Annotated in this window: 55 protein-coding genes and 1 tRNA gene (1 of these 56 running past the window's edge); 19 read left to right on the top strand and 37 right to left on the bottom strand. The window is 70.0% G+C overall.

The genetic code is table 11. The annotated features are described in order from the left end of the window. The 4 genes from AC3A3H_RS09050 to AC3A3H_RS09035 all read right to left on the bottom strand — a co-directional run. Positions 1-265, bottom strand: the 5' end (the start) of a protein-coding gene (locus tag AC3A3H_RS09050; protein ID WP_487614229.1) for an HAD-IC family P-type ATPase. The gene continues 2,012 nt to the left of window position 1, outside the view; 265 of the gene's 2,277 nt are visible here — the first part of the coding sequence; the start codon lies at positions 263-265; its stop codon lies beyond the left edge, outside the window. Positions 266-563: 298 nt separating this feature from the next. Continuing rightward, positions 564-737, bottom strand: coding sequence for a hypothetical protein (locus AC3A3H_RS09045; protein ID WP_487614228.1), 174 nt, complete (start codon positions 735-737; stop codon positions 564-566). After that, positions 734-880 (bottom strand): hypothetical protein, encoded by a 147-nt coding sequence (locus tag AC3A3H_RS09040; RefSeq protein WP_487614227.1) that lies wholly within the window; start codon positions 878-880, stop codon positions 734-736. The genes AC3A3H_RS09045 and AC3A3H_RS09040 overlap by 4 nt, the downstream gene beginning before the upstream one ends. A gap of 195 nt (positions 881-1,075) precedes the next feature. Further along, a complete protein-coding gene (locus AC3A3H_RS09035; protein WP_487614226.1) occupies positions 1,076-1,648 on the bottom strand; it encodes a hypothetical protein in 573 nt (190 codons plus the stop codon). A 160-nt stretch (positions 1,649-1,808) separates the two neighbouring features. Here AC3A3H_RS09035 and AC3A3H_RS09030 point away from each other — a divergent pair, with 160 nt between their 5' ends. Next, positions 1,809-2,504, top strand: coding sequence for a DUF805 domain-containing protein (locus AC3A3H_RS09030; RefSeq protein ID WP_487614225.1), 696 nt, complete (start codon positions 1,809-1,811; stop codon positions 2,502-2,504). A 146-nt stretch (positions 2,505-2,650) separates the two neighbouring features. Further along, on the top strand, positions 2,651-2,860 hold the full coding sequence (locus AC3A3H_RS09025) for a DUF1918 domain-containing protein (protein WP_487614224.1): 210 nt from the start codon (positions 2,651-2,653) through the stop codon (positions 2,858-2,860). 128 nt (positions 2,861-2,988) lie between these two features. Here the strand turns inward: AC3A3H_RS09025 and AC3A3H_RS09020 are convergent, their stop codons facing one another. Beyond that, positions 2,989-3,672: a BON domain-containing protein gene (locus AC3A3H_RS09020; RefSeq protein ID WP_434318624.1), complete on the bottom strand. Its 684-nt coding sequence runs from the start codon at positions 3,670-3,672 to the stop codon at positions 2,989-2,991. A 235-nt stretch (positions 3,673-3,907) separates the two neighbouring features. Next, complete coding sequence (locus tag AC3A3H_RS09015; protein ID WP_487614223.1) at positions 3,908-4,978, bottom strand: alcohol dehydrogenase catalytic domain-containing protein; 1,071 nt, start codon at positions 4,976-4,978, stop codon at positions 3,908-3,910. A gap of 199 nt (positions 4,979-5,177) precedes the next feature. Between AC3A3H_RS09015 and AC3A3H_RS09010 the strand changes: the two genes are divergently transcribed. Further along, entirely contained in the window at positions 5,178-7,148 is a 1,971-nt protein-coding gene (locus tag AC3A3H_RS09010) for an erythromycin esterase family protein (protein WP_487614222.1), read from the top strand. A 14-nt stretch (positions 7,149-7,162) separates the two neighbouring features. Here AC3A3H_RS09010 and ppsA read toward each other — a convergent pair whose 3' ends face one another. Next, positions 7,163-9,553: a phosphoenolpyruvate synthase gene (ppsA, locus tag AC3A3H_RS09005; RefSeq protein WP_487614221.1), complete on the bottom strand. Its 2,391-nt coding sequence runs from the start codon at positions 9,551-9,553 to the stop codon at positions 7,163-7,165. A gap of 73 nt (positions 9,554-9,626) precedes the next feature. Further along, positions 9,627-10,601, bottom strand: coding sequence for a 1-phosphofructokinase family hexose kinase (locus tag AC3A3H_RS09000; protein WP_487614220.1), 975 nt, complete (start codon positions 10,599-10,601; stop codon positions 9,627-9,629). 84 nt (positions 10,602-10,685) lie between these two features. On the opposite strand from AC3A3H_RS09000, the gene acsA reads away from it, so the two are divergent. Genes acsA through ftsH (AC3A3H_RS08970) form a run of 6 tightly spaced genes read left to right on the top strand, consistent with a single transcriptional unit; the run spans position 10,686 to position 17,978 of the window. Further along, positions 10,686-12,491: an acetate--CoA ligase gene (gene acsA / locus AC3A3H_RS08995; RefSeq protein WP_487614219.1), complete on the top strand. Its 1,806-nt coding sequence runs from the start codon at positions 10,686-10,688 to the stop codon at positions 12,489-12,491. Beyond that, positions 12,488-13,513 (top strand): pyruvate dehydrogenase (acetyl-transferring) E1 component subunit alpha, encoded by a 1,026-nt coding sequence (gene pdhA / locus AC3A3H_RS08990; RefSeq protein WP_487614218.1) that lies wholly within the window; start codon positions 12,488-12,490, stop codon positions 13,511-13,513. The genes acsA and pdhA overlap by 4 nt, the downstream gene beginning before the upstream one ends. Beyond that, entirely contained in the window at positions 13,510-14,487 is a 978-nt protein-coding gene (locus AC3A3H_RS08985) for an alpha-ketoacid dehydrogenase subunit beta (protein WP_487614217.1), read from the top strand. The genes pdhA and AC3A3H_RS08985 overlap by 4 nt, the downstream gene beginning before the upstream one ends. Then, entirely contained in the window at positions 14,480-15,802 is a 1,323-nt protein-coding gene (locus AC3A3H_RS08980; protein WP_487614216.1) for a dihydrolipoamide acetyltransferase family protein, read from the top strand. The genes AC3A3H_RS08985 and AC3A3H_RS08980 overlap by 8 nt, the downstream gene beginning before the upstream one ends. Continuing rightward, entirely contained in the window at positions 15,799-16,044 is a 246-nt protein-coding gene (locus AC3A3H_RS08975; protein ID WP_487614215.1) for an acyl carrier protein, read from the top strand. Before AC3A3H_RS08980 ends, AC3A3H_RS08975 begins: the two co-directional genes overlap by 4 nt. After that, positions 16,041-17,978 carry an ATP-dependent zinc metalloprotease FtsH gene (gene ftsH / locus AC3A3H_RS08970; protein ID WP_487614214.1) on the top strand — a complete coding sequence of 646 codons (1,938 nt, stop codon included), beginning with the start codon at positions 16,041-16,043 and terminating at the stop codon, positions 17,976-17,978. Before AC3A3H_RS08975 ends, ftsH (AC3A3H_RS08970) begins: the two co-directional genes overlap by 4 nt. Here ftsH (AC3A3H_RS08970) and AC3A3H_RS08965 read toward each other — a convergent pair. Next, positions 17,902-20,622 (bottom strand): cation-translocating P-type ATPase, encoded by a 2,721-nt coding sequence (locus tag AC3A3H_RS08965; protein WP_487614213.1) that lies wholly within the window; start codon positions 20,620-20,622, stop codon positions 17,902-17,904. The two genes, ftsH (AC3A3H_RS08970) and AC3A3H_RS08965, sit on opposite strands and share 77 nt — an antisense overlap. A 264-nt stretch (positions 20,623-20,886) precedes the next feature. After that, the gene (locus AC3A3H_RS08960; protein WP_487614212.1) at positions 20,887-21,060 is read right to left on the bottom strand and encodes a hypothetical protein; all 174 of its coding nucleotides are present in this window, start codon (positions 21,058-21,060) and stop codon (positions 20,887-20,889) included. Between the two features lie 369 nt (positions 21,061-21,429). Here AC3A3H_RS08960 and AC3A3H_RS08955 point away from each other — a divergent pair, with 369 nt between their 5' ends. Then, a complete protein-coding gene (locus tag AC3A3H_RS08955; RefSeq protein ID WP_487614211.1) occupies positions 21,430-24,621 on the top strand; it encodes an HAD-IA family hydrolase in 3,192 nt (1,063 codons plus the stop codon). Between the two features lie 47 nt (positions 24,622-24,668). Here AC3A3H_RS08955 and AC3A3H_RS08950 read toward each other — a convergent pair whose 3' ends face one another. After that, the gene (locus tag AC3A3H_RS08950; RefSeq protein ID WP_487614210.1) at positions 24,669-25,430 is read right to left on the bottom strand and encodes an SDR family NAD(P)-dependent oxidoreductase; all 762 of its coding nucleotides are present in this window, start codon (positions 25,428-25,430) and stop codon (positions 24,669-24,671) included. A gap of 15 nt (positions 25,431-25,445) precedes the next feature. Further along, positions 25,446-25,877: an Hsp20/alpha crystallin family protein gene (locus AC3A3H_RS08945; RefSeq protein WP_487614209.1), complete on the bottom strand. Its 432-nt coding sequence runs from the start codon at positions 25,875-25,877 to the stop codon at positions 25,446-25,448. Between the two features lie 144 nt (positions 25,878-26,021). Between AC3A3H_RS08945 and AC3A3H_RS08940 the strand changes: the two genes are divergently transcribed. Together AC3A3H_RS08940 and AC3A3H_RS08935 are read left to right on the top strand one after the other, a co-directional pair. Then, positions 26,022-26,732 carry a BON domain-containing protein gene (locus AC3A3H_RS08940; RefSeq protein WP_487614208.1) on the top strand — a complete coding sequence of 237 codons (711 nt, stop codon included), beginning with the start codon at positions 26,022-26,024 and terminating at the stop codon, positions 26,730-26,732. A gap of 173 nt (positions 26,733-26,905) precedes the next feature. Next, complete coding sequence (locus AC3A3H_RS08935; RefSeq protein WP_487614207.1) at positions 26,906-28,546, top strand: ABC1 kinase family protein; 1,641 nt, start codon at positions 26,906-26,908, stop codon at positions 28,544-28,546. Here the strand turns inward: AC3A3H_RS08935 and AC3A3H_RS08930 are convergent. Continuing rightward, the gene (locus AC3A3H_RS08930) at positions 28,513-28,827 is read right to left on the bottom strand and encodes a transposase (protein WP_487614206.1); all 315 of its coding nucleotides are present in this window, start codon (positions 28,825-28,827) and stop codon (positions 28,513-28,515) included. The genes AC3A3H_RS08935 and AC3A3H_RS08930 overlap by 34 nt on opposite strands. A 663-nt stretch (positions 28,828-29,490) precedes the next feature. Beyond that, positions 29,491-29,580 (bottom strand) — tRNA-Ser (locus AC3A3H_RS08925). A 104-nt stretch (positions 29,581-29,684) separates the two neighbouring features. Between AC3A3H_RS08925 and AC3A3H_RS08920 the strand changes: the two genes are divergently transcribed. Next, on the top strand, positions 29,685-30,521 hold the full coding sequence (locus tag AC3A3H_RS08920) for an SGNH/GDSL hydrolase family protein (RefSeq protein ID WP_487614205.1): 837 nt from the start codon (positions 29,685-29,687) through the stop codon (positions 30,519-30,521). On the opposite strand, the gene AC3A3H_RS08915 is transcribed toward AC3A3H_RS08920, so the two are convergent. From AC3A3H_RS08915 to AC3A3H_RS08890, 6 genes are all read right to left on the bottom strand, one after another. Next, entirely contained in the window at positions 30,454-31,386 is a 933-nt protein-coding gene (locus AC3A3H_RS08915) for an alpha/beta fold hydrolase (RefSeq protein ID WP_487614204.1), read from the bottom strand. The genes AC3A3H_RS08920 and AC3A3H_RS08915 overlap by 68 nt on opposite strands. Positions 31,387-31,552: 166 nt before the next feature. Next, positions 31,553-32,914 (bottom strand): DNA repair protein RadA, encoded by a 1,362-nt coding sequence (radA, locus tag AC3A3H_RS08910; RefSeq protein ID WP_487614203.1) that lies wholly within the window; start codon positions 32,912-32,914, stop codon positions 31,553-31,555. Between the two features lie 119 nt (positions 32,915-33,033). Then, positions 33,034-33,666 (bottom strand): hypothetical protein, encoded by a 633-nt coding sequence (locus AC3A3H_RS08905; protein WP_487614202.1) that lies wholly within the window; start codon positions 33,664-33,666, stop codon positions 33,034-33,036. 45 nt (positions 33,667-33,711) lie between these two features. Continuing rightward, positions 33,712-34,224: an amino-acid N-acetyltransferase gene (locus AC3A3H_RS08900; RefSeq protein WP_487614201.1), complete on the bottom strand. Its 513-nt coding sequence runs from the start codon at positions 34,222-34,224 to the stop codon at positions 33,712-33,714. 134 nt (positions 34,225-34,358) lie between these two features. Beyond that, positions 34,359-36,881 (bottom strand): ATP-dependent Clp protease ATP-binding subunit, encoded by a 2,523-nt coding sequence (locus AC3A3H_RS08895; protein WP_487614200.1) that lies wholly within the window; start codon positions 36,879-36,881, stop codon positions 34,359-34,361. Between the two features lie 104 nt (positions 36,882-36,985). Next, positions 36,986-37,417, bottom strand: coding sequence for a hypothetical protein (locus AC3A3H_RS08890; RefSeq protein ID WP_487614199.1), 432 nt, complete (start codon positions 37,415-37,417; stop codon positions 36,986-36,988). 111 nt (positions 37,418-37,528) lie between these two features. Here AC3A3H_RS08890 and AC3A3H_RS08885 point away from each other — a divergent pair, with 111 nt between their 5' ends. From AC3A3H_RS08885 to AC3A3H_RS08875, 3 genes are all read left to right on the top strand, one after another. Further along, complete coding sequence (locus tag AC3A3H_RS08885) at positions 37,529-38,512, top strand: pirin family protein (RefSeq protein WP_487614198.1); 984 nt, start codon at positions 37,529-37,531, stop codon at positions 38,510-38,512. A gap of 147 nt (positions 38,513-38,659) precedes the next feature. Next, a complete protein-coding gene (locus AC3A3H_RS08880; RefSeq protein WP_487614197.1) occupies positions 38,660-38,950 on the top strand; it encodes a FitA-like ribbon-helix-helix domain-containing protein in 291 nt (96 codons plus the stop codon). After that, positions 38,947-39,420: a type II toxin-antitoxin system VapC family toxin gene (locus tag AC3A3H_RS08875; RefSeq protein ID WP_487614196.1), complete on the top strand. Its 474-nt coding sequence runs from the start codon at positions 38,947-38,949 to the stop codon at positions 39,418-39,420. The genes AC3A3H_RS08880 and AC3A3H_RS08875 overlap by 4 nt, the downstream gene beginning before the upstream one ends. On the opposite strand, the gene cls is transcribed toward AC3A3H_RS08875, so the two are convergent. Next, positions 39,401-40,879, bottom strand: a complete 1,479-nt coding sequence (gene cls, locus AC3A3H_RS08870) for a cardiolipin synthase (protein ID WP_487614195.1) — start codon at positions 40,877-40,879, stop codon at positions 39,401-39,403. The genes AC3A3H_RS08875 and cls overlap by 20 nt on opposite strands. A 142-nt stretch (positions 40,880-41,021) precedes the next feature. Beyond that, on the bottom strand, positions 41,022-41,195 hold the full coding sequence (locus tag AC3A3H_RS08865) for a hypothetical protein (protein WP_185276234.1): 174 nt from the start codon (positions 41,193-41,195) through the stop codon (positions 41,022-41,024). Between the two features lie 27 nt (positions 41,196-41,222). Here AC3A3H_RS08865 and AC3A3H_RS08860 point away from each other — a divergent pair, with 27 nt between their 5' ends. Continuing rightward, positions 41,223-42,131 carry a cytochrome c oxidase assembly protein gene (locus tag AC3A3H_RS08860; protein WP_487614194.1) on the top strand — a complete coding sequence of 303 codons (909 nt, stop codon included), beginning with the start codon at positions 41,223-41,225 and terminating at the stop codon, positions 42,129-42,131. Positions 42,132-42,156: 25 nt separating this feature from the next. On the opposite strand, the gene lysS is transcribed toward AC3A3H_RS08860, so the two are convergent. The 12 genes from lysS to AC3A3H_RS08800 all read right to left on the bottom strand — a co-directional run bounded on the left by lysS (position 42,157) and on the right by AC3A3H_RS08800 (position 52,969). Further along, positions 42,157-43,683, bottom strand: a complete 1,527-nt coding sequence (gene lysS / locus AC3A3H_RS08855; RefSeq protein WP_487614193.1) for a lysine--tRNA ligase — start codon at positions 43,681-43,683, stop codon at positions 42,157-42,159. Between the two features lie 76 nt (positions 43,684-43,759). Then, a complete protein-coding gene (gene panC, locus AC3A3H_RS08850; protein ID WP_487614192.1) occupies positions 43,760-44,635 on the bottom strand; it encodes a pantoate--beta-alanine ligase in 876 nt (291 codons plus the stop codon). Between the two features lie 74 nt (positions 44,636-44,709). Continuing rightward, the gene (locus tag AC3A3H_RS08845) at positions 44,710-45,546 is read right to left on the bottom strand and encodes a Rossmann-like and DUF2520 domain-containing protein (protein WP_487614191.1); all 837 of its coding nucleotides are present in this window, start codon (positions 45,544-45,546) and stop codon (positions 44,710-44,712) included. Next, complete coding sequence (locus AC3A3H_RS08840; RefSeq protein WP_487614190.1) at positions 45,543-47,225, bottom strand: PH domain-containing protein; 1,683 nt, start codon at positions 47,223-47,225, stop codon at positions 45,543-45,545. The genes AC3A3H_RS08845 and AC3A3H_RS08840 overlap by 4 nt, the downstream gene beginning before the upstream one ends. Before the next feature lie 2 nt (positions 47,226-47,227). Then, positions 47,228-47,713 (bottom strand): PH domain-containing protein, encoded by a 486-nt coding sequence (locus AC3A3H_RS08835; protein WP_487614189.1) that lies wholly within the window; start codon positions 47,711-47,713, stop codon positions 47,228-47,230. Continuing rightward, on the bottom strand, positions 47,697-48,176 hold the full coding sequence (locus tag AC3A3H_RS08830) for a DUF3180 domain-containing protein (protein ID WP_487614188.1): 480 nt from the start codon (positions 48,174-48,176) through the stop codon (positions 47,697-47,699). Before AC3A3H_RS08830 ends, AC3A3H_RS08835 begins: the two co-directional genes overlap by 17 nt. Beyond that, positions 48,173-48,712: a 2-amino-4-hydroxy-6-hydroxymethyldihydropteridine diphosphokinase gene (folK, locus tag AC3A3H_RS08825; protein WP_487614187.1), complete on the bottom strand. Its 540-nt coding sequence runs from the start codon at positions 48,710-48,712 to the stop codon at positions 48,173-48,175. The genes AC3A3H_RS08830 and folK overlap by 4 nt, the downstream gene beginning before the upstream one ends. After that, a complete protein-coding gene (gene folB / locus AC3A3H_RS08820; RefSeq protein ID WP_487614186.1) occupies positions 48,709-49,107 on the bottom strand; it encodes a dihydroneopterin aldolase in 399 nt (132 codons plus the stop codon). Before folB ends, folK begins: the two co-directional genes overlap by 4 nt. Then, positions 49,100-49,903 (bottom strand): dihydropteroate synthase, encoded by an 804-nt coding sequence (gene folP, locus AC3A3H_RS08815; protein WP_487614185.1) that lies wholly within the window; start codon positions 49,901-49,903, stop codon positions 49,100-49,102. The genes folB and folP overlap by 8 nt, the downstream gene beginning before the upstream one ends. Continuing rightward, entirely contained in the window at positions 49,900-50,493 is a 594-nt protein-coding gene (gene folE / locus AC3A3H_RS08810; protein ID WP_487614184.1) for a GTP cyclohydrolase I FolE, read from the bottom strand. Before folE ends, folP begins: the two co-directional genes overlap by 4 nt. A gap of 12 nt (positions 50,494-50,505) precedes the next feature. Then, positions 50,506-52,509, bottom strand: coding sequence for an ATP-dependent zinc metalloprotease FtsH (gene ftsH / locus AC3A3H_RS08805; RefSeq protein ID WP_487614183.1), 2,004 nt, complete (start codon positions 52,507-52,509; stop codon positions 50,506-50,508). A 109-nt stretch (positions 52,510-52,618) separates the two neighbouring features. Then, positions 52,619-52,969 (bottom strand): nuclear transport factor 2 family protein, encoded by a 351-nt coding sequence (locus tag AC3A3H_RS08800; RefSeq protein ID WP_487614182.1) that lies wholly within the window; start codon positions 52,967-52,969, stop codon positions 52,619-52,621. 115 nt (positions 52,970-53,084) lie between these two features. On the opposite strand from AC3A3H_RS08800, the gene AC3A3H_RS08795 reads away from it, so the two are divergent. Then, positions 53,085-53,354: a type II toxin-antitoxin system Phd/YefM family antitoxin gene (locus AC3A3H_RS08795; protein ID WP_487614181.1), complete on the top strand. Its 270-nt coding sequence runs from the start codon at positions 53,085-53,087 to the stop codon at positions 53,352-53,354. After that, the gene (locus AC3A3H_RS08790) at positions 53,351-53,611 is read left to right on the top strand and encodes a type II toxin-antitoxin system RelE family toxin (RefSeq protein WP_487614180.1); all 261 of its coding nucleotides are present in this window, start codon (positions 53,351-53,353) and stop codon (positions 53,609-53,611) included. The genes AC3A3H_RS08795 and AC3A3H_RS08790 overlap by 4 nt, the downstream gene beginning before the upstream one ends. Here AC3A3H_RS08790 and AC3A3H_RS08785 read toward each other — a convergent pair. The 3 genes from AC3A3H_RS08785 to tilS form a co-directional block, all read right to left on the bottom strand. Continuing rightward, entirely contained in the window at positions 53,599-54,024 is a 426-nt protein-coding gene (locus AC3A3H_RS08785; protein ID WP_487614179.1) for a DUF1801 domain-containing protein, read from the bottom strand. The two genes, AC3A3H_RS08790 and AC3A3H_RS08785, sit on opposite strands and share 13 nt — an antisense overlap. Positions 54,025-54,035: 11 nt before the next feature. Beyond that, positions 54,036-54,587, bottom strand: coding sequence for a hypoxanthine phosphoribosyltransferase (gene hpt, locus AC3A3H_RS08780; RefSeq protein ID WP_487614178.1), 552 nt, complete (start codon positions 54,585-54,587; stop codon positions 54,036-54,038). A gap of 16 nt (positions 54,588-54,603) precedes the next feature. Further along, on the bottom strand, positions 54,604-55,499 hold an 896-nt coding region (gene tilS, locus AC3A3H_RS08775; protein WP_487614177.1), incomplete at its 5' end, for a tRNA lysidine(34) synthetase TilS.

Here is a 55,499-nt window from a genome sequence, read left to right as displayed (position 1 = left end):
GGTCTCCGACGCGTACGACGAGGAGCTCGTCGACGACGACGTCTTCTGAGTTCACCACGACCTCGTGTCCGTCCCGGACGGCGCTCGCCGATGTTGCGGAGGGCAGCGCAAGTCGGTCGAGTGTCGTTTTCGCCCGAAGCTCCTGCCAGGTGCCGATGACCAGGTTCGCAATCGCTGAGAAGCCGAACAGGGCATCCTGCCAGTCGCCGATCACGAGCAGGACAGTGAGGCAGCCTCCGATAATCGCATTGAACAAGGTCAGCACGTTCGCCCGGAGGATGCCCGCCAGGCTGCGGCTCGTCCGCGGCCGGTAGTGGTTGCTACCGCCGGCCGCCCTGCGGTCCGCGACCTCCGCGCTGGAGAGCCCGGTCAGGACGGCGCACCTTCAGGCCGGGACGCCGCTGGGTCCCGGACCGTCATCTCGACCATGTTGTCGTCCGTGTCGCGGAACAGAGCGAACGTCTCGACGCCAGGCACGGTCGACGGCTGAGCCGCTGGTTTGCATCTGGCGCCGGCGTCGCTACCACACGCGACGATTCGTGCTGCATACATCCCCGGACCGCTTAAGCGGGCGCGATGCCAAAGATCCCGAGGATCGTCCCGATCTGGGAAGCGAACATCGTCGACACGAGCAACAGCGATCCCACCGCAATCGCGAAGAAGAGAACAGCCAAGAGGACCGTCACGCCCGCCATTTCCAGGAACGCACCGGAGCGAAGCGGCCGGTGCGTGCTCATCGGCCGTCCTCGCTGTGTGCGCCAAGCTGCTTGTCGGCTTCCGTCAAGGTCGGCAACGACCGGGCGGCAGGGATCGACTTATGCTTCTCGATCCCACCCACGACGCCGGCAAGGGTGGTCTCCGTGGCCGCATTCGTGTTCATGGTGCAAGGATGCCGTCTCGGTCTCGTCGACAAGAGGGGCGAAAGTCCCGCCGTCGGCAGTGCGCTCCAGGCCTAAGGTGCTGCGGCTCCTGGACCTGCTGGGCCGGCCCCTTCCCGACGCAGCCGTGCTGGTGTCCGCGGACCGCAGAGGACGGCATTGACCCCTTTGTCCCACGAACCACGGCCGGACCGACTTCAGGCCGCTGCCGTCGCGCTCTTGTCGCTCATTTGCTCGAAGGCGGATTCGAGCGCATCGTTCTCGGCATCCTTCTCGTCCGTGACACCCGTAGTAACGACCTTCTTCTCGGCGTTCGTGAGAAGGGCTCCGATGTCCAGCCCCTTCGGGTCCACGGCGATGATCAGGAGACCCGCCTGCCCCGACGACAGCGTCGCCCCCATCTGCTCGATGGTTTCCTTGGGGATGTTCCGGTAAAAGTGCCCGATGATCCCCCCAGCACCGGCGAGCGCGCCGGCAGTGGCGACCGCGCTCCCGCCCGCGATGCCCGCAGCCAGGGTGGTGATTCCGAGCGGCGGGACGAGAACGACCAGCGACGCGCCCACAATGGCGCCTCCCCACGCAAGATGCTTGGCGGTCGAGTCGTGGCGGTCCACGACGAGTTTGCCGTCCTCGTCTTTGGCGATCACGGCGATCGCGAGATGATCGAGCTCGCCCTGGTGCTTGGCACCCCGAATGACCTCATAGTCCTCAACCGCTCTGTCCCGCGCGGCGTAGGTTGCGACCGCGACCGTCGTCGATTTCGTTGACATGAGTTACTCCTCTCATAGGCCTAACGCCGAAACGCTAACGCTCAAGGCGTATCGCCATGGGGGTCGAAGGTCCCGCCGTCGGCGTCGGTGCTGCACTGATGGGTCGGGACGCAGTACTCTGACGACGACCGGCGCACTCAGCGTCGGCTCAGGGGACATCATGATCACGCCCGAATCCCAAGCCCAGCCGCATGTGCCACTATGGGCGCCGTATTATCGTGCGCCGTTCGGTGAGGCCTTCGTGCGCTACTGGAAGAAGTACGCGCGCTTCGATGGGCGAGCCAGCCGAAGCGAGTACTGGTGGTGGGCGCTCATCGACGCACTGATCATCCTCGCGCTCTATGCGATCGTCCTGACGGGTGCGTTCGTGGGGTCCTCGCAAGACTCCGAGGGAAGTCTCATCCCGGGACCGGGCATCGCGGTCGGCATCATCCTCCTCGCAGCGTGGTGGCTTGGAACGGTCATCCCAGGTCTCGCACTCGCCGCGCGCCGCCTGCACGATGTCGATCTGAGCGGGCTGCTCCTGCTTCTGCTGCTCATCCCGAGCCTGGGCGGCTTCGCGATCTTCGTGATGACACTCCTGCCACCCAACCCACGCGGAGCCCGATTCGATCGCCCAGACGGCGAAGTCCCCGGCTACAGGGTGCCGATCCCGGGAGCCGGGCTCGCGCCACACGACTACGGCTGGCCTCAACCACCGCTCCCGTATGCCGGCCCTGCAGGTGGCCAGCCTCTCTATGCGGTGCCGCGACCGCCGGAGAAGCCGAGCAGCGAACCGCTCGCGCCGCCGTCGCAGCCGCCCGTGGAACCGGCGGACCCTCCCTCGCCTCCACCGAGTCCGCCTCCGGCTTCCTGATCCGCGTCGTCCGGTTCCCAGCACAGGCGTTCGTGGCGTAACCGAACCGGAGGACCTTCGACCCGACCTGCATTGGGCGGGGCGGGTAGCGTCTCTTGAGCACAGCCAGAGCTCGCGCTCGCGGGCCGCAGAAGGAGCTGAGTCGGATGCAGGCGAAAACAGGTGACTTCCTGGTCATAGCTTCGAACCACCTCGAGGAGTCGCCACGAGTGGGGATCATCGAGGAAGTGCACGGCGACGATGGTGCGCCACCGTACGTCGTCAAATGGGAGGAGGACGGGCGGACGACCATCGTCTTCCCCGGGTCTGACGCGCACATCGAGCAGCGCGGACGTGGCACGGTCGATGCGCGCTAGGGGATGATGCCGTGTTCGCGGACCGTTCCGAATCTGGTCGGCCCTCGCCGAGCGGGTGAGCGCACTCGCGACGAGGAGCACGATAGGAAGCTCGTGTTCGATTTCGGCCTGGGGCTAAGGGGCGACTATCAGTCTCCGAGATGGACGACGAGTTCGTTGTGCACCTGCGTCACGTTCGGAGACGACCATGCTGTCGTCTCGGCCTCGTGCTTCTCGATCCACGAACGCACGGTGCCGCTCAGGGTGAGTTCCGTGCCGTCGACCTTGACGACGATGTTGCGCGCATCGAGCGCCGCGTTGCGGATGATCGCCTCCCGCACCCGGTGCTCGACATCCTGGGCGTCGGGACGCCCGGAGAGCTGGATGCGGTTGTCGATGGCATGGACGCCGTCGATCCTCCGGACTGCCTTGGCAGCAGCCGTGCGCTGGTAATTCCAGTCGACCAAGCCGCTGAGGATCACCGAGTGCCCCTGCACCTCGAGATGTATGCGGTCCTCCGGGATCCCGGAGGACCAGCGCAGCACGTCGTTGACCGCCTTGGCCAACTCCAGCCCGGACGGCTCGGAGAGAATCGGCCGCAGATGAAGCTCGTCGTTGACCGCGAGCACCCCGACCACGCGCTGCGCCGCCATCACGGCGGCGGCCCGCTGACTCAACGAGCCGACCTCGCCGCTCAGGGTGACGACGCCTCCATCGACTGCGACGCCGATGTGCGCGGGATCATCGAGGCCGGGCTGCCAGCCCAACTCGGATTGGACGTCGTGACGGACCTTGAGGTCCTCTGCAGAGTGCGTGACCGTCTTCGTGTTCATACGTCAAGATTGGGGACGAGTGCAGACTGTCACGAGGGGCGAAAGTCCCGCTTTGGGCTTCGAGGGTCTGCGCGGCGGTCCCCCCGACAGGAATCGGGTGCGAGCCGCGTCGACGATTCCGGTCGGGTCGCCTGGGCGCTCGGCAACGGCGCATCGATCGGGCGACCGTCCGGTGTCGAACATGGTGGGCCTCCTCGCCCCGCGCGTAGGGCCCTAAGCCACCCGGCAACCGAGGTCACCCGATCTCCGGCGCCCCGGCGGCGTCGTGCTCGTCGACCTCGACGGGGAGACCCGAGTCGTAAACGAAGACCAGGCGTGCGGGCACCTCGCCGGACAGCACGCTCGCCACCGCCTCGTTGACGTGGCGGATGTCCCGGCGCGCCGCGACAACGCGCGTCCGGCCGACCGCGTGCAGTGCGAACACCTCGGCGAGGTCCTGGCGGGTGCCGACGATGGATCCGATAATCGAGATCCCTTTGAGGACGGTGTCGAACACGGGAACGGTCAGGGTGCCGTCCGCGGGCAGCGAGACGAGCACGAGCCGGCCCCCGCGATTCAGTGAGCGGAACGCCTGGTCGAAGACCGTGTCGGCGACCGCGAGCACGATCGCGACATCGGCGCCGCCGAGGTGGTGGATGACAGTCGCCGGATCGACGTCGCGCGCGTCGATCGCGTGATCGGCCCCGAGTTCGACCGCGAGGTCGAGTTTGTCCTGGTCGATGTCGACGGCGACCACCTGCGCGCCCACGAGCCGGGCGTACTGCACGGCCAAGTGGCCGAGACCGCCGATGCCGAAGATCGCGACACGCTCCCCCGGCACGACCTTCGCGGCCTTCACCGCAGCGTAGGTCGTCACACCGGCGCAGGTCAGCGGCGCGGCGTCGATCGGGGACACATCATCCGGCACGGGAACGGCGAACCGGGCGTCGGCGAGCGCGTATTCGGCGTATCCGCCGTCGACCCCGTAGCCGGTGTTGTACTGCTCTTCGCACAAGTTCTCGCGTCCGTCGACACAATAGCGGCACTCACCGCAGGCGTGTCCGAGCCAGGGCATCGCCACCCTCTGCCCGAGGGTGCGGGAGGTCACGCCCGCGCCGAGCCGCTCCACGATCCCTACTCCCTCGTGTCCCGGCACGAACGGGAGGGCCGGCTTGACCGGCCAGTCCCCGTTGATGGCGTGGATATCGGTGTGGCACAGGCCGCACGCCTCCAACCGGACGAGCACTTGTCCCGGTCCCGGCGACGGGATCGGGCGTTCCTCGACGGAGAGGGGCTGACCGAACTGGGTGACGACGGCTGCGCGCATGGCGGTTCCTTTCGGGCCTTGGAGCGTGCGGTTCACGGTGTCCGTGATCGACGGCGATACCGTATGTCGGGAGAGGGGTCGGAACGGAGGGTCGAAGGTCCCTCCGGTCGCAACGTCTCCCCGTGACATCGCGGGGGACCTTCAGCCCTACGCCGCCTCGGGGTCTGGCGATTGACTGGTGGGGTCATGAGGAGGAGCCATGTTCACCGATCGACGCCAAGCCGGACACACAATCGCGGATCGCCTCCACGACCTGAAGGGCAGCGATGCGGTCGTGCTGGGCCTCCCGCGCGGGGGTGTCCCCGTGGCCGCCGTCGTCGCCGAGGAGCTCGACCTCCCCCTCGACGTCATCGTCGTGCGCAAGCTCGGCATCCCCGGGCAGCCGGAAGTGGCGATGGGCGCCATCGGCGAAGGCGGCGCCGAGGTGCTCAACCCGTCGATCGTGGCCCGAGGCTGGATCTCCGAGGAGGAGGTCGCGGAGGTCGAGGCGAGGGAGCGTGACGTACTAGCCCGGCGACTGGCGCTTCTGCGCGAGGGCCGCGACCCCATCGACCTGCGCGGCCGGACGGCGATCATCGTCGATGACGGGATCGCGACCGGAGCGACGGCGAAGGTCGCATGCGTCGTCGCCCGCCGGCTCGGCGCGAGCGAGGTCGTCGTCGCAGCGCCGGTGATCGCACCCGCCGCGCTCGACGAACTGGAAGACGCCGACCGCGTCGCCTGTATTCTGCTGCCACCGAGATTCCAGGCGGTCGGTCAGTACTACCGGGACTTCGGCCAGACCGACGACGCCGAGGTCGTGAGGCTGCTGCACGAGGCCTCCCTGCGTCCGCGCCGTCCGCGTACACCCGAGCCCGACCCGTCGGATCAGACGGCCGTGTCCGAACTTCAGACGATGGCGACGCCGCTGGAGTCGGACGCCGACCTGGAACCCCTGGCCGGGCGCGCCCACCGGGCACGTTTCATCTGCATCGGCGAGGCGTCGCACGGCACGCACGAGTTCTACTCCTGGCGCGCCGCCCTCACCCGACTACTGATCGCACGCGGTGACATCCGCTGGATCGGAGTCGAGGGCGACTGGCCCGACTGCTTCCGCATCGACCAGTGGGTGCGCGGTCGCACCCAGCAATGGGCGAACGCCCGCCAACTCCTCTCGGGCTTCGAGCGCTGGCCGCGCTGGATGTGGGCGAACACAGACGTCGCCGACTTCCTGGAGTGGCTGCACAGCTGGAACCTCACTCAGGAGAAAAGCCGTCGCGTCGGGTTCTACGGATTGGACGTGTACTCGCTGTGGGAGTCGCTGGAAGTCGTGATCGACTGGCTCGCGGCGAACGCCCCTGATGACGTCCCGACTGCACTGCGGGCCTGGCGCTGCTTCGAACCGTACGGGGAGGACCCGCAGGATTACGCGTGGGCGACCCGGCTGGTGCCGGCGAGTTGCGAGCCCGATGTCATCGCGCTCCTGACGAGCGTGCGCGAGCGTGCCGGGCACGCCGAATCCGGCTTCGACGATGACGAGTCCCGGCTCGACGTCCTCCAGAACGCGCTGACCGCGGCGGACGCCGAGCACTACTACCGCGTCATGCTCCAGGGCGACCGTGAGTCGTGGAACATCCGGGACATCCATATGGCCGACACCGCGGACCGGCTCGCCGAGCGGGCAGGACCCGACGGCCGAGGCATCATCTGGGCGCACAACACCCACGTCGGCGACGCGCGGGGCACCACGATGGGCAATGAGGGAATGGTCAACATCGGAGAGCTCCTGCGTGAGCGCCACGGCCTGGATCAGACGTGTCTGATCGGCTTCGCGTCACGCGGAGGAACGGTGCTCGCCGGACGGTCCTGGGGGGCCACGGAAACGGTCCACCCTCTGCCGACGGCCAAGGCGGGCAGCCACGAAGACCTGCTCGGACGCACGCTCCCGGACGCGGCCGTGCTCCAGTTCTCGACAGCCGAGGGGACGGAATGGCTGACCCGTCAGCGCGGGCACCGGGCCGTCGGCGTGGTCTACGACCCGCGACGCGAGGCCGGAAACTATGTGCCGACCGTGATGGGGCGCCGCTACGACGCCCTTCTGTGGATTCCGCAGACGACCGCGCTCACCCCGCTGGCGCACGAGCCGCGCCCGGAGTCGCCCGAACTGGAGACCGAACCCTCCGGGTTCTGACCCAGGTGGCGTACTCAGTGCGCCGTGGTCATCGAGTCCTCCGCTGCCGCGACATGCGCGACCGTCCGCAAGAAGCTGTCCGGGTTCAGCGAGATCGAGTCGATTCCGTGCGCGACGAGGAACTCGGCGAAGTCGGGGTGATCACTCGGTCCCTGCCCGCAGATCCCGATCGTGATGCCCGCTTCGTGAGCTTTCCGGATGGCCTCGGCGATCATCCACTCCACCGCGGGGTCGCGCTCGTCGAACAGCGCGGCGAGTCGCGCGGAGTCGCGATCCACCCCGAGAACCAGCTGGGTGAGGTCGTTGGAGCCGATCGAGAAGCCGTCGAAACGGGTCGCGAACTCACCCGCGCGGATCACGTTCGAGGGGATCTCGCACATCATGTATACCCGGAGGCCGTTCTCCCCGCGGACGAGCCCGTTCTTCGCCATCTCCTCAAGCACCCGGTCCGCCTCGCCCGGGGTGCGGCAGAACGGGATCATCACGATGATGTTCGCGAACCCGATCCGCTCGCGGGCCCGCGACAGCGCTCTGCACTCCAGAGCGAACGCATCGCGATACGCGGGATCGTAATAGCGCGACGCCCCCCGGAATCCCAGCATGGGGTTCTCCTCAGGGCTCTCGAAGGCTTCACCCCCGATGAGGTGGGCATACTCGTTCGCCTTGAAATCGCTCAGCCGTACGATCACGTCATGCGGATAGTAGGGGGCGGCCAGCTTGGCGAGTCCCCGCGCCAGCGTCTCTACGAAGAACTCCTGAGGGTCGTCGAAGCCTGAGGTCAGCGCGCGGATGCGCCGTCGGGCGTGCTCGTCGGTCACCCGCTCGGGATGGACGAGCGCCATCGGGTGCACGCTGATCAGATTGTTCACGATGAACTCCATGCGTGCCAGGCCGACCCCGGCGGCCGGCAGCCGCCACCACCGGAATGCCGCCTCGGGGCTCGCGACGTTGACCATCACCTTCGTGTGCGTGGACGGAATCCGCCGCAGATCGATTTCGGAACTCTCGTGGCGCAGAATCCCGTCATAGACGTGACCGATATCCCCCTCGGCGCAGGACAGGGTGACCTGCTGCCCGTCGGCGAGGGCCTCGGTCGCGCTCCCCGTCCCTACCACTGCGGGGATGCCCAGCTCCCGGCTCACGATGGCCGCGTGGCTCGTCGCTCCTCCGTGGTCGGTGATGATCCCGGAGGCGCGGGTCATGATGGAGACCCAGTCCGGATCGGTCATCTCGGCCACCAACACCGCGCCGTCCTGGAAGTCCGCGATCTGGGCAGGATCGCGGATGACGCAGGCCGTGCCGGACGCGATCGAGTCGCCGATCGCCGCTCCGGAGAGCAGCAGTTCGCCCTTCTCGGTGAGGTGGTGCTCGGTGAAGGTCGTGCCGCTCTTGACGGCCTGGACCGTCTCAGGTCGGGCCTGGACCAGGAAGAGCGCGCCGGCCGCACCGTCGCGCGCCCACTCCATGTCCATCGGCCGGCCGTAGTGCTTCTCGACGAGCGTCGCCCACCGCGCCAGTTCGAGGATCTCGTCGTCGTCCAGTACGAAAGCGTGGCGTCGGCGTGCCGGAGTGTCCACGATCCGGGTCCGCTCCGTCCCGCCCTGGCTGTAGACCATCGTGCGGGCTTTCGCCCCGACGGTCCGCTCGATGATCGGAGCAGCATCCGGCTGGTCGAGCAGCGGTTTGAAGACGAGGTAGCGATCCGGGTCGACGGCGCCCTGCACCACCAATTCGCCGAGCCCCCACGCCGCGCTGATGACGACCACCTGGGGGAAGCCGGTGTCGGTGTCGATGGAGAACATGACTCCGGACCCGCCCAGATCGGAGCGGACCATGCGTTGCACGCCGATCGACAGTGCGACATCGAGATGGCCGAAGCCCTTGACCTCCCGGTAGCTGATCGCGCGATCGGTGAAGAGCGAGGCGTAACAGCGCCTGCAGGCCGTCAGCAGTTCGCGCTCCCCGACGACGTTGAGGAAGGTCTCCTGCGCGCCGGCGAAGCTCGCCTCGGGCAGGTCCTCCGCTGTGGCGCTGCTGCGGACCGCCACGGCGAGCGCCGTCGCGCCGGCACGCTCCGCGAGCTCCCGATAGCCCGCGACGATCAACGCGGCGATGTCGGGCGGGAACTCCCCCGCCAGGAACAGCTCCCGGAGCGCCTCCCCCGTCTCCCGCAGTGTCGCCGACCTATCGCGGTATCGACGGAGCCTGTCGCGCATCGCTTCCTCGATGCCGTTCTCCTCGACGAACGCACGGTACGCGGCCGCGGTGGTGGCGAACCCGTCGGGAACGCGGATGCCCTCGGCGGCGAGGCCCCGGATCATCTCGCCGAGTGAGGCGTTCTTGCCTCCGACGCGCGGGACGTCGCGCATCCCGACATCCTCGAACCGCACCACGTACTCGTCCATCGGTTCGCCCCTCTCGACGTCTCCGGCCCATCACGCGGACCGGCGTCAACGCTACGGTGGCGGCGGCCCGGCCCTACAGGGACTTTCGGCCCGCATCCGCCGGCAGACCCGCCGCCAGCCGCTCGACATCGGCGCGGCGGCAGAGTTCAGAAGCCCGAACCGCCACCGTCGCGGTGCCTGCCGCCACAGCGGTGCGGAACGCCTCTTCGATCGGACGGCCCTGAGCGACCCGGACCACGAAGCCGGCGACGAAGCTGTCACCCGCACCCACTGTGCTGACCGGCTCGACTGCAGGAGCAGTCAGCCGAAAGGAGGCCTCGCCCGAGGCGAGCAGCGCGCCTTCCGCGCCGAGGGTGAGTGCGACATACTCCGCCGCGCCCGCATCGACCAGCGATCGCGCGGCGTCGGACCGGCTCTGCTCGTCGGCGAGAGTCGCGCCGACCTGGGCTTCCAGCTCCCGAAGGCTCGGCGCGGCGAGAAAGACCCCTTCGGCGAGCGCGTCGGCCAGGGCGGCTCCTGTCGAGTCGACGACGCACCGGGCGCCGCCGTCCCGCGCCGTCCGGACCACTCGCGCGTAGAAGTCGTCGGGCACGCCCGGGGGAAGACTGCCGCTAGCGACGACAATGCCCCCCGGCGCGACCGACTGCTCGACATAGTCGAGGCAGGAGCGCCATTCGTCCTCACTCAGCTCCGGCCCTTCCAGCACGAACCGGAACTGCGCGCCCTGCGCGGCGTCGTCGACGGTGAAGCTCTCCCGCGTGCTCCCACGGATCGGCACGACCATGCTCGGCACCCGCTCGGCCTCGACCAGGCGGCGATAGGCCTCGCCGATCGGACCGCCCGCCGTGTAGACCGCCAGGGTCCGGCCGCCGAGACGGCGGACCACACGCGACACGTTGACTCCCCCGCCACCGGGCGCGAGACGGCTGCTGGCGCACCGGAGCTTGTGCTCGGCGACGACATGCGGGGTCGACGTACTGATGTCCAGGGCCGGGTTCACGGTCAGGGTGAGGATCGAGGCGACCCGCTTATCGGCTGCAGAGTTCACGGGAGCAGGTTAGGCAGGTCGCCGGGCCTTTCCACGGGTCCTTAGACCCTGCCCGTCCGAGCGACCGGGCGCTTGGCTGACTGCATGACAGTCCTCAGCGGCTCCGCGCGCAGGCCGATCATCCGCAAAGACCTCATGGCCGCTTCGGTGACCCCGAATCTCCTCGACTACGAAGCCACCTGCGCCACGTTCACGTGGGAGGCGGCGCGCGACGCCCTCTCCGGCCTCCCGGGTGGCGGGCTCAACATCGCCTACGAAGCGGTCGACCGGCATGCGACGGGTCCCCAGCGGGCGAAGGAAGCGCTCCGCTTCGTCCGCGCGGACGGGACCGTGGACAGCGTGACGTACGCGCAGCTCGCCGAGCGCTCCGACCGGTTCGCGAGCGTGCTGCGCGGGCTGGGGGTCGGCCGGGGCGACCGCGTCTTCTCGCTGCTGGGGCGCAGGCCCGAGCTCTATGTCGCCGTGATCGGCACCCTCAAGAACGCCAGCGTGTTCTGCCCGCTGTTCTCTGCCTTCGGGCCGGAGCCGGTGCGCCAGCGGATGCAGTCGGGCGGCGCGCGTGTGCTGGTGACCACCCGGGCCTTCTATACCAGGAAGGTCGCGCCCATCCGCGCCGAGCTCCCTGCGCTGGAGTACGTGCTGCTGGTCGATGCGGCTGACGGCGAGCCCGCACCGGAGGGGACTCTCGATCTCGCTGTGCTGCTCCGCGACGCACCGGCCGCGTCCCCGATCGTCCGCACCGACGAGGACGACATGGCGCTCCTGCACTTCACGAGCGGGACGACCGGGCTGCCGAAGGGCGCCGTGCACGTGCACGAGGCCGTCGTCGCGCACGCCGCGACCGGGCGCTTCGCCCTCGACCTTCATCCCGACGATGTCTACTGGTGCACCGCCGACCCAGGGTGGGTGACGGGGATGTCCTATGGGGTGATCGCACCACTGGTCCACGGTGTGACGTCGATCGTCGATGAGGACGAACTCGACGCCGACCGGTGGTACGGCATCCTCGAGCGCGAGAGGGTGTCCGTCTGGTATACGGCGCCCACTGCGCTGCGGATGCTGATGAAGGCCGGCACCGACCGCGCCTCCCGTCACGACCTGTCCGCGCTGCGTTTCATCGCGAGTGTCGGCGAACCCCTCAACCCCGAGGTCGTGGTCTGGGGAGTCGAGGCGTTCGGCATGCCGATCCACGACAACTGGTGGCAGACCGAGACGGGCGGCATCATGATCGCCAATTTCGCCGCCACCGACGTGAGGCCCGGCTCGATGGGCCGCCCGCTGCCGGGCGTGACCGCGGCGATCGTGCGCCGGGACGAACACGGGTCCGCGATGAGCGAGAACGGCCACGCCGTGCTAGTGACGGAACCGGACACAGTGGGCGAGCTCGCACTCCTTCGCGGCTGGCCGTCGATGTTCCGGGGCTACCTCGGCCAGCCGGAGCGCTACGAACGCTGCTTCATCGGCGGCTGGTACCTCACCGGCGACCTCGCAACGCGGGATGCGGACGGCTACTACTGGTTCGTCGGACGGGGCGACGACGTGATCAAGTCCTCCGGCCACCTCATCGGCCCGTTCGAGGTCGAGAGCGCCCTCATGGAGCATCCGGCGGTCGCCGAGGCCGGGGTGATCGGCGTCCCGGACCCGGTCGCCGGGGAAGTCGTGAAGGCGTTCGTCGAGCTGCGCCCGGGATGGACGCCATCCGACCCGCTGCGGCTCGAACTGATCGGCTTCGCCCGCAAGCGGCTCGGTCCAGCGGTGGCTCCGCGCGAGTTGGACTTCATCGACGCCCTTCCCCGGACACGCAGCGGCAAGATCCTCCGCCGTCTGTTGAAAGCCCGCGAGCTGGGGCTTCCGGAGGGCGACACGTCGACGGTTGAGGTGCCACGATGAACCCGCCGCGCACGAGCCGCGCGCCGAGTGCGGCCACCGATGCGCCGCCGACACCTGACGGCCCCGCGATCGGCGCCCGGCTCCTGAAGGACATGCTCCGCGTGCGCCGGCTGGAGGAGAAGTGCGTCGAGCTCTACAGCGCAGCGAAGATCCGCGGATTCATGCACGTCTACATCGGCGAGGAGGCGGTCGCGGCCGGAGTGCTGGCGGCCCTCGAACCGGACGACGCGGTCGTGGCGACCTATCGCGAGCATGGGCACGCCCTCCTGAAAGGAGTCACCGCTCGGGCGATCCTGGCCGAGATGTACGGGTGCGTGGAGGGCTGCTGTCTCGGCCGAGGGGGCTCGATGCATCTGTTCGACAAGGGGACCCGCTTCTACGGCGGCAATGCGATCGTCGCGGGCGGACTCCCCCTGGCCGTCGGCCTTGCCCTCGCGGACAAGCTGGCAGGGCGCGAGCATGTCACGGTCTGCTTCTTCGGCGAAGGCGCTGTGGCGGAGGGCGAGTTCCACGAGGCGCTCAACCTGGCCGCCCTCTGGCAGCTTCCGGTGCTGTTCTGCTGCGAGAACAACCTGTACGCGATGGGCACCGCCCTGGACCGCTCGGAATCGCAGACCGACATCGCACTGAAGGCCGCGGCCTACGAAGTGTCCGCCTGGGCCGTCGACGGCATGGATGCGCTCGCCGTCGGGGAGGCGGCCCGACGTGCCGTCGACGCCGTTCGCTCGGGCGGCGGCCCGCACTTCCTCGAGCTGCGCACCTACCGCTTCCGGGCCCACTCGATGTACGACCCCGAGCTCTACCGCGACAAAGCCGAGGTGACCGCCTGGATGCAGCACGACCCGATCGACGCCCTGCGCGGCCGGCTGATCGGTTCGGGGACTCTCTCCGACGATGACTGGGCACGTCTGCAGGCCGAGGTGGACGCCGAGATCGACGACGCGGTCGCCTTCGCCGAAGCCGGCACGCCGGAGCCGGTCGCCGATCTCACCCGCTTCGTGTACAGCGAGGCGCCGCGATGAAGACGACCTATCGGGATGCGATGCGCGCGGCCATCCGCGAGTCGATGCAGCGCGATGACCGCGTCTTCCTCATGGGCGAGGACGTCGGCCGGTACGGCGGGTGCTTCGCCGTGAGCCTGGGCCTCCTCGACGAGTTCGGTCCCGAGCGCATCCGAGACACACCGCTGTCGGAGTCGGGTTTCGTCGGCGCAGGGATCGGAGCGGCACTCGGGGGCCTCCGGCCGATCGTCGAGATCATGACGGTGAACTTCAGCCTGCTCGCCCTCGATCAGCTCGTGAACAACGCGGCCAGCCTCCTGCACATGTCCGGGGGTCAGTTCAACGTGCCGATCGTGTTCCGGATGACCACCGGCGCGGGGCGGCAGCTCGCGGCGCAGCACTCCCACAGTCTCGAAGGCTGGTATGCGCACATCCCCGGCCTCCGCATCCTCACTCCGGCGACGCTGGAGGACGCTCGCGGGATGCTGTGGACCGCGCTGCAGGACCCCGATCCGGTGCTGATCTTCGAGCACGGATCGCTGTACCCGCACAGCGGCGAACTGGCGGACGACGCCGGCGCCGTCGACATCAGCAGTGCCGTGACGCGACGGACCGGCTCCGACGTCTCCCTCATCACCTATGGGGGCACCCTGCCGATGACTCTCGACGCCGCGGACCGCCTGGCCGAAGCCGGCGTCGAGGCGGACGTGGTCGACCTCCGAACGCTGCGCCCCCTCGACGACGATACGATCCTCGCCAGCGTGACGAAGACGCATCGCGCGGTCGTCGTCGACGAGGGATGGCGCAGCGGGAGCATCTCGGCGGAGGTGAGCGCCCGCATCACGGAGAACGCCTTCTACGATCTCGACGCGCCCGTCGCGCGCGTCTGCAGCGCCGAAGTCCCCACGCCATACGCTCACGATCTCGAACAGGCGGCCCTGCCCTCGGTCGAGCGCGTCGTGGCCGCGGCCCGCCAGGTGGTGGGGTGTGGGTGACTTCCTGATGCCGGCCCTCGGAGCCGACATGGAGCAGGGCACCCTGGTCGAGTGGCTGGTGAAGCCCGGAGACCCCGTGCACCGCGGCCAGCTCGTCGCCGCGGTGGACACCGACAAGTCGGTCATCGACGTCGAGACCTTCGAGGACGGCGTGGTCGCCGAGCTCCTCGCCCAGGTCGGGGATGTGCTCCCGGTCGGGGCGCCACTCGCACGGATCACACCGACACCGGCGTCGTCGGGCGTCGCTGTCGCACCCGTTCGGCCGGCTCCGGCCGCGGCCAGCGCGATGGCGTCGGCGCCCCCCGCCCCCTCCCGTCCGGCGAGCCCGCCGGTGCGGCGGCTTGCCAAACGTCTCGGCGTCGACACCGGGACGCTCCACGGCACCGGGCACGGCGGCGCTATCACCCACGCGGATGTCGAGCACGCCGCGGAGCCTGCACCCTCCCCGTTCGCTCCGGCGCAACACGGGCGGTCGTCGCCGCGCGCCCGCAGGCTCGCCGCCGAACGGGGGATCGACCTGTCGGCGATCACCGGGTCGGGCCCGGGAGGCGCGATCGTCGAACGGGATCTCGGCGGCTCCCCGGCAGCGTCTGCGGAGCAGGCACCGGCCCCCTCGCCGCCGCGCGCGACGCCGAAGCCGCCTGCGACGCGGACCGCAGGTCTCCGCCGCGCGATCGGGACGCTGATGGCGCGCTCCAAGAAGACCATCCCGCACTACTACCTCAGCGCCACGATCGACCTCACGCGGGCCCTCTCCTGGATGGGGTCGGTCAATGCCGACCGGGAGGTCTCCTCCCGGATGGTCCCCGCGGCCCTGCTGCTGAAAGCGACCGCGCTCGCCGTGCGCGACGTGCCCGAGATGAACGGATACTTCCTGGAGGGCGAGTTCCGGCCCGGCACCGGGGTCCACCTCGGCATGGTCGTCGCGCTCCGCGGCGGTGGAATCGTCGCCCCCGCGATCCTGGACGCCGACACGCTCGCACTCGACGATCTGATGTCCCGGCTCCGCGACCTGGTCGCTCGCGCACGAGCCGGACGATTGACGCGTGCGGAGATGGCCGAGGCCACCATCACCGTGACGAATCTGGGCGAACTGGGCGTGGACAGCGTCTTCGGCGTGATCTACCCGCCGCAGGTGGCACTGGTCGGCTTCGGACGGGTGACCGAACAGCCCTGGGCCCACGACGGGATGGTCGGCGTGCGCCAGGCGGTCGTCGCGACGCTGTCCGCCGACCACCGGGTCAGCGACGGCATGCGCGGCGCCCGTTTCCTCGGCCGCATCGACGAACTGCTGCAGAATCCGGAGGGGCTATGAACACCGACGACGCCCGCACGGCAGTCGAGGCGGCCTTCGCGGAGGTCGCACCCGACATCCTGCCCGACGAGCTGACCGCGAGCGCGCGGCTTCGCCAGGACCTGGAGATCGACTCCCTCGACTTCCTCCGCCTCGTCGAGCTCATCGCCGAGAGCACCGGAGTGGACACGCCGGAGGAGGATTACCGTCGCCTCGACACGGTCGGCGGTTTCATCGACTACGTCGCCTCCCACGGCCGATGACCACTGCACCGCCGGAGCCGCGCCGAGGCCGGGCGTGGGTTCTCTGGCTGATCTCAGCGCTCGTGCTGATCGGTCTCGGACTGGTGATCTTCCTCCCGAGCGTGACGGGGACCGCTACGACGACCTTGACCTACTCGGCGTTCGTCGCCGACGTCCAGAAGCACAAGGTGTCGACGGCCACCATCGACGCCGACGGGACTGTCACCGGCGACCTGACCTCCGGCGCGCCCTACACCACCGTCGTCCCCCTGCCGCTGGCCGGGCAGCCGGTGCTCGCCTCACTGCGTTCGGCCGATGTCGCCGTCACGTTCGTGCCGGCAAGTCAGGGCTCGTTCTGGTCGAGCCTGGGCACCTGGCTGCTGATCCTCGGCCCGATCGTTCTGGTGTGGTGGTTCATGGCGCGGATGGCGCGCCGCGCCGGCGCCTCCGGGGGGATCTTCGGCGTGACCAAATCGTCCGCGAAGCTTTTCGAGCCGTCGGCCAGGACCACTACGTTCGCCGATGTCGCCGGATACGACGGCGTCAAGGCGGAGGTCTCCGAGATCGTGGACTTCCTGCGCAATCCGGAGCGCTATCGCCGGCTGGGCGCCGCGGCCCCGCGCGGGGTGCTGCTCGTCGGGCCACCCGGAACCGGCAAGACCCTCCTCGCGCGGGCGGTCGCCGGCGAGGCGGAGGTGAACTTCTTCTCCGTCGACGGGTCGAGCTTCGTGGAGATGTTCGTCGGCGTCGGAGCCTCCCGCGTGCGGGACCTGTTCCAGACGGTTCGCGCCAGCGCACCCGCCATCCTGTTCATCGACGAGATCGACGCGATCGGCCAACGGCGATCCAGCGCAACTTCGTACGCCTCCAACGACGAACGCGAGCAGACCCTCAATCAGCTGCTCGCCGAGATGGATGGCTTCGAGACCTCCTCCGGCGTCGTCGTGCTGGCCGCGACCAACCGCCCTGACGTGCTCGACACCGCCCTGCTGCGGCCGGGACGGTTCGACCGGCACATCACGGTCCCGCTCCCGAACGCGGCCGAGCGGACGGCGATCCTGGCGGTGCACTGCCGCGACAAGCCCCTCGATCCGGCCCTCGACCTGGAGGCGATCGCGCGGGGCACTCCCGGCTTCTCGGGAGCCGACCTGGCCAACCTCGCGAACGAGGCGGCGATCGAAGCGGTCCGCGCCGGGCGCGAACGCATCATCGCGTCCGACTTCGGGTCCGCCCGCGACCGCCTGATCCTCGGCCGGCGGGAGAGCTCGAGCGTCCTGCTCGTAGAGGAGAAACGCCAGGTGGCCGTGCACGAGTGCGGTCATGCCGTGGTCGCCGCGCTGAGCGAGCACGCCGACCCGGTCGACAAGGTCACCATCCTGCCCGCCGGGGACACCCTCGGAGCGACCGAGCAGCTCCCGCTGGCCGAGCATCACCTCCAGGGCGAAAGCGCTCTCCTGGACCGACTCACCGTCGCGTTGGGCGGACGGGCGGCCGAGCTGATCGTCTACGGGGAGGGATCGACGGGCGCCGCCTCCGACCTCGCGGCCGCCACAGCACTGGCGACCCGCATCGTGCGCGACTTCGGCCTGTCTCCCGCGCTCGGACCGGTCGGCTACCCGACCGGCGAGGACGCCGGCGAGAGCGGCACGACCCTCAACCGTCCGTACTCGGAGGAGACCCAGCGCGCCGTCGACACCGAGGTCGCCCGGCTCGTGCGCCAGGCGGAGGCCAGGGCCACCGACCTCCTCTCGCACCACCGCACGGCCCTCGACGCTCTGATCGCCCGGTTGTTCGACGCCGAGACGCTCGACGGCGCCGTCGTGTACGGCGAGCTCGGCCGACCGGTTCCCGAGCGGATCCCGGAACTGGGCACCCAGGTCAGTCCCGTGGCGTCCCCGCACGGGCACGGCGCCGAGCACCCCAGCGCACCAGCTCGTCGGCGCCCCACACGATGACCGGGCACGGCACCAGGAGCATGAGCACCCACCACGGCAGGGGTGCCGTTCCGAAGACCGCCTGCAGCGGCGGGAGGTAGCAGAGGCCCGCGGCGAACAGCAGTTCCGCTGCGATGGCCGCGAGCAGCAGTCGGTTGCTGAGCACACCGAGCGCGCGCAGCGAGGTGCGCTCCGTGCGCGCCGCGAAAGCGGTGCCGACCTGGCAGGCCACGATCGCCGCGAACGTGGCGGTCGTCGCCTGGAGGTAGACGCTGTGCAGCGCATCGCCCGGGCCCACGGCAGCCCCTGGGCGCCAACCCCCGGAGACGAGCACCGCGAAGAAGATCGCGAGGGCGAGCGCGGCCGAGATGCTACCCATGAGAGCCCACGCGCGGAACAGAAGATGCCGCGTGATGAGCTGCTCGGAACGCGGGCGCGGTCGCCGCGCCATCAGGTCCGGTTCTGCGCGCTCGCGCCCGAGGGCGAGAGCAGGGAGGATCTCGGTGCCGAGGTCGATGGCGAGGATCTGCAGCACGGTCAGCGGCAACGGGATCAGACCTCCCGACAACGCGAACAGAGCGAAGGGGACGACCTCCGGTATTGCGTGGACGAAGATGTAGAGCACGAACTTGCGCAGGTTCTCATAGGCGCGTCTGCCCTCCCGGACCGCGGTGACGATGGTCGCGAAGTTGTCGTCGGTGAGGATCATCGTGGCGGCCTCGCGCGCGACATCGGTTCCCGAGCGGCCCATCGCGACGCCGATATCAGCACGGTGCAACGCGGGAGCGTCGTTCACGCCGTCTCCGGTCATGGCGACGATGTGACCCTCGTGCTGAAGCGCCTCGGCGATCCGGAGCTTGCCCTCCGGCGTACTCCGTGAGAAGACGATCTCGCCGGGCTGGGCGAGCAGCCGGTCCAGTTCCGGCTCGGAGAGCACATCGGCGTCCGGGCCCGCGACCACTCGATCAGCCCCGATCCCGACCTCCCGCGCGATCTCGCTTGCGGTCCGCCCGTTGTCCCCCGTCACGACATGGATCGTGATCCCCGCGCTGTGGCACGCCTCCACCGACGCCGCCACCTCGGGCCGCGGCGGATCGAGCAGGGCGACGAGCCCGAGCAGGCACAGTTCCGACTCGGCGGCCTCGGCATCGGACGGGACCTCGGAGGCGTTCCGGGCGGCGAGCGCGAGCACCCGGAGCCCGTGACGGGCGAAGTGATCGACGGCCTCGGCCGCCGCCGCGCGTCCCGCCTCCGTCAGCGGTTCGGCGCCGAGCGCGCCGTTGATCGAGTCGCACAGCGGGATGAGACCCTCCGGAGCGCCTTTGACAGCGACGACCAGCGCTCCGGCCCGGCGGCTCACTACGCTCATCCGCTTGCGCTCGGGGTCGAACGGGAAGGTGGCGACACGGGGCGCCGCGTCGACCCCGGCGTCCGAAGCGGCCTCGCGTAGGGCCGCCTCCATCGGATCGGACGTGCGCTCGAGCTGGTTGCAGTCCGCCATCACCTCGGCGAGCGGAGTCAACGCTCCACCGCGCTCGGCAGGGTCGTGGTCGCCGTCCGCCGTCCACAGCCGGTTCACCCGCATGGAGTTCTGCGTCAGCGTGCCGGTCTTGTCCGTACAGATCACCGTCGTCGATCCGAGGGTCTCGACGGCGGACAGCTGCTTGACCAGCGCTCCCTTGCGGGCGAGCACGCGGACGCCGACCGCCAGCGCGAGCGTGATCGTCGGGAGCAGCCCCTCGGGCACGTTCGCGACGAGCAGCCCGATCGCGAACACCGCAGCCTCCGGCAGACTCAGCCCCGCGACGAGCCCGAGCGGGAGGAACAGCGCCCCGACGCCCACAGCGACCGCTGCGATGAGCCACGTGGAGCGGCGGACCTGCCGTTCCAGCGGGCTGGAGGTGGGCTTCCCGTGTCGCGACAGGGCGGCGATCCTCCCGAGCTCGGTGTCCGCTCCGGTGGCGAACACCACCGCCCGCGCATCGCCCGATGTGCACTCGGCTCCGGAGAAGACCGCGTCGGGCGCGTCGACGAGCCGCTCCGCAGTGTCCACCGCGCCCGCCGATCGGACGACAGGGACGGACTCGCCGGTCAGCGCGGACAGATCGAGCTCCACCCTCCCCTCGATCACGCGCGCGTCCGCGGACACGCGGTCGCCTTCCGAGATCAGCAGCACGTCGCCGGTCACCAGGTCGGTCGCCGCGATCGTCGCGATCGCGCCGTCGCGCAGCGCCCTGGCCTGCAGCGGAAGATAGCGCGCCAGTGCCTCGACCGCCTTCTCGGCCTGGCGCTCCTGGAGGAACGCCACGGCCGCGTTGATCACGATGACTGCCAGGATGGCCCAGGACAGCGGCGGAGTTCCGCTCACGTACGCCAGGACGGCTGCCACCCACAACAGCAGCGCGAGCGGATGCGTGAACTGCCGCAGCACCTGCCGCGGCCACGCGGCGCGACGCGCCCTCGGCAGCGCGTTCGGCCCGTGGACGGCGAGCCGTCGCGCAGCCTCCCTGCTTCCGAGTCCGTCTGCGCTCGTCCGGAGGTCCCGGAGCAGCAGCGCGACAGGCTCGCGCGTCGGCCTCGCGTCAGACGGCCCGGATTGCCCCGTCGGGCCGGCATGCTCGCTTCGCTCCGCCTGCTCGTCCAGCCCAGCTCGCTCGTGCAGCACCGACCCTCCTCCCGCACCCGCCCTGCCCATCCAGCCAGGCGCCCCGACCCGGGCACAGGGGCTTAAGGCCTCTTCCTCGCGTCCGACCCAGACGTGTCCGCCTCGCTCCAGAAGAGCCCCCACCGCGGCCGCACGTGGCCAGGCCGAGCACAGCGATGTTGGCCGCACATCTCACCCCCGCGAAATGTGCGGCCAGCCTGCCGCCGGGAATGCAGTGAGCCGGCCTGCTTCAGGCGCAGGTTCAGCCTGCTCGTCCAGCGACACCTATGAGGCGGATTCCGCCTGCTGGGGCGGGTCGGCCAGATACGCGCTTCGCGCCTTGTTGAATCGGTTGGGGTCGGTTTCGGGTAGTGCGTCCAGCGCGGCCCAGAGCGCGGCCGCGCGGGCCGCTTTGCGTTCCGGGGCCTCTGCGCCGAGGGAATCGATTCTCTCGTCCATGCGTGGGTTGCTCTCTGAGACGATTGGTCGTCTCCGGGGGTGAAGGGTCGAGGCGGTGTCCCCGCGAGGGCACCGCCTCGGTCACTGCAACCTGTACCTGCGATCCATGTGACTTGGTGTTCGCAGCGTGACGGGATCGGAGTTCGACCTCTGATCTCGCTTCGGTTGCCCGGGAGCTACCCGTAACAGCAACGTTACGGACCATCGGGTAGGAGCAGTAGGTAGAAGGTCCCGCCGAAACAGCCCACTGTCATTTCCGAGCATTCCTCCCTACCTTGCGCTGTGGATGGAGGAGAACTCTTCGAAGGACCTTCGCCTCTCCGCGCGGGTGTCGTGCCGCGTTATCGTCCCTCCGTCGAAGGAGAGCGGATGGACGCGATGCTCCAGCAGCCCGTCGCCGCTGCTGTCCTCGAAATGGACGGCGTGCTCACCGACACCCGCGATCTCCACCTGCGCGCGTGGACCGCGCTGTTCGACGCCGAGCTCGGCGCAATCGCGCCGGACGCACGACCGTTCACCCCGTCCGACTACGAGCGGTACGTGGACGGCCGCAGCCGGCAGGACGGCGTTCGAACGCTGCTGGCCGCCCGCGGTGTGGCGGAGCACCTCCTGACGCCGGAGCTCGTCGCGCGTCTGGCCGAGCGCAAGCAGAAGCTGTTCGAGGAGGAGCTGAACGCGCACCGTCCGTCGCTCCTCCCCGGTGCGCTCGAGTTGGTCACCGCCCTCCGGACTGCGGGCGTGCGCGTGGCGGTCGCGACCGCGAGCAAGAACGCCCGGAACATCCTCGCCGCCACGGGCCTCCTGCCGGTGCTCGACGCGATCGTCGACGGCACCGATGCCGAGCGCCTCGTGCTGCCGTCGAAACCGGACCCTGCGCTGTTCCGGGAGGCCTGCCAACGGCTCGGCGCCGCCCCGCCGCGGGCGGTCCTGGTCGAAGACTCCGAAGCCGGTGTGACGGCCGGCGCTGACGGCGGGTTCGCTCTCGTCGTCGGGATCGGCGCCGAGCCCGGACGCGCAGCCGCCCTGCGACGCGCCGGCGCCGACGTGGTCCTCCCGGGCGTCGACGCGCTGGGGACGACGCCTGACGGTGTACTCCTGCGCACGGGCGCGCCAGACGAGTGGGTGCTCCGGTTCGACGGCTACGACCCCGGAGCCGAGACCACACGCGAGAGCCTGTGCACACTCGCCAACGGGTACTGGGGCACGCGCGGGTCGGCGGAGGAGGCGACGAATGGTCGTCACCACCATCCCGGCACCTACCTGGCCACGGTCTTCGACGCGGTGGACGAGGGCAGCACGCCCGCGGAGGAGATCGTCAACGCCCCGAACTGGCTGCCGTTGACCATCCGGCCCGAGTCCGGCGACTGGCTCCATGAGGATAGCGCCGACCTTATCGAGTTCCACCAGGACCTCGACCTCCGCCAGGGACTCTTTCGTCGCGCGGTCACGTATCGAGACGCCGCCGGCCGCGAGACGACGATCCGCTTCCGCAGGCTCGTCTCGCACTCGGACCCGCGGGTCGGGGCACTACAGGCTACGATCGTCGCCCGGAACTGGTCCGGACGGCTGATCATCCGCAGCGGCATCGACACGGCGGTCCGGAACACCTCGACCGATACCGCTGCCGTCGGCGGCGGGGGCCGCGTGCACCTTCACATCCGAGAACGCACCCCACTGTCCGCCGAGAGCCTGCAGGTCGACGTCGAGACCCGCACGTCGGGAGTCCGGATCGCCCTGGCCCAGCGCACGCGTGTCTATCGCGGCGACGAAAAGGCGCCCTGCGCGGCGGAGTACGCGGTTCGTCGCGGGCTTGCGTTCCACGAATTCGACGTCGACGTCGCCGAGGGCGAGCCGATCGTCGTGGAGAAGGTCGTGGGCGTCAGCACGTCACGGGACCGGGCGACCGCGTCCCCGGCGACCGCGGCTGCTGCCACGGTCGCGCGTTCGCCACGATTCGCAGTACTACTCGCCGACCACGCGCGCGAATGGGAGCGCCTCTGGTCCGCATTCGCCGTCCGGATCGTTCCCGCCGGCGCTCACAGCCTGGCAGTGAACGTCAACACTTTCCACGTGCTGCAGACCCTCACACGTGCCGACGAGGACCTCGACGCCGGAGTACCCGCCCGCGGACTGCACGGCGAAGCGTACGGCGGCCACATCTTCTGGGACGAAGTGTTCGTCTACCCGCTGCTCACCCTGCGCCGGCCGGCCCTGAGCCGGTCCCTACTCCGCTATCGCCACCGCCGGCTCCCCCAGGCCGAACGCGCGGCGACTGCCGCGGGGCTAGACGGCGCACTGTTCCCCTGGCAGAGCGCCACCACAGGTGAGGATGTCACCCCCGACCGCCTGCTGAACCCGCTCACCGGCCGTTGGATCCCCGATCACTCTCACCTGCAGCGACACGTCGGCCTCGCCATCGCCTACAGTGCGTGGCAGTTCTACCAGACCACCGGCGACGCTGACTACCTCGCCGAGGAGGGTGCAGATCTCATCGTCGGCGTCGCCCGGCTCTTCGCTTCGCTCGCCGAGTGGGACACCGGGCGCGCCAGGTACTCGATCCACGGCGTGATGGGTCCGGACGAGTTCCACGACGGGCCACCGGGCCACCCGGGGGACGGACTGACGGACAACGTCTACACGAACGTCATGGCCGCCTGGGTGCTCCTGCGCGCGGTCGACACGGTGGAGCTGCTGGCGGCGCGGGCCGACCCCGAGGCCGGCGAGGCACTCGCCGTCGCGCCGGAGGAACTCCAGCGCTGGGCGCACATCGCAGCACATCTGCGCATCGTCTTCAACGCCGACGGCACACTGTCGCAGTTCGATGGCTACGACCGGCTCGCTCCCATCGACCTCGAGCGCTATCGCGATCGATACCCGACCTCCGGCCGACTCGACCTGGTGCTCGACGCCGAAGGTGACTCAGCGGACCGGTACCAAGTCTCGAAGCAGCCGGACTCGCTCATGCTTCTCTACCTGCTCTCGGCGGAGGAACTGCGCGAACTCCTGGAGCCGATGGGGTACTCGCTCGACGCAGACACGATCGTGCACACCGTCGAGCGCTACTCCCGCTCCTCCACGTATGGCTCGACGCTCTCGAACGTGGTGCACTCCTGGCTGGAAGCCCGCCGCGATCGCGGCCGGTCGTGGCAGTTCCTTGAGCGTGCGCTCCAGAGCGATCTCACCGACATCCAAGGAGGAACGACGAGGAACGGCATCCACCTAGCGGCGATGGCCGGCTCGGTCGATCTGCTCATCCGCTGCTACACCGGCTTGGAGACGCGCGCGGACGCGTTGTGGTTCCACCCGCTCCTGCCCGCCGAACTCGACTCGCTGCAGTTCACCGTCGCTTACCGCTCCCACCGATTGACTGTGTCGATCACCTCGCGGTCCCTGGTCCTCGAGTCCGCGGCCGGCGACGCGCGACCGATCCGCGTCATGGTCGAAGGGCAGTCGGTGCTCCTGAACACCGGAGAAACACTCGATTTCGCGCTGGTCGATGCCGGCGACCGGGGACAGGATGCGGGCCGCGGTGTTCCCCTCGAGCACCGCGGCCACGCCTGACCGGGCCTCGGGTTCCCGGTCCCCCCTTTTTCCCCTACCCCCCGCTCTCAGATCACCGACCAGCCAGCATCGCTCGGGAGGACGGCGCCGTTCACGTTGGCGGAGTCATCGCTGAGCAGCCAGGTGATGGCCGCCGCCAGCTCCTCCGCCGTCGCAGGCTGCGGCACGTTGGTCCGCATATACGGAGCCATCCGCTCGCCGGCGAACGCCGAGCGGAACTCCGCCTGGATATTCGTCATCGTGGCTCCCGGGGCGACCGCGTTGCAGCGGATGCCATTGGCGCCGTAGAAGAACGCCGTGCTGCGGGTCAGCCCGTTGACGGCATGCTTGGAGGCCGTGTAGGCCGCTCCTGCGGCGGATCCGCGGAGGGCGGCCTCGGAGGAGACGTTGACGATCGTCCCCGCTCCGCGTTCCAGCATCCCGGGCAAGACGGCTCGGGTGAGTCGCATGACCGCCGTCAGGTTCACACGCAGCACGCGATCCCACACCGCGTCCTCGACCTCGGCGGGAGGCAGGAAGTCGTCCATGATCCCCGCGATGTTCGCGAGCGAGGTAACCCGTCCGTCCGCGATCTGCATCACATCGGCGACGACGTCCTCGTCGCTCACGTCGCCGGCGAAGGTCACCAGCCGGTCCGACCGGAACTCCTCCTCGAGCGCCGCGAGGCGCGGCTCGCTGATATCGGTTGCGATGACGGTGGCGCCCTCGGCCAGGAGGCGGACGGCTGTTGCCTTGCCGATCCCGGAGCCAGCGCCCGTCACGATGACGCCGGACTCCGAGAAACGGCCCTCGACGATGTGCGTCGACATGCTGTGCCCGGCCTGTCAGGCCTTGGACCCGGCAGTGATCGGGATCTTCGTGGGAGCAGGAAGCGCCGCGAACGGGACGTCGACTTTGAGCACGCCCTTCTCGAACGTGGCCGCGATCTTCGCCAGGTCGCTCTGCTGCGGAAGCGCGATGCGACGGTAGAAACTCTGACTGGACTCGCGGACGACGTACTTCTTGTCCTTGTCCTCTTCCTTCTCGTGCTTCTCGGCCTGGATGACCAGCGCCCCCTCGTCGATGTTCACGGAGACGTCGTTCTCGTCGAAGTCGGGGAGGTGCACTTCCACGATCATCTCCTTGTCGTCCTTCGTGTAGATGTCGGTGGTCGGCAGCTTCGTGCGGCGCGACCCGAACATCCCGTCCTCGAAGAAGTCCCGCTCCATCCGGCTGAGTTCGGCGAACGGGTCGAAACGGACCAGATTGCGTGCCATGACAGTGTCCTCTCTCATCGATCACCGTGATCGACGCCGCTACCGTACGGCCGCAGGAGGGCGCAAGAGTGGGCCGAAGGTCCCGCGCGATGGGGGGACCTTCGACTCATCCACTGCTGGTCCGAGCCGCGGAGGCTGGATGGCATGAGCATCAGCAATGCACCCGAGTCACACGCCCCCGCAACCACGACGGCAGCCCGCACCTTCAGCGATCTCGCGATCCGCAAAGCGGTGGAGTCCGAGCTCACATGGACCCCGGATGTCACAGCTCCGGGCATCGGTGTCGCCGTCGACGGAGGCGTGGTCACGCTCACCGGCGAGGTCCTCACGCTGCACGAGCGGATCGCAGCGGTCGACGCCGTCCACCGCGTCGCCGGGGTCCGCACCGTCGCCGACGAGCTGCGGCTTCCCGATCCGGAGCTCAAGCCGCACGGCCACCGGCTCGCGGCCGCAGTCGACGCAATCCTCGCGTGGACGGCCGGCGTCCCGCGCGAGGGCATCCACGCGGATGTCCAAGGCCACGACGTCGTCCTGACGGGCGAGGTCGAGTGGGACGCCGAGCGCGTCGCCGCAAAGCACGCCGTCGAGCGCATCCACGGGGTCCGCTCCGTAGAGAGCCGCATCGAGCTCACCCGCAGGCCCCAAGCCGACGACATCGCCGAAGAGATCCAGAATGCCCTGGTGCGCAATGCGATCCTTGACGCGCGCCGCATCGTCGTGACCGTGGACGGTGACGAGATCACACTGACCGGCGCCGTCGGCTCCTGGATCGAGCATCAGCAAGCGCTAAGGACCGCATGGTCTTCACCGCACGTGCGGCAGGTACACGACCGGCTGCGGGTGGAACCGAAGTGATCGTGACCTCAGATCAGACATTCCGGTGCAACCAGGATCGTCGGCAAGCGCTACGTCGGACTCCTCTGAGCCGTCCCATCCCACGATCGGGGCGAAAGTCCCCCGGCGTTACTCCGGCAGCGACGCTGAGGTCGGGCTTCCCGCTGGTCCGGGATCACGCCGAGAATGAGCGGATGAGCAGTCATTTGGGCCGATATGAGCAGGTCGGTGAAGTTCTCGCGCGCCACGGTCTCGGCTTCCTCGCCGAAGTCATGGGCGTCGGCCGCTGGTTCGGCAACCAGCGTGCGCCAGGCGCTTACCGCCGTGACCGGACGACGACACCGGTACGCGTGCGCCTGGCGTTGGAAGACCTCGGTCCCACCTTCATCAAGCTGGGCCAGCTCCTTTCGACCCGCTCCGACCTGTTACCGCCGCCGTACCTCACCGAGCTTTCGAAGCTTCAGGACGCCGCACCCGCCGTGCCACCCGCGGAGATCCTCGACACGATCCGGGCAGAACTCGGCGCCGGCGTGGAGGAGCTGTTCGCGGACTTCGACGTCATCCCCCTCGCGTCCGCGTCGATCGGGCAGGCCCACGCTGGGCACTTGCACGACGGAACACCGGTGGTGGTCAAGGTGCGTCGACCGGGCGTCGTCGCCCAGATCGAGGAGGATTTGGAGATCGTGCAGAGCCTCGCCCGGCAAGCGAACCGGCGGTGGGAGCGCGCTCGCGGCTACGACCTGGAGGGGATCGCGCAGGATTTCGCCATCACTCTACGGGCCGAACTCGATTACCTGCAGGAAGGCCGGAATGCGGAGAGGTTTGCCAGGAACTTCAGTGCCGACCCCGACGTGCTGATCCCTCGCGTCATCTGGGAGAGGACGACCTCCCGCGTGCTGACTCTCGAGCGCATGAAAGGCATCAAGATCAACGACGTGGAGCACCTCGATGCGGCCGGCATCGACCGCACGACCGTCGCGCGTCGCGGTGCCGACATGGTGCTCACGATGATCTTCCACGACGGTTTTTTCCACGCGGATCCGCACCCGGGAAACCTGTTCGTCGCACCCGACGGCAGCATCGCACTGATCGACTTCGGCATGGTGGGCGAGGTGAATGAGCAGCTGAAGGAGGAGCTTGCCGATTTTCTCATCGGGTTTACGCAGGAGAGCCCTTCGCTGCTCGCCTCCGCGCTGTACGCGCTCTCCGTCACCAAGGATGTCGAGAACCGGCCACAGCTCGAACAATCCCTGGCCGGCTGGGTGTCGCAGTACGCCGGCCGGCCGCTGAGCGAGGTCAGATTCACACACCTCATCACCCAGCTGCTCGCCATGATGCGCGAGCACCACCTCCAACTCCCCCGACACATGGCGCTGCTGTTCAAGGTGCTGATCATGGTCGAAGGCCTGGGTGTCCAGCTAGACAACGACTTCGCGCTGGGCGAAGCGCTCACACCGTATGCGCGCCGTCTTGTAGAGGACCGGGTCTCCGCGACCGCAATCGCCCAGCGACTTCTGCGCTCGTCCGTCGACGCGGGCGAACTCTTTATCGAGCTCCCTCGTCGACTGCGCCGAATCGTCGAGACGCTGGACACGTCCGGGCTCCAGATCCATGTGCGCGCCGCCGAGCTGGAGCCCCTGGTCGGGCGTGCGGAGCGAATCGGCAACCGACTCGTCGCCGGAATGGTCGTAGCCGCACTCATAAACGGTATCGGCGGTCTCGTCGTCGGCGAGCGCAAGGGACGGTCCTGGGTGACCCTGCTGATGACCGCAGGTCTGAGCACCATCGGATCGCTCATCAGCTACCTCTTGTGGACCAGCCGACGCCACGACTGAAGGTTCGCCTGCGACAGATACGCCGCCGCCTTCCGAAGCACCTCGTTCTCCTGCTCCAGCAGCCGGTTACGGCGACGCAACTCGCGCACCTCCGCCGCCTCGTCAACGGTCTGGCCGGGACGGTCGCCGTCCTCGACAGCGGCCTCGTCCAACCAGTTCTGCAACGTCGCCGCGCTGATACCGAAGTCCGCGGCGACCTGCTCGATCGTGCCACCGTCCTCACGGCGCCGGGCAACCGCGACGACATCGTCACGGAACTCTCTGGGGTAGGGAGCGGGCATGAAGACATCCTCCCCGTTAGCACCCCACGGCAGTAACGATCAGTTGTCACCAATTCGTTCCTCACGCCCCGAATCCCGCATCGATCCAGCAGATTCACTGACAACGCGCGATAGCCGGCAACAAGCAACACCAACTCCCACGCGGTAGAACCTTTGTACCGATTCCCGATGGCCGCCCACCCTCGGGAAGTTATCCAGGTTCGACTAGGCCGATTCAGTATGTGCATGGATATGCACTGGCAGGTCAACGCCCAGTCAAACAGTGGGCGCGCGCGGCACTAAGAACTTGTGTTGTCACGAAACCGTCTGTGCAGGTCGATACCGGCTGATGCGGACCACATCGCCCAGAAAGCAGCGATCGCGCCGCTCCTTGCCGCGACCCGACCTCCATGCCCAGAATGTGCAGATTGAGCAACGGACACGCTTTCGCCGGTCCAGTGCGGACCAACGCTTCCCTGCATGAATGGAGCACCCTCAGCGTTAGTGCGATCCGGTCCAGATCTCCGACGTCATTGAGCAAGCACCCAGAACCGTTCGTCTAGCGCGGTTGCTCACATAATCGCTCAGATGTTCTGTTACCGCCGCGTTACCGCAGCGCCCCAGCGGTAACACGGAAAGACCCCCGGATCCCTTGTAAACACTGGGATCACGGGGGCTTGCACGTGGCGGTACCGGTGGGATTTGAACCCACGGTGGGCTTTCACCCACACAACTTTTCGAGAGTTGCACCTTCGGCCGCTCGGACACGGTACCGCCGATCATCTTACTGGAGCACCGCTGCCACCGCGAATCGGGGGCGGCGGACCGGGCGCGTCGGTTCCACGGAGAACCGCAGCGGCCCGCGATACGCTGCCGGGATGGGGATTCTGAAGCCGCTTCTGTGGGTGGGCGGCGCCATCGTCGCAGTGGCGGGTGCGATCGCCGTCCGCAGCTGGGTCACGGCGCAGCGCGCGTCGATCGCGGCCGGGAAGGAGCGGCTCAATCAGACCCTGCCGGTGCACTCGGCGTGGTGGCGGGAGCACGCCGGAACCGAGGGCGAGATCCTCTACGTCGCCATCGGCGACAGCGCGGCCCAAGGGATCGGCGCCTCAGTCCCGCACAACAGCTACGTCGGCGTGATCGCCGACCACATCCGCGCGGCCACCGGGCGCAGTGTCCAGGTCGTCAACCTGTCCGTCTCCGGCGCGACCGTCGCGCTGGCCGTCGCCGATCAGCTCCCCCGGCTCGCCGGCCACCGGCCCCACATCGTGACCGTGTCCATCGGCGCCAACGACATCGGCGACTTCGACGCCGGACGGTTCCAGGACGGCATCCGCCGCGTGTTCGACGCGCTGCCGACGGATGCGATCGTGGCCGACCTCCCCTACTTCTACCTGCCGCGCAACGAGCGCATCGTCGCCGTGGCCAACGGCATCCTCCGTCGGGAGGCCGCCGAGCGCGGGCTCACCGTCGTCCCCCTGCACGAGACCATGCGCCGGGAGGGCTGGCGCGGGATGCTGCACCAGTTCGCCGACGACTGGTTCCACCCGAACGACCGCGGCTACCGGGTCTGGGCCTCGGCGTTCCTCCCCGCCGTCATCGAGCAGGCGACGGCCAAGTTCCCGCGGGAGGCCGTTGCCCCACCCGTCAACCGTGAAGCGGCCTCGGATTCGGCGCCAGGAACGACAGCACCCGCGACCAGGCCTGCGCGATGACGAGGTGGCCCGCCCCCGGCACCATCTCCATCCGGGAGTCCGGCACGGCCCTCTGATACCAGGCGGCGTGCGCGTGGCCGGCGATCGGGTCGGCCTGGCCGCCGATGATCAGCGTCTTCGCCCGCACGGCTCCCGGGTCGAAGCCCCAGGGACGGGCGGTGTAGCTCAGGATGTCGTCCGCCACCCCGCCGGGCCCCTGACGGAAGGCGTCCTTCAGCATCCGGCCGAGCCTGTCCTCCAGGCCGGCCAAGGCGAGCGCCCCCGCGTCGACCGGGCCGGCGCCGAGCAGGTCGAGCGGAACCCCCGCCTCCAGGTCCGCGGCGCGCACCACGTCGGCCTGGCCCTGCAGCATCCCGGACATCCGACTCCGCGCCTCGTCGGGGGTCAGTCGCCCGAGCTCGTCGGACTGCTGCTGCATGGCGGGCGGGATCCACTGCACGTCCTCGTTCGGCGCGGGCGTCGCCACCACCGCGACCCGGTCGACGAGCTCGGGGTGCCGCGCGGCGAACGCCAGCGCCACCCGTCCGCCGGCCGACCAGCCGGCGATGCCGATCGTGGGCGGCCGGTTCACCCCGATCGGCGACTCGGTGCGCTTCATCTCGCGGATGTACTCCGCGATGTCGTCGGCCGCGCCCACGATGCTCGGCCAGGTTCCGGCCGGCCACGGGTCGCTGGAGCCATAGCCCGGACGGTCGAGGGAGACGATGTGCACTCCCCGGTTCGCCGAGGCATCCGGGTCGGGATCGAACACCGATGAGCCGGGTGCGGGATGGCAGAGCACGACGACCCGCGCGGCGAGCGGATCGCCCAGCGTGGTGACGCCGACGCGTCGGCCCGAACGGAGGGTGAAGGTCAGGTTGGCCATGCGGCCCATTGTGTCCCGCACGACCGACGACGAGAACCCTCGGGGGCCAACGGAGGAGATTTCGCGCGGCACGCCGGGAGATGGCGGTCAGCGGAGGAGGTGGGAAGCCGTTAGGGCCGGATCTCCTCCGTTGGAGGCGCCGCAGTCCGGCTGGCCGCGGACGGCGTCAGAACGCCGCGTCCAGCTCGCGCTCCCGGGTGGTGGACGCCGCCGAGAATGCCACCCGCAGCGCCTCGCGCACGGTCGCGCTCCGCTCGTCGATGCGGGTCGCGAAGCCCAGCCGGGAAGCCTCCATCGCCCGCTGCTTGCCGCTCGTCACCGGCCGGATCTCCCCCGCCAGGCTGATCTCGCCGAAGGCCGCGAGCGTGTGCGGGATGGCGCGATCGGTCGCGGCCGACGCGACCGCCAGAGCGATGGCCAGGTCAGCCCCGGGCTCGGCGAGCCGCACGCCTCCGACCGTGGACACGTACACGTCCTTGTCCCCGAGGCGGATGCCGGCCCGACGTTCCAGCACGGCGAGCAGCATCGCGACGCGCGAGGAGTCCACGCCGTTCGTCACGCGCCGCGGGTTGGGGGCGGTGGTGGCGACGACGAGCGCCTGCACCTCCACCGGCAGCGGCCGCCTGCCCTCCATCGCCACCGTGACGCAGGTTCCGGAGACCGGCGTCGTCGTGCGGCTCAGGAAGAGCCCGCTCGGGTCGGAGACCTCGGCGATGCCGTCGCCGGTCATCTCGAAGCAGCCGACCTCGTCCGTCGGCCCGAACCGGTTCTTGAGGGCGCGCACGAATCGCAGCGCCGTCTGGCGGTCGCCCTCGAACTGGCACACGACATCCACCAGGTGTTCGAGCAGCCGTGGGCCGGCGATCGACCCGTCCTTCGTCACGTGCCCGACGATCAGCACCGGTAGGTCGCGCTCCTTGGCGACGCGGATGAGGGTGCTCGCCACCTCGCGCACCTGGCTCGGGCCTCCGGCGATGCCCTCGGCCGACCCGCTCGACACGGTCTGCACCGAGTCCACGATGACGAGCGACGGCCGCACCGCGTCGATCTGGCCGACGATCGTCGCGAGGTCCGTCTCGGAGGCGAGGAAGAGCTGGTCGTGGAGGGCGCCGGTGCGCTCGGCGCGCATGCGCACCTGGCTCACGGACTCCTCGGCGCTCACGTAGAGCACCGGCCGGCCCGCCCGCGCCGCCCGGGAGGCCACCTCCAGCAGCAGCGTCGACTTGCCGACGCCGGGCTCGCCGCTCAGCAGGATGGCCGCGCCCGGCACGATGCCGCCGCCGAGCACCCGGTCGAACTCGCCGATGCCGCTCGGCCGATGCTCGGTCGACTCCATGCCGATCGAGGTGATCGCTCGTGCCGCCCGGTCCGCCCCGACCACGACCGGCTTCAAGGCCCGCAGCACGCCGGTCGGCGCCGACGTCTCCGCAACCGTGCCCCACTCCTGGCATTCGCCGCAGCGGCCGACCCACTTCACCGTCGTCCAGCCGCACTCGGTGCAGCGATACGTCACAGCGGCCTTTGCCACGGAACCTCCTCAGTCGCGCTCCACACTACGGTCGGCCACCGTCATCCGCGGGAGGATCGCGGAAGTCGTGGAGGAGTCGTGAGAGAGTCCCGCCTGTGGAGGAAGACCGGCGACGGGAGTCAGTTCAGCGCGAACTGCTTCGTCGTCGCCGACGTGATCCCCGCGACCGAGACCTGCAGGTGATACGACGCACCGCCCGCCGGGACCTGCGCGCGCTGCGCCTGGCACGTCGAGGGGTCGGAGCGAGTGCGGTCCCAGGTGATCGGCGTCTGCGACGAGATCGTCTTACCCGGCTGCAGCAGCACCTGGGCGTCGACCTTCGAGCTCTGGCAGTCCGTCGACTTCCAGTAGACCTCCGAGCCGCTGGTGATCGTGAACACCTGCTGAGCCGTCCCCGCGTCGATGACGCACGCGTTCGACCCGGTGTTGGTCAGCGCCACGGAGAGCTGCGGGAGCTGTCCGGCGGAGTAGCTGGCGGCATCCGTCACAGCCTCCACCTTGACGTTCGCCGGCTTGCACGGCTGGCCGTTCGCGCTGGCGCTGGAGGTCGGGATGCTGGTCGAGGCGGCCGCGGGCTTCGGCGTGTCGGTCGTGACGGGCGCCTTGGCGGGCTCCCCGCTCGACGAGCCGGGACGGATCACGATGAGCACGATGACGACGACGACCGCGACGACGCCGATCAGGACGATGAGCCGACGGCGCCAGTAAACGCCGCTCGGCTGCGGGCCGACAGGGTTCTTGAACGTCGACATGCCGGAAGGCTAGCGCCGACCCGCGACACGCCGACGCAGGCGCGCTCAGAGACGCTTCAACATGCGCGTGTTTCCCAGGGTGTTGGGCTTCACGCGGGCGAGGTCGAGGAACTCGGCCACACCTTCGTCGTGCGAGCGGACCAGCTCGGCGTACAGCGCCGGATCCACGCTCTCCGAGCCCATGTCCTCGAAGCCGTTGCGCTCGAAGAACCCGACCTCGAAGGTGAGGCAGAACAGCCGGCTCAGCCCGAGCTCGCGCGCGTCGCCCTCCAGCCGGCCGAGCAGCGCGCGCCCGACCCCACGGCCGAGCCACGGGTCGGCGACGGCGAGCGTGCGCACCTCCGCGAGGTCGCTCCACATCACGTGCAGCGCGCCGCAGCCGATCAGCTCCCCAGCGGAGGTCTCGGCCACGCGGAACTCCTGCACAGACTCGTAGAAGGTCACCGCCTCCTTGCCGAGCAGGATGCGCCGCTGCACGAGCGGCTCCACAAGCTCCTGAATGCCCGGCACGTCACTAGTCCGCGCCCTCCGAACCACATACGCGCCCTCAGAACTCACGCCCCCCACCCTACCGATCCATCGCTTCCGGAGTTCTGCACGCGACACGCCGTTCAGGAGCGTACAGAACTCCGGAATTGGTTGCGAAAGGGCCGGCCCCGCGAGTGCGGAGGCCGGCCCTGAGACGGGGTGCGTCAGTCGTTCGCGGCGAGGTCCGGGGTGGCCGGGCCGGTGCCGATGGCGGCAGCGGCGTTCACGCCGGCGCCGACGGACTCCTGGCGGGCCGTCGTCGTGAAGACGAACTCGCCGTCCGTGAAGTCGACGTGCACGTGGTCGCCCGCGTTCAGCTCGCCGTGGAGGATCTTCTCGCTGAGCCGGTCCTCGATCTCGTGCTGGACCGCGCGGCGCAGCGGCCGGGCTCCCAGCGTCGGGTCGAAGCCGACCTCGATCAGGCGCTCCTTCGCCGGGACCGCGAGCTCGATCGTCATGTCGCGGTCGAGCAGCCGGTCGGAGAGGCGCTTGATGAACAGATCCACGATCTGCAGCAGCTCCACCTTGTTCAGCTGCGGGAACACGATGATCTCGTCCACGCGGTTGAGGAACTCCGGCTTGAAGTTCTTCTTGAGCTCCTCGTAGACCTTGCCGCGCATCCGGTCGTAGCCGGTGGTCGGGTCGCCCTCGATCTGGAAGCCGACGGGGCCGCCGGAGATGTCCTTCGTGCCGAGGTTCGTGGTCATGATGATCACGGTGTTCTTGAAGTCGACCACGCGGCCCTGGCCATCGGTCAGACGTCCCTCCTCCAGGATCTGGAGCAGCGAGTTGAAGATGTCCGGGTGCGCCTTCTCGATCTCGTCGAACAGCACGACGCTGAACGGCTTGCGGCGGACTTTCTCGGTGAGCTGGCCGCCCTCCTCGAAGCCGACGAACCCGGGAGGGGCGCCGAACAGCCGGGAGACCGTGTGCTTCTCGCCGTACTCCGACATGTCGAGCGAGATCATCGCCGACTCGTCGTCGAACAGGAACTCCGCGAGCGCCTTGGCCAGCTCCGTCTTTCCGACACCGGTGGGGCCGGCGAAGATGAACGAGCCGGAGGGGCGCTTCGGGTCCTTGAGGCCGGCGCGCGTGCGGCGGATGGTCTTGGAGAGCGCCGAGATGGCCTCCTCCTGGCCGATGACGCGCTGGTGCAGGGCCTTCTCCATGAACACCAGGCGAGCGGACTCCTCCTCGGTGAGCTTGAAGACCGGGATGCCGGTCGCCTGGGCAAGCACCTCCGCGATCAGGCCCTCGTCGACCTCGGCCGTCGTCTTCACGTCGCCCGAGCGCCACTGCTTCTCCAGCCGAAGCCGCTCGCCGAGGAGGTTCTTCTCCTCGTCGCGCAGGGATGCGGCCCTCTCGAAGTCCTGGTCCTCGATCGCGGCCTCCTTCTGGGAGCGGACGGCGGCGATCTTGTCGTCGAACTCGCGCAGCTCCGGCGGCGCCGACAGGATCGACAGGCGCAGGCGGGCGCCGGCCTCGTCGATCAGGTCGATGGCCTTGTCCGGGAGGAAGCGGTCCTGGATGTAGCGGTCGGCGAGGTTCGCCGCCGCGACGATCGCACCGTCGGTGATGGACACCTTGTGGTGCGCCTCGTAGCGGTCGCGCAGCCCCTTGAGGATGTTGATCGTGTGGGGCAACGACGGCTCGGCCACCTGGATGGGCTGGAAGCGGCGCTCGAGCGCGGCGTCCTTCTCGAAGTGCTTGCGGTACTCGTCGAGCGTGGTCGCGCCGATGGTCTGCAGCTCGCCACGGGCCAGCAGCGGCTTGAGGATGCTGGCGGCGTCGATCGCGCCCTCGGCCGCACCGGCGCCGACGAGCGTGTGGATCTCGTCGATGAACGTGATGATGTCGCCGCGGGTGCGGATCTCCTTGGTGACCTTCTTCAGGCGCTCCTCGAAGTCGCCGCGGTAGCGGGAGCCGGCGATGAGCGAGCCGAGGTCGAGCGTGTAGAGCTGCTTGTCCTTCAGCGTCTCCGGCACGTCGCCGCGGACGATCGCCTGGGCGAGGCCCTCCACGACGGCGGTCTTGCCGACGCCGGGCTCGCCGATCAGCACGGGGTTGTTCTTGGAGCGGCGCGACAGGATCTGCATGACGCGCTCGATCTCCTTCTCGCGCCCGATCACGGGGTCGAGCTTGTTGTCGCGCGCGGCCTGCGTGAGGTTGCGGCCGAACTGGTCGAGGATCTGGCTGCCTGCCTGCGCCGTCGCCTGATCGTTGCCGCCGACCTGCACCTGCTCCTTGCCCTGGTAGCCGGAGAGGAGCTGGATGACCTGCTGGCGCACGCGGTTGAGGTCGGCGCCCAGCTTCACGAGCACCTGGGCGGCGACGCCCTCGCCCTCGCGGATGAGGCCGAGCAGGATGTGCTCGGTGCCGATGTAGTTGTGGCCGAGCTGGAGGGCCTCGCGGAGGCTCAGCTCCAGGACCTTCTTGGCGCGCGGGGTGAACGGGATGTGGCCGGTCGGCTGCTGCTGGCCCTGGCCGATGATGTCCTGGACCTGCTCGCGGACGGCGTCCAGCGAGATACCGAGCGATTCCAGAGCCTTGGCGGCGACACCCTCACCCTCGTGGATCAGGCCGAGCAGGATGTGCTCCGTCCCGATGTAGTTGTGGTTGAGCATCTTGGCCTCTTCCTGGGCCAAGACGACGACGCGGCGAGCGCGGTCGGTGAATCTCTCGAACATGTCTACTCCTTGGCGACACCGTTGCAGGGTCGGCGCCGATACATCGAGGGTAGCCGCGGCATCCCGTGCTTCGGAGGCGTGTTCGCTGGAGGCGTGACGCCGTGTCAGCCGCGGAGGGCGGCGATCGTGAGGGTGGTGTCGGGGAGCTTGACGGTGACGTCCGAGCTCGTCGTCAGACCGCTCGGGGTGTCGAACACGGTGGTATGCGGGACGATGTCGTGCGTGCAGACGCCGCCGGACGCCGGGGCGAGCGTGGCCTCCAGCTGGTTGGAGGCGACGACCTTGACCGACTCGACCGTCGGCGGGCACGTGGAGCTTCCGTAGAGCACGATCCCGAACTGCTTGCCGTCCTCCAGCCAGGTCGCCCAGGAGGCGCCGCCCGCACTGCTCGCGGGCGGCTGCACGCCCTGTGGCTCGCCGGCGTGATCCGAGGCGGGTTTCACCTGCGTACTCGTGCATCCGGCGAGCAGCAGGGCGGCGGCGACGAGGGCGGCAGAGGCGGCGACGGACATCCGGGGGCGCGCGGCACGGTTCACGCGCTCATTCTATGGGCGGCCCGGGCGGGCGCGGCAGGGTCGTCATCCGGGGCGTCATCCGGGGCGTCATCGGGGCGTCCGCCGGGCCGGTCGGCGGCCTAGGATGCCGCTATGAGCAACCTCGAGCGCGACCCGGTGGAGGTCCTCGCGGGCGACGACGCGGTCGTCGCGGACGCGGGCGTGGAGATCCTGGAGCCGCGCGAGGTGCCGCTCGGCGGTCCGCGCGCGATGACCGTGCGGCGCACCCTCCCGCAGCGGCGTCGCTCGCTCGTGGGCGGCTGGTGCTTCGTCGACCACTACGGCCCCGACGACGTCTCGCTGACCGGCGGGATGCAGGTGCCGCCGCATCCGCACACCGGGTTGCAGACGGTGAGCTGGCTGTTCGAGGGCGAGATCGACCACCGCGACAGCGTGGGCAGTCACGCTCTCGTGCGACCGGGCGAGCTCAACCTGATGACGGCGGGGCGCGGGATCAGCCACTCGGAGGTCTCCACGCCGGCGACCCGGCGGCTGCACGGCGTGCAGCTCTGGGTGGCGCTGCCGAGCGCGTCGAAGGACGTCGAGCCGTTCTTCGAGCACCATGTCCCGTCGCCCGCGCCGCTCGGGGCGGCGACCGTCCGGACCTTCGTGGGCGCGCTGGCCGGGAGCGGGACGGCGGCGACCGTGTTCTCGCCGCTGGTGGGCGCCGAGCTCGACGTGCCGGCCGGAGCGCGCGTGACCGTGCCGCTCGATCCGGCGTTCGAGCACGGGGTGCTGGTCGACGCGGGCGAGGTGGTCGTCGCTGCGGCGGATGTCCCCGTGGCGCATCTGGCCTACCTCTGCCCGGGTCGCGAGGCCGTGGAGGTGGAGGTCGGCGACGGCGGCCCGGCACGTCTCCTGCTGCTCGGCGGCGAGCCGCTGGGCGAGGAGATCGTCATGTGGTGGAACTTCATCGGCCGCAGTCACGAGGACGTCGTCGCCGCGCGGGCCGAGTGGCAGCGCGACGTGATCGACGGCGAGGACCCGGACGGGCGGTTCGGGACGGTGCGCGGGTACGACGGCGGCGCGCTCCCCGCGCCGGCTCTGCCGACGGTGCGGCTCAAGCCGCGCGGCTGAGCAGGGCGGTCCTCCACAACATCGTCGGCTCGACGGCGTCTCCACAGATTCGATGCTCCGCGCTGCGCGCGTAATTCCCTCGCACGAGAATGGACCGTGCATGCAGATCTCTTGGTTTCGCATGCATCGCCAGATACACTCGAATCTATGGGAGTCACAGTGCAAGTCAGAGATCTCGACCCGGCGGTCGATGCCCGCCTGAAGAGCGCCGCAAGCGCGAAGGGCCTGTCGTATTCGGAGTACCTTCGCAGGGAGCTCACCCGCATCGCGGAACGATTGCGGATCGAAGAGCGCTGGGCTGAGGCCGTCGCCTTGGACGCGGCGCGAACGGAGGCGGCAGTCAAGACCGCCGCCGAGAGCGGTGAGCCGTTCCGGGGGCTCGGCCTCTCGAGCGAGGAGATCGTGGCGATGGTCCGCGAGAGCCGGAGCGAGCGGTGATCGCGGCGGTGATCGACTGCAGCGCGATGGTCGACCTCCTCAACTCGGCTGGAGCGGCGGCACTGCAGTCCAACGAGGAGCTGGCGGACTGCCTGCTGGCCGCGCCGCACCTGATCGACCCGGAGTTCGTGAGCATGGCGCGACGGATCGGGCGGCACGATGCCGACCGCGCGGAACGGGCGGAGCAGTTGCTGATCGAGTTCTCCCAGGTGCCGATCATGCGGTTCGAGCACGGTCCGCTCCGGCAGCACGCGTGGACGTGGCGACATCAGCTCTCCGCCTACGACGCCATGTACGTCGCGCTCGCGCACGAGCTTCGGATTCCGCTCGTCACGAGCGACTCGCGGCTGGCGGGGGCCGCGACGAAGTGGTGCGAGACGAGGCTGCTCGCGGAGCTCGGCGGCCCGCAGGGCACTGGCCGGCCGGCCCTCCAGCCGCCCGTCGAGCCGCCTATTGCAGGGCGGAGGTGAGGCGGGCGAGGTTGTCGAGCACGGTGGAGCGGAGCGGCTGCTTCATCCACTCGTCCAGGGTCAGTTCACGGCTGTCGCGGCGGTAGCCGTCCTCCACCTCGCGCATCTGTTCGACGAACGAGCGACCGCGGACCATCAGCGAGACCTCCATGTTCAGCAGGAAGGAGCGCATGTCCATGTTGCTCGAACCGATGACGGCCACGTCGTCGTCGATGGTGAAGTGCTTGGCGTGCAGGATGTAGGGCGCCTTGTACATCCAGATCCGCACCCCGGCCCGCAGCAGCGCCTCGTAGTACGACCGCTGGGCGTGGTAGACCAGGGCCTGGTCACCGATCTCGGAGACGAACAGGTCCACGGCGATGCCCCGCTGGGTGGCGGTCGTGATGGCGGTCAGCATGGCCTCGTCCGGCACGAAGTACGGGGACGTGATGACGATGCGCTCCTGCGCGTAGTAGAGCAGCGCGAGGAACAGGCGGAGGTTGTTCTCACCCGCGAACCCGGGGCCGGACGGCACCACCTGGGCATCCAGCTCCTCGGGATCGTTCGCGTTGCGCACGTCCTCGTCGGTGATCGGCTCGGTCTCCCGGCGCAGCAGTTCGTCCGTCTCGCTGTACCAGTCGGTGATGAAGATCGCGTTGAGACCGGCGACGATCGGCCCCTCCAGCCGGACGATGAGCTCTTTCCACTTGAGCCCGCGCTTGATGTTGGACTTCTTGTTGTAGCTGCGGTCGATGACGTTCTGCGACCCCATGAACGCCACCCGGCCGTCCACGATGAGCAGCTTGCGGTGGTTGCGGAGGTCCGGCCGCTGGTACTTGCCCTTGAACGGCTGCACCGGGAGCATCAGGTGCCACTTCGCGCCCATCTCGGTCAGCCGGTTGATGGTGGCCTTGTAGTCGGGCGTCCGCACCGACGCGATGTGGTCGAGCAGCACTCGCACGATGACGCCGCGGGCGACCGCGGCCTCCATCGCCTCGAAGAACGGGGTGGTCGTCCTGTCCAGGGTCAGGATGTAGAACTCGACATGCACGTAGCGCTTGGCGGCGGCGATCGCGGCGGTCATCGCGGCGAGCGACTCGTCGTAGTGCCCGTTCAGGCTGGCCCGGTTGCCGCCGACGAGCGGCATGGCGCCCAGATTCCGGTTGAGCTCGACGACGGACTCCAGCCACGCCGGCCACGGGTGGTCACGGCGCACGCGTTCGATGCCCTCGGTGCTGTCGATGATGAAGCGGTTGATCTCGTCCTGCTTCTCGCGGCGCTTCTTCGGGAGCTTGTAGCTGCCGATCAGCAGGAAGAACAGGACGCCGATGTACGGGATGAGGAAGATCGCGAGCAGCCACGCGGTCGCCGAGGTCGGCTTGCGGTTGCGCGGGACGACGATGATGGCGATGACGCGGATGACGAAGTCGAGGAGCAGCGCGAGGACCACGATCGTGGTGGTCAGTAGACCCGGCTCCATTCGGCCCCCTCCGGCGTCACGCGTCGAGGACCGGCAGCTGCGGCCTCATCTGCCTACCGTAGCGGGCGCACCGCCTCGGGAGCGAGACGGCGCACGAGCGCGCACGAGTGGGACGGCGCCCGCGGACCCGGTGGGGTCGGGATCAGCTCTTGGGGGCGAGGCCGCGGCGGGCGCGCTCCTCGTTCTCCATGCGGGAGTAGACCTTGCGCTCGGTGCGGTCGGCCCGGACGATCGCGCGCATGATCATCCAGAACAGCAGGCCCACGAGCACGGTCGGGGCCAGCGACCAGACGATTCCACCGATGATGTCTCCCATAGCGGGATAATGGTACCTCCCGCACATGTGAATCCCGACCCCCGGAGCACTGCCACGCCTCCCTTCTTCGTCTTCGCCACCACCTGGTCGTTCGACCCGGCCGCCGCAATCGTGCTGGTCGTCGCGACCGTGCTCTACCTCGGGGGTGTGCTGTCGCTCCGGCGCCGCGGCCACCGCTGGCCGGCGCGGCTGACGGCGATGTACCTCCTCCTCGGGCTCGGCTCGTACGCCGTCATCTCCTTCGGCTTCCTCGGGGCCGAGAGCACCGAGCTGCGCTGGGCGTTCACGACGCGGATCGCGCTGCTGCTGTTCGTCGTCCCGGCGCTGGTCAGCCTCGGGAGGCCGATCGCGCTCGCCCGCGCGGCGCTCGGCGGCACGGGTCAGGCGCGCACCGACCGGTTCCTGCGGTCCCGGCCTGTGCGGCTGTTCGGCAACGCGATCTTCGCGACCGCCTTCGCGTGCGCGGCGTTCCTGATCTTCCTCACACCGGTCGCCGCGGTCCTCCGCGACTCGCCCTGGTCGGAGTGGACGATCTCCGTGCTGGTCCCGCTCGCCGGCCTGCTGATGGTGCTGCCGATCGCGGCCCACTCGGTGATGCACACGAGCTTCTTCATCACGGTCGAGTTCCTGCTGGCGTTCGCGGCCCTGCTGCTGGACGCGATCCCCGGTCTCCTGCTGCGGCTCAACGACAAGGTGCTCGACCACGCGCCGGCGATCCTCGGGCGCATGCCGTTCTGGTTCCCGAACGCCCTGCACGACCAGCACCTGTCCGGCGATTTCCTGTGGTTCATCGCGGAGATCGCCGACGTCCCGATCCTCGTCATCCTGTTCGTGCGCTGGATGCGCCTGGACCGGCGCGAGGGCAAGAAGCTGGACGAGCTCAGCGACGAGGAGATGGAGGCGCTCACCCAGGCGCACCTCCACCAACGCGGCTGAGCAGGGCTCGGCTGAGCGCAGCGCCCTACTTGACCAGCGGGAACAGGATGGTCTCGCGGATGCCGAGGCCGGTCAGCGCCATGAGCAGGCGGTCGATGCCCATGCCCATGCCGCCCGTCGGCGGCATCCCGAACTCGAGCGCGCGCAGGAACTCCTCGTCGAGGCGCATCGCCTCGTCGTCGCCGGCGGCCGCGAGGCGTGCCTGCTCCACGAAGCGCTCACGCTGCACGACCGGGTCGACCAGCTCGGAGTAGCCCGTCGCCAGCTCGAAGCCGCGCGTGTAGAGGTCCCACTTCTCGACCACGCCGTCGCGCGAGCGATGCGCGCGCACGAGCGGGCTGGTGTCGACGGGGAAGTCCATCACGAACGTCGGCCGGACGAGCCCCGACTTGACGTGGTGCTCCCACAGCTCCTCGACGTACTTGCCGGGCAGCGGGTGCGGCACCTCGATGTCGGCGTCGGCCGCCAGTTCGCGCAGCCGCGACATCGGGGTCTCCGGCGTGATCTGCTCCCCGATCGCCTCCGAGAGGCTGTCGTACATGCGGATGCGGTCCCACTGGCCGCCGAGGTCGTACTCGGTGCCGTCCGCCCAGGTGACCACGTGCGACCCGGAGATGGCGACCGCGGCGTCCTGGATCAGCTGCTGGGTCAGGTCGGCGATCGAGTTGTAGTCCCCGTACGCCTGGTAGGCCTCCAGCATCGCGAACTCGGGCGAGTGCGTGGAGTCCGCGCCCTCGTTGCGGAAGTTGCGGTTGATCTCGAAGACCCGGTCGATGCCGCCGACGACGGCGCGCTTGAGGTACAGCTCGGGCGCGATGCGCAGGTACAGGTCCGTGTCGAACGCGTTGGAGTGCGTGACGAACGGCCGGGCGGAGGCGCCGCCGTGCATCACCTGGAGCATGGGGGTCTCGACCTCCACGAAGCCCTGACCAGCGAACGTGCTGCGCAGGCTCGCGACGGCGGCGGCGCGGTCGAGCACGTTGCGCCGGGCCTGGTCGCGCGCGATCAGGTCGAGGTAGCGGGAGCGGACCCGCGTCTCCTCGTTGAGCTCGTTGTGGAGGTTCGGCAGCGGCAGAATCGCCTTCGACGCGATCTCCCAGCCGCGGACCATGATCGACAGCTCGCCGCGGCGGCTGGAGATCGCCTCGCCGGCCACGAACACGTGGTCGCCGAGGTCCACGAGCTCCTTCCAGCGGGCCAGCGACTCCTCGCCGACCTCCGCGAGGGAGACCATGGCCTGGATGCGCGACCCGTCGCCGGACTGCAGCACGGCGAAGCAGAGCTTTCCGGTGTTGCGCAGGTGCACGACACGGCCGGCGAGGCCGACGGTCTCGCCCGACGCCTGGTCGGCCTCCAGGTGGTCCCAGGCGGCCCGCACCTCGGGGATGGTCGTCGTCACCGGCACGTGCACCGGGTAGGCCCCGCCGCCCGCGTCGCCGGCCTCGGCGATCAGGCGCTCGCGCTTGGCCAGGCGGACGGCCTTCTGCTCGCTGATCTCGTCGGCGGACAGGTCGCCGTCGTCGGTGAGGTCGGTGGCGGGCGCTTCGGTCATCGTGTCTTTCCGTTCCGGCGGTGGGGCTCGTGCGGTGGTGGTGCTGGTGGAGGTCGGTGGGTCGAACGGCTTCGGCTCAGCCGAGCGTGATGCGTGCGTTGTCGATCAGACGGGTGGAGCCGACGCGGGCGGCGATCAGGAGGAGGGCGGGACCGTGGAGGTCCGCGTCCGCCTCCAGGAACGTGTCCGGATCGACGATCGCGAGATAGTCCAGTTTAACGACCGGCTCGGCCTCCACACGCTCGGTCGCCGCAGCGAGGGCGGCCTGCACTCCCCCGGCCGCGGCGGACGCACCGGCGGCGAGCGCCTGCGACAGCGTCACGGCGGCGCGGCGCTGGTCCTCGTCCAGGAAGCGGTTGCGGCTGGAGAGGGCGAGACCGTCGTCCTCTCGCACGGTGTCCACGACCGCGATGGCGACCGGGAGGTCGAGGTCGTCGACCATGCGGCCGACCAGGTGCACCTGCTGGGCGTCCTTCTGCCCGAACACGGCGACATCCGGCCGGACGATGTTGAGCAGCTTCGCGACGACGGTCAGCATGCCGTCGAAATGCCCCGGACGCGAGGCACCCTCGAAGAGCCGGCCGACCTCGCCCGCGGTGACCCGGGTGGTCGTCGGGCCGTCCGGGTACATCTCCTCGGCCGACGGCGCGAACACCAGATCGGCGAGCCCGTCGAGCGCGGCGACGTCGGCGTCGAGCGTCCGCGGGTAGCGGTCGAGGTCTTCGCCGGGACCGAACTGCAGCGGATTGACGAAGACCGAGACGACGACGAAACCGCCGAGGTCGCGCGCCCTGCCCACCAGGCGGAGGTGCCCGCGGTGGAGGGCGCCCATCGTCGGGACCAGCACGACGCGGCCGGTGGGGGCGTCGGCCGGGCCGTCCAGTGCGGCCTCCCGCCTGGCGTGCGCCACCCGCTCGCGCAGTTCGGCGATGGTGGTGACGACGTCGGGCATGACGGTCCTCTCAGTGGGTGGTGCGGTGGGTCTGATGGGCGCTGGGGTGCGCAGGTCACGGCGCCGCATCCAGGCTACTCGCCGCGGAGGAACCAGCCGCGTCCGTCGTCGCCGGGGTCGCCGTCGCCGGGCGCGCCGTCGCGGTGCGCCGGGTCGCCCGGTCCGCCGCCCGCGCCGCCGAGCGCCTCCAGGACGTCGCCGACGTCGAGCGCGGTCGGCACGCCCGCGCGGGTGAGGGCGTTGTCGACCGCCGAACGGAGCAGCGAGCTGAGGAACGAGCCGGGGTTCTCCACGCCGATCCCCGCGAGGATGCCGGTGGACTGCTCGACGATCGAGCGCGAGAACGCGGTCGCCGTCGCGATCGCCTCCGCATACGCGGGCCGGTCGTCCTCGGCGATCACGACCGGCTCGCCGCCCATCTCGACCACCAGGGCCTGTGCGATCGGCAGCACCGGGGCCGGCGCGGTGACGGCGAACCAGCTCTCCGCCAGCCGGGCGAGGTCGAGGCTGGTGCCGGTGAACTCGAGCGCGGGGTGCACGGCGAGCGGGATGGCGCCGGCCTCCGCCGCCGGGCGCAAGACGCCGACGCCGTACGCGGGGGCGGTGTGCAGCACGAGCTGCCCCGGCTGCCAGGTGCCCGTCGCCGCGAGGCCGGCGACGAGGCCGGGCAGCTCCCGGTCCGGGACGGCGAGGATGACGAGCTCACTGCGCTCGACCAGCGTGGGGACGTCCAGGATCGGCGCCTGCGGCAGCATCGCCTGCGCGCGCTCGCGGCTCTCGGAAGACACGGCGGAGATGCCCACGATCGCGTGGCCCGCACCGGCGAGCGCGGCGCCGAGCACGGGCCCGACGCGTCCGGCGCCCACGATGCCGAGGCCGAGGCGGCCGGAGCGGCGGGTGCTGTCGTTCATGCGTCCTCCTCGGCGGGTGGGCGGGCGGAAGTCGGGTCGGGGGCGGGGTGCGCCCTCCAGCGGTGGCTGCGGTCGGCGCCCGCGGCCTCCACCGCCCGCACCGCGACCGTCTCGAAGAGCTGCTCGCCGGTCGCCGCGTCCATCGCGCCGAGCCGGGGGTGCACGGGGCCGGACACCGTGTGGAAGCGCGCCTCGGCGAGGCCGAGCAGGCGGTCGATCGGGCCCTGCTGGAGTTCCAGGCTCTGCAGGCGGGCCAGCGGCACCACGGCGAGGCTCCGCCAGACGAAGCCGCGGCGCAGGAGCACGGCGCCGTCCACCATCCGGAAGCCCGTGCGCTGCCACGACAAGGGCCGCAGCCACGCCGCACGGCGCGGACTGCCGGTGAAGGCATCGCGGCCGCGGGAGGTCATGCCCTCCAGGATCGCTGCGCTGTGCTCGGCCGTGAACGCCGGCAGCACCAGCGAGAGCACCTTCGCCACGTCGGCCTGGTCGCCGACCGGCAGCATGGTCGTGTTCGGCTGGCCGGCCGCGCCCTTCTCACGCGAGTGGCCGGCGGTGTCGATCCGGATCTGCCACCAGCCGAACGGTCGCCACAGCAGCGGCTGCAGCACCTCCACCGCGTGGATGCGGCCGGGCGGAAGCGTCTCGTTGCTCGTCGTGAGCAGGCCGAAGCCCACCCGGACGCCGTCGGGAGTTCCGGCGATCGAGTAGCGCAGCGACTTGGTGAAGCGGTTGATGTAGAAGCTCGCGGAGCCGATCAGGCCGGGGAGCACGACGATCAGCAGCCACGGCGACCCGCCCGCAGAGCCGATCACCAGCAGGACGATGACCACGATCACGAACACCGTGAACCCGCTCAGCACGAGCGAGCCGGCGAGCCGGGCCGGCGGGATCTTCACGACCGACGCGGGCGGCGCCGCGTTCGGATCGAGCTCCGGCGCGAGGAAGTCGTCGATGCGCCGGCCGACGAAGTCGCCCACCTGGGCGGCGCGGGAGGCGGTGGCCGGCTCCTCCGCGGACGCGGCCGCGACCGGGCTCCCGGCGGTCGCGCCCGGCGACGCGGCTTCGGCCTCCCGAACGCCAGACGCCAGCCGCAGCACGTCGGATCGCAGCCCGTCGGCGAGGACCGAACCGAGGTAGGCGAGCGTCACGTTCGCGTCGTGCCCCGCCACACTGATGTCCAGCTTCGCGGCGCCGAAGATGCGCGCGAGGAGCGGACGGACCACGTTGATGCCCTGGATGCGGTCGAGCCGCGCCTTGCGCTGGGTGCGGAACAGGATCCCGCTGCGCACCTCCACCGCGTCGTCGGTGATCCGGAAGCTGTGCATCCGCCACGACACGTAGAACGCGGCCAGGCAACCGAGCAGCACGACCGCGAGCGCCAGCAGGGCCCAGCCCTCCCAGCCGCGGTGGAAGATCGCGTCGATCGGGTCGCCGCCCAGGTCGGGCGCCCCGACGAAGAAGCCGACCAGCCGCTCGCGCAGGTTCGACAGCACGAAGCCGAGGACCGCGATGAACACGATCCCGCCGCGCAGCAGCGGTGTGGCCGGGTGGAGGCGGTGCCACTCGCCGTCGGTGAAGCGCTCGGCGGCGCGCTCGGCGGCGTTCAGCGGGCCGCCGGGGAGGGGCGCGGCCGGGTCCGGCATGCCCTGCGGCGGCACACCCCCGGGCTCCGGCACGGTCACAATCCCGCCCGGCGGCTCTCCGCCAGCTCCACGAGCCTGTCGCGCAGCTCAGCCGCCTGCGGCTCCGGCAGGCCGGGGACGACCACGCCGGTGGAGGCCGCCGCGGTCACGAACTTGAGGTCGGCCAGCCCGAGCATCCGGCCGACCGGACCACGGGTGATGTCGATGAGCTGCATGCGGCCGTACGGCACCGACACGAACCGCTGGTACATGATCCCGCGCCGGAACAGCAGGTCGTCGTCGCGCAGGATGTACCCGATCGACCGGGTGCGCCGGTTCGCGATGAACAGCCCGACCAGCGTCGAGGCCACGATGACGACGAGCGCGATCCAGGCCCACGTCCAGCCGGCGACCAGCCAGAAGAACACGGACGCGGCGCTCAGGACGATCCCGCTGAGGAGGGTGCTGACGACGACCACCACGACGTACTTCGGCGAGACGCGGTTCCACTCGCCGACGGAGAGGTCAATGCGAGCGGGCACGGGCGGCCTCCGGGTCGTCGTCCTTGTCGTCGGGCGGGAGGGTGCAGAAGTACTCGGCGACGAGGCCCGCGACGAGCAGCACGACGGCGCCCGCTGTGCCCAGCGCGCTCAGCAGCACGGCGTTGGAGGCGGGCAGCACGTCCCGGGTGAAGATGAAGAGCAGGATGCCGATGCCGGCGCCCGTGAGGAGCGCGCCGCTCAGGCCGCACGCCTTGGCGAGCACGACGATCCGGGTCGCCTGGAACGGGTCGATCCGGCGCGAGCTGCGGCCGCGCACGGCACGCCGGATCGGGACGGCGAACGCCACGACGATGATGGCGACCGCGACCAGCGTGATCGGCAGCGTCAGCGGCGGGACGAACACCGCGAGACCGCTGCTGGCGGCCGCGAACTCGCCGAGGAAGCCCACGACCAGCCCGAGCACCCCGAGGCCGATCAGGGAGGTGGGACGGGTGCGCTTCATGCGTCGCCGCCGGTCGGCTCGTACAGGGTCACCGGATCCGTCGCCCGCGCCGCCAGCGCCGCCACCGGCCCATAGCCCGGCAGAACGGCGTCCGGGTCCACGTCGAGCCACGGCACCAGCACGAAGGCCCGCTCGTGCGCGCGCGGATGCGGGAGGACGATGCGCGGGTCGTCGTCGGCGACGATCCCCTGATAGTCGACGATGTCGATGTCGATCGTGCGGTCCCCCCAGCGCTCCTCGCGCACCCGGCCGAGGGCGTCCTCCACCCGGTTGACGGCGGACAGCAGTGCCAGCGGGTCGAGGATCGTGTTCACCAGCGCGACGGCGTTGAGGTAGGCGGGCGCCTCCTCGTCGATGCCCTCCGGCTTGAGCGCCGGCGTCTCATACAGCCGGGACACGGCCTCCACCCGCAGGCCGGACTCCTCACCGAGCAGCCGCACCGCCTCGCGGATCGTGGCCACGCGGTCGCCCAGGTTGCTGCCGAACGCGAGCACCGCCGGCGCGCCCACGCGCAGTCGCTCGGGACGCGCGATCACGGCCGGCCCCGCAGGATCCGCACGGCGACGTCCCCGAACGGCACCTCGATCGGCGCGTCCGGCTTGTGGACCGTGACCTCCACCGAGTGCACCGGCGCGTGGGCGAGCACCACGCCGGCCACCCGCTCGGCGACGGTCTCGATGAGGTCGACCGGGTCGCGGCGGACGGCGTCGGCGATCTCGTTCGCCAACTCGCCGTAGTGGACGGTGCGGGCGAGGTCGTCGGAGGCCGCGGACGGCGACAGGTCGAGGTGCGCGGTCACGTCCACGACGAAGTCCTGGCCGTTCTCGCGCTCGAAGTCGAACACGCCGTGGTGCGCCCGCACGCGCAGGCCCGTGAGCACGATCGCGTCCGACGGCGCGCGCGAGACGGACACGGCAGCGGAATCAGTCATCGCGTCCAGCTTGCCACGCCTGCACGACATCCAGGGCCACCCGCGTCGACGTCACGTCGTGCACGCGCACGGCCCAGACGCCGGCCTGGGCGGCCAGAGCCGATATCACGGCGGTCGGGGCGTCGCGGTCCTCCAGGCTGGAGCCCTCGCCGAGCAGCGTGCCGAGGAACCGCTTGCGGGAGGCGCCGATGAGCACCGGGTAGCCGAGCGTCTCGAACTCGTGCAGGCCGGCGAGCACCTGCCAGTTGTGCTGAGCGTTCTTCGAGAAGCCGATGCCGGGGTCGAGCACGAGCTTGGCCGGGTCGATGCCGTGGTCCAGGAGGCTGGTGACGCGGGCGGAGAGCTCGGCGCGCACCTCCCTGACGGTGTCGGTGTAGACGGCGCGCGAGTCGGCGGCGTCGAGGCGTCCGCGCCAGTGCATGACGACGTACTGGAGGCCGGTGTCGAGCACGGCGTCCGGCATCCCCGCGTCGGCAAGGCCGCCCGAGACGTCGTTGATGATCGCGGCGCCCGCGTCGGCGGCGGCGCGGGCGGTGGAGGCGTTGAGGGTGTCGACGCTCACGGTCACGCCGTGCTCGGCCAGCGTGCGGATGACCGGGACGACGCGGGCGCGCTCCTCCACCGGATCCACGCGCAGCGCGCCGGGGCGGGTGGACTCGCCGCCCACGTCGATCAGATCGGCGCCCTGCGCGACCAGGTCCAGCGCGTGCGCCACCGCGGCCTCCGGCTCCAGCCAGAGCCCGCCGTCGCTGAACGAGTCGGGCGTCACGTTGAGGACGCCCATGATGAGCGTCACGCCCGCTCCTCGCCCTGCGGGTCGCGGGCGCCGATGAGCGCGATCAGCTCGGCGCGGGAGGCCGGCTCGCTGAACGCGCCCCGCGCGGCGATGGTCACCGTCGTGGCGCGCGTCTGCCGGGCGCCGCGGGTGGTCACGCACTCGTGGGCGGCGTCCAGCACGACCAGCACGCCGCGGGCCTGCGCGCCCTCCTCGATCGTGTCGGCGATCTGCTCGGTGAGGCGCTCCTGCAGCTGCGGCCGGGACGAGAGCGTCTCGATCACGCGCGGGATCCGGCCCAGGCCGATCACGGCGTCACCGGGCAGGTACGCGACGTGCGCCACGCCGAGGAACGGCAGCAGGTGGTGCTCGCACACCGACCGGAACTCGATGTCGCGCAGGATGACGGTCTCGGCATGGGCGTCCTCCAGCGGCACCGGCTCACCCAGCTGCTGACGCGCGTCGACGCCCACGCCGGAGAAGAACTCGGCGTAGGCGTCGGCGACGCGCGACGGCGTGGCGGTCAGGCCCGGACGCGACGGATCCTCGCCGATGGCGGCGAGGATCTCGGCGACGGCCGCCTCGATGCGTGCGCGATCGAATCCGGTCATGCGGTGCGCGGCCTAGGCCGTGGCCGGCCGCGGCTTGATGGCGGGAGACCGCTTCGGCTTCGACGACGGCGGCTCCGAGTCGACCCCGCCGTCCACCGCCCCGGCGTCGATGGGCGCCTTCGGGAACGGGATCGGCGGCTGGTCGGAGATCGGCCGCTTGTCGCTGGACAGCCACTGCGGCCGCTCCGGCAGCTTCTTCACGTCGGCGAAGATCTCGGCGATCTGGTTGTGGTCGAGCGTCTCGTGCTCCAGCAGGGAGGCGGCGAGGCGGTCGAGAACCGCGCGGTTGTCGTTGATGACCTCCCACGCCTCGTCGTGCGCCTTCTCGATGAGGGCGCGCACCTCGGTGTCGACGCGCTCGGCGATGCGCTCCGAGTAGTCGCGCTGGTGGCCCATGTCGCGGCCGAGGAACATCTCGCCGTTCGCCTGGCCGAGCTTGACGGAGCCGATATCGGCGCTCATGCCGTACTCGGTGACCATCTTGCGGGCGATGGAGGTCGCCTTCTCGATGTCGTTGGAGGCGCCGGTGGTCGGGTCGTGGAAGACGATCTCCTCCGCGACGCGGCCGCCCATCGCGTAGGCGAGCTGGTCGAGCAGCTCGTTGCGGGTGACCGAGTACTTGTCCTCCAGCGGCATGACCATCGTGTAGCCGAGGGCGCGGCCGCGCGGGAGGATCGTGATCTTGGTCACCGGGTCGGTGTGGCGCATCGCCGCGGCGGCGAGGGCGTGGCCGCCCTCGTGGTACGCGGTGATCAGCTTCTCCTGGTCCTTCATGACCCTGGTGCGCTTCTGCGGGCCGGCGATGACGCGGTCGACGGCCTCGTCGAGCGCGCGGTTGTCGATCAGCTGCGCGTTGGAGCGCGCGGTCAGCAGCGCGGCCTCGTTGAGGACGTTGGCCAGGTCGGCGCCGGTGAAGCCGGGCGTCTTGCGGGCGAGCACCTCGAGGTCCACGGAGGCCGCCAGCGGCTTGCCGCGGCCGTGCACCTCCAGGATCTTCTTGCGGCCGAGCATGTCCGGAGCGTCCACACCGATCTGGCGGTCGAAGCGGCCGGGGCGCAGCAGCGCGGGGTCGAGGATGTCGGGACGGTTGGTCGCCGCGATCAGGATGACGTTCGTCTTGGGGTCGAAGCCGTCCATCTCCACGAGGAGCTGGTTGAGCGTCTGCTCGCGCTCGTCGTGACCACCGCCGAGGCCGGCGCCGCGGTGACGGCCGACCGCGTCGATCTCGTCGATGAAGATGATGGCCGGGGAGTTCTCCTTGGCCTGCTGGAAGAGGTCACGGACGCGGCTCGCGCCGACGCCGACGAACATCTCCACGAAGTCCGAGCCGGAGATGGAGTAGAAGGGGACGCCCGCCTCACCCGCGACGGCGCGGGCCAGCAGGGTCTTACCCGTTCCGGGAGGGCCGTACAGCAGCACGCCCTTCGGGATGCGGGCGCCGACCGCCTGGAACTTCGCGGGCTCCTTGAGGAAGTCCTTGATCTCCTCCAGCTCCTCGATGGCCTCGTCGGACCCGGCGACGTCGTCGAAGGTGACCTTCGGCGTCTCCTTGGTGACGAGCTTCGCCCGGGACTTGCCGAACTGCATGACCTTGTTGCCGCCGCCCTGCATGCCCGAGATCATGATCCAGAAGAACACGCCGATGAGCAGCGCCGGGATCAGGAAGCCGAGGATGTTGACCAGCCAGTTGGGCTGCGGGACCTCGTCGTTGTAGCCCTTGGGGAGGTTGGCGTCGTCGACCGCCTTGACCACGTCCTGTCCGCGCGGGGTGACGTAGTAGAACTGCACCTGCGTGCCGTTCGCGCCGTCCGCCTGCTTGAGGGTGAGGTCGACGCGGTTCTCGCCGTCCACGATCTTCGCCTGCGAGACCTTGTCCTGCTGCAGCAGGTCGAGTCCCTGCTGCGTGGTCACGCTCTTGAAGCCCGACATGGTGATCAGACTGGAGCCGATCCACACCGCGATGATCGCGAGCACGACATACAGGATCGGGCCGCGGAAGATCTTCTTGAGGTTCATGGTGCGACCACAGTACCGCCTGGGCGCTGTAGGTCGGCTGCGTGTTCGCTCTGGGCGCGCTTGCTGTTCCCCGCGATTTTCTGAGCGGCCCGGGGGTCAGGCGATGGGGTCAGGCCGCCGGGAGGATGGCCGGCCAGTACTCGGCGATCACGCCGTCCTGAACCCGCACGAAGTCGTGCCCGGCGAACGACATGGTCTCGTCTCCCATGGAACAGGTGAGCACCCAGCGCGCCGCCACGAAGCCGTCGCCGACGAGCGGCCCCGCCTGGACGTCGAACTCGACCCGGTCGAACTGGTCGACGGTCTCGGCGATGGCCCGGGCGAACCCGCGCGGCCCGACGACGTCGCCCTCCGGCCAGTGCCCGACGGCGTCGCCCGCGATGATCGGCTCCAGCGAGGCGTGCCGGTCGCTCCAGGCGGCCAGCCAACGTCGGTACAGCTCGGTCGGTTCGTAGGGCATGGGGTCATCGGACCACGTCGCGCCGGTGGGCGCAAGTCGCATGGACTGAGTCGATCCATTCGGCCGAATGGGTCTATTCGGGCTCTGATAGGCCTATTGGGCTATGATGGTCACCATGACCGCACTCATGCCTATCTCCGATGCCAAGCAGCACCTCGGCGCCCTCGTGGACCGCGCGCACCTGCAGCATGAGCTCGTCTCCCTGAGCAGGCGGGGCCGTCGGGTAGCCGTGCTCGTCGATGCCGACGACTTCGACCGCATGGTCGAGCGGCTGGAGGAGCTGGACGACGCCCAGGCCGCCCTCGCCGCCCGGCGCGAGCTGGAAGAGACGGCGGCCGAACCGATCCCGTGGGAGGACGTGAAGGCAGAGCTCGGCCTGGCATGACCTACCGGATCGATGTCGCGCCGGCGGCGGCCAGAGAACTGCGCAAGCTGGACCCTCCGGCCCGCCGCCGCATCCAGGCGGCCGTCGAGCTCCTCGCCGAGGCGCCGCGACCTCCCGCCGCGAAACCGCTGGTCGACAGCGGCGGCGCCTGGCGCGTCCGGGTGGGCGACTACCGGATCGTCTACGACATCGAGGACGACCGGCTGGTCATCCTCGTCCTCCGGGTCGCGCACCGGCGCGAGGTCTACCGCGGCTGAGGGTCGTCGCCGCGACTCCAGGCGATCGCGATCAGGCGGCGGAGCACCGCGAGGTCGATGTCGTCCAGCGTGCGCACGTACACGCACCCGGCGCCCTCGGTGTAGGTGCCGAGTTCGGGGAGGAGCGCAGCGCCCTCCGGGAGGTCCTTGAGCCCGTAGAGGGAGAGGCTCGCCTTGCGCGGCGAGAAGCCCGCGCGCGGCCAGTCGCCCTGCCGGCGCGGATCCGACGGGGAGACGTAGCGATAGCTCCCGTAGCCCACGATGGACGGACCCCACATGACAGGGTCCGCGCCCGTCACCTCGGTGAAGATGCGGGCCAGGGCACGGCCGTCCTCCCTGCGGCGAGCCGGAGTCGCGGCGTCGAGGAACTCGGCGACGTCCGCGTCGGTCGGTTTCGTCTTGGGCTCGGCCATGCCGCTGGAGCTCAGCTGTAGACGGCCGGCGAGAGGATGCCGACGCCGCGGAGGGTGCGGTAGCGCTCGGCGTAGTCGAGGCCGTAGCCGACCACGAACTGGTTGGGGATGTCGAAGCCGACGTACTTGACGTCGATCTCGACGCGGGCGGCCTCCGGCTTGCGCAGCAGGGTGAAGATCTCGATCGACTCCGGGCCGCGGCTGCGCAGGTTCGCGAGCAGCCACGAGAGCGTGAGCCCGGAGTCGATGATGTCCTCGACGATCAGCACGGTCTTGCCGCTGAGGTCGGTGTCCAGGTCTTTGAGGATGCGCACGACGCCGCTCGACGCGGTGCCGCTGCCGTAGGAGCTGACCGCCATCCAGTCCATCGTGACCGGGATGCGCAGCTCGCGGGAGAGGTCGGCCATCACCATGACGGCGCCCTTGAGGACGCCGACCAGCAGGACGTCCTTGCCCGCGTAGTCGCTCTCGACCGTGCGGCTCAGCTCGGCGATGCGGGAGCGGATCTGCTCCTCGGTGATCAGAATCTCGGTCAGGTCGTCGTGAACGTCCGTGAGTTCCATGAGGGAGGCGCTGTCCTTAGCTGTCGGGGTGAAACGTGAGCAGGCCGTTCTGCCTGACAACTCTAACGCCTGGCAGGCTGAGCGGCCCCTGGCCGTGCCAGCCCGTGATGAGCTCCGCGACGGCGAGGGTGTGCGCCCGGCTCAGCGACACCCCGAACTCGGCGGAGACGACCAGCCGGATGACCCGCTGGCGCAATGCGGCGGGGTCGGCGGCGAGCCCGCGCACGTCGAGCGCGACGGCGCCGTTCGCGGTCTGGCTGACCAGCTCCTGCGCCCACTCCAGCGCGAGGCCGTCGAGGGCGTCGTCGTCCTCCCGGAGCTGCTCTGCGGTGCGGGCGAGCGCCTCGGCCACGCCGGGGCCGAGCTCGTCCTCGAGCGCCGGGAGCAGCCGGGTGCGCACGCGCACGCGCGCGTACGCGGGGTCGTCGTTGTGCGGGTCGTCCCACGGGGTCAGCCCGCTGTCGGCGCAGAAGGCGCGCGTCGTCCGGCGGCGGAGGCCGAGGAACGGGCGCAACAGCGTCCCGGTGTCCGGCCGCATCCCCTGGAGGCTGGACGGGCCCGACCCGCGGGCCAGGCCGAGCAGCACGGTCTCGGCCTGGTCATCGAGCGTGTGCGCGAGCAGGATGCGGGCGGCGCCGGTCGCCGTGCGGACGCGGTCGAAGGCGGCGTGCCGGGCGGCGCGGCTGTCGCCCTCGGGGCCGGACGCCCCGGACTCGACGCTGACGCGCTCGACCAGGACGGGGTCGAGTCCGAGGCCGCGGGCCTGAGTGGCGGCCATCGCCGCGACGTCGGCCGAGCCGGGCTGGAGGCCGTGGTCGACCACGATCGCGCCCGCCCGGTAGCCGCCGCGCGGCGCCTCGAACGCGGTCGCCGCCGCGAGGGCGAGGGAGTCCGCTCCCCCGCTCAGCCCGA

The sequence above is a fragment of the Leifsonia sp. Soil_N53 genome (assembly GCF_057655165.1).
The sequence above is the reverse complement of the archived record's forward strand: the minus strand, read 5'-3'. Positions and strand labels throughout refer to the sequence as shown.

Coding starts and splice junctions, on each gene's coding strand:
- AC3A3H_RS08905 (WP_487614202.1), bottom strand. CDS start 33,666: ATGTCGACGTTCAAGAACCCTGTCGGCCCGCAGCCGAGCGGCGTTTAC.
- AC3A3H_RS09020 (WP_434318624.1), bottom strand. CDS start 3,672: ATGAACACGAAGACGGTCACGCACTCTGCAGAGGACCTCAAGGTCCGT.
- AC3A3H_RS09045 (WP_487614228.1), bottom strand. CDS start 737: ATGAGCACGCACCGGCCGCTTCGCTCCGGTGCGTTCCTGGAAATGGCG.
- panC (WP_487614192.1), bottom strand. CDS start 44,635: ATGCCCGACGTCGTCACCACCATCGCCGAACTGCGCGAGCGGGTGGCG.
- AC3A3H_RS09015 (WP_487614223.1), bottom strand. CDS start 4,978: ATGCGCGCAGCCGTCGTCACCCAGTTCGGTCAGCCCCTCTCCGTCGAG.
- ppsA (WP_487614221.1), bottom strand. CDS start 9,553: ATGGACGAGTACGTGGTGCGGTTCGAGGATGTCGGGATGCGCGACGTC.
- folE (WP_487614184.1), bottom strand. CDS start 50,493: ATGACCGGATTCGATCGCGCACGCATCGAGGCGGCCGTCGCCGAGATC.
- AC3A3H_RS08885 (WP_487614198.1), top strand. CDS start 37,529: ATGAGCAACCTCGAGCGCGACCCGGTGGAGGTCCTCGCGGGCGACGAC.
- AC3A3H_RS08830 (WP_487614188.1), bottom strand. CDS start 48,176: ATGAAGCGCACCCGTCCCACCTCCCTGATCGGCCTCGGGGTGCTCGGG.
- AC3A3H_RS09025 (WP_487614224.1), top strand. CDS start 2,651: ATGCAGGCGAAAACAGGTGACTTCCTGGTCATAGCTTCGAACCACCTC.
- acsA (WP_487614219.1), top strand. CDS start 10,686: ATGACAGTCCTCAGCGGCTCCGCGCGCAGGCCGATCATCCGCAAAGAC.
- AC3A3H_RS08960 (WP_487614212.1), bottom strand. CDS start 21,060: ATGGACGAGAGAATCGATTCCCTCGGCGCAGAGGCCCCGGAACGCAAA.
- AC3A3H_RS08880 (WP_487614197.1), top strand. CDS start 38,660: ATGGGAGTCACAGTGCAAGTCAGAGATCTCGACCCGGCGGTCGATGCC.
- AC3A3H_RS09035 (WP_487614226.1), bottom strand. CDS start 1,648: ATGTCAACGAAATCGACGACGGTCGCGGTCGCAACCTACGCCGCGCGG.
- pdhA (WP_487614218.1), top strand. CDS start 12,488: ATGAACCCGCCGCGCACGAGCCGCGCGCCGAGTGCGGCCACCGATGCG.
- AC3A3H_RS08950 (WP_487614210.1), bottom strand. CDS start 25,430: ATGTCGACGCACATCGTCGAGGGCCGTTTCTCGGAGTCCGGCGTCATC.
- AC3A3H_RS08920 (WP_487614205.1), top strand. CDS start 29,685: ATGGGGATTCTGAAGCCGCTTCTGTGGGTGGGCGGCGCCATCGTCGCA.
- hpt (WP_487614178.1), bottom strand. CDS start 54,587: ATGGAACTCACGGACGTTCACGACGACCTGACCGAGATTCTGATCACC.
- AC3A3H_RS08845 (WP_487614191.1), bottom strand. CDS start 45,546: ATGAACGACAGCACCCGCCGCTCCGGCCGCCTCGGCCTCGGCATCGTG.
- AC3A3H_RS09010 (WP_487614222.1), top strand. CDS start 5,178: ATGTTCACCGATCGACGCCAAGCCGGACACACAATCGCGGATCGCCTC.
- ftsH (WP_487614214.1), top strand. CDS start 16,041: ATGACCACTGCACCGCCGGAGCCGCGCCGAGGCCGGGCGTGGGTTCTC.
- AC3A3H_RS08790 (WP_487614180.1), top strand. CDS start 53,351: ATGACCTACCGGATCGATGTCGCGCCGGCGGCGGCCAGAGAACTGCGC.
- AC3A3H_RS08945 (WP_487614209.1), bottom strand. CDS start 25,877: ATGGCACGCAATCTGGTCCGTTTCGACCCGTTCGCCGAACTCAGCCGG.
- AC3A3H_RS08975 (WP_487614215.1), top strand. CDS start 15,799: ATGAACACCGACGACGCCCGCACGGCAGTCGAGGCGGCCTTCGCGGAG.
- cls (WP_487614195.1), bottom strand. CDS start 40,879: ATGGAGCCGGGTCTACTGACCACCACGATCGTGGTCCTCGCGCTGCTC.
- AC3A3H_RS08895 (WP_487614200.1), bottom strand. CDS start 36,881: ATGTTCGAGAGATTCACCGACCGCGCTCGCCGCGTCGTCGTCTTGGCC.
- AC3A3H_RS08935 (WP_487614207.1), top strand. CDS start 26,906: ATGAGCAGTCATTTGGGCCGATATGAGCAGGTCGGTGAAGTTCTCGCG.
- AC3A3H_RS08930 (WP_487614206.1), bottom strand. CDS start 28,827: ATGCCCGCTCCCTACCCCAGAGAGTTCCGTGACGATGTCGTCGCGGTT.
- AC3A3H_RS08800 (WP_487614182.1), bottom strand. CDS start 52,969: ATGCCCTACGAACCGACCGAGCTGTACCGACGTTGGCTGGCCGCCTGG.
- ftsH (WP_487614183.1), bottom strand. CDS start 52,509: ATGAACCTCAAGAAGATCTTCCGCGGCCCGATCCTGTATGTCGTGCTC.
- folB (WP_487614186.1), bottom strand. CDS start 49,107: ATGACTGATTCCGCTGCCGTGTCCGTCTCGCGCGCGCCGTCGGACGCG.
- AC3A3H_RS09040 (WP_487614227.1), bottom strand. CDS start 880: ATGAACACGAATGCGGCCACGGAGACCACCCTTGCCGGCGTCGTGGGT.
- lysS (WP_487614193.1), bottom strand. CDS start 43,683: ATGACCGAAGCGCCCGCCACCGACCTCACCGACGACGGCGACCTGTCC.
- AC3A3H_RS08955 (WP_487614211.1), top strand. CDS start 21,430: ATGGACGCGATGCTCCAGCAGCCCGTCGCCGCTGCTGTCCTCGAAATG.
- AC3A3H_RS09030 (WP_487614225.1), top strand. CDS start 1,809: ATGATCACGCCCGAATCCCAAGCCCAGCCGCATGTGCCACTATGGGCG.
- AC3A3H_RS08940 (WP_487614208.1), top strand. CDS start 26,022: ATGAGCATCAGCAATGCACCCGAGTCACACGCCCCCGCAACCACGACG.
- AC3A3H_RS08915 (WP_487614204.1), bottom strand. CDS start 31,386: ATGGCCAACCTGACCTTCACCCTCCGTTCGGGCCGACGCGTCGGCGTC.
- AC3A3H_RS08785 (WP_487614179.1), bottom strand. CDS start 54,024: ATGGCCGAGCCCAAGACGAAACCGACCGACGCGGACGTCGCCGAGTTC.
- AC3A3H_RS08985 (WP_487614217.1), top strand. CDS start 13,510: ATGAAGACGACCTATCGGGATGCGATGCGCGCGGCCATCCGCGAGTCG.
- AC3A3H_RS08795 (WP_487614181.1), top strand. CDS start 53,085: ATGACCGCACTCATGCCTATCTCCGATGCCAAGCAGCACCTCGGCGCC.
- AC3A3H_RS08865 (WP_185276234.1), bottom strand. CDS start 41,195: ATGGGAGACATCATCGGTGGAATCGTCTGGTCGCTGGCCCCGACCGTG.